The sequence below is a fragment of the Aeromonas piscicola genome (assembly GCF_000820005.1).
Taxonomy (GTDB): Bacteria; Pseudomonadota; Gammaproteobacteria; order Enterobacterales; family Aeromonadaceae; genus Aeromonas; species Aeromonas piscicola.
Genome location: NZ_CDBL01000014.1, coordinates 1 through 53,206, shown reverse-complemented (window position 1 = coordinate 53,206; position 53,206 = coordinate 1). Strand labels below are relative to the sequence as shown.

58 protein-coding genes are annotated in these 53,206 nt (G+C 54.6%); 36 read left to right on the top strand and 22 right to left on the bottom strand.

Features of this window, described 5'->3' with window-relative positions; translation table 11 throughout:
- From BN1128_RS26000 to BN1128_RS02970, 3 genes are all read left to right on the top strand, one after another.
- Positions 1–197 (top strand): hypothetical protein (locus BN1128_RS26000; protein WP_209428538.1); only part of this gene is annotated, 197 nt, incomplete at its 5' end.
- Between the two features lie 114 nt (positions 198–311).
- Positions 312–944 (top strand): LysE family translocator, encoded by a 633-nt coding sequence (locus BN1128_RS02975; RefSeq protein ID WP_042866187.1) that lies wholly within the window; start codon positions 312–314, stop codon positions 942–944.
- 250 nt (positions 945–1,194) lie between these two features.
- Complete coding sequence (locus BN1128_RS02970; protein ID WP_042866186.1) at positions 1,195–2,412, top strand: tyrosine-type recombinase/integrase; 1,218 nt, start codon at positions 1,195–1,197, stop codon at positions 2,410–2,412.
- 86 nt (positions 2,413–2,498) lie between these two features.
- Here the strand turns inward: BN1128_RS02970 and BN1128_RS02965 are convergent, their stop codons facing one another.
- The 10 genes from BN1128_RS02965 to BN1128_RS02920 form a co-directional block, all read right to left on the bottom strand.
- Entirely contained in the window at positions 2,499–3,866 is a 1,368-nt protein-coding gene (locus BN1128_RS02965; protein ID WP_042866185.1) for a tetratricopeptide repeat protein, read from the bottom strand.
- A gap of 326 nt (positions 3,867–4,192) precedes the next feature.
- Positions 4,193–4,909, bottom strand: coding sequence for a DUF2931 family protein (locus BN1128_RS02960; protein WP_052445485.1), 717 nt, complete (start codon positions 4,907–4,909; stop codon positions 4,193–4,195).
- Positions 4,909–6,843: a T6SS phospholipase effector Tle1-like catalytic domain-containing protein gene (locus tag BN1128_RS02955; protein ID WP_042866184.1), complete on the bottom strand. Its 1,935-nt coding sequence runs from the start codon at positions 6,841–6,843 to the stop codon at positions 4,909–4,911. The genes BN1128_RS02960 and BN1128_RS02955 overlap by 1 nt, the downstream gene beginning before the upstream one ends.
- Complete coding sequence (locus BN1128_RS02950; RefSeq protein WP_042866181.1) at positions 6,843–7,634, bottom strand: DUF4123 domain-containing protein; 792 nt, start codon at positions 7,632–7,634, stop codon at positions 6,843–6,845. Before BN1128_RS02950 ends, BN1128_RS02955 begins: the two co-directional genes overlap by 1 nt.
- The gene (locus BN1128_RS02945) at positions 7,634–9,676 is read right to left on the bottom strand and encodes a type VI secretion system Vgr family protein (protein ID WP_042866179.1); all 2,043 of its coding nucleotides are present in this window, start codon (positions 9,674–9,676) and stop codon (positions 7,634–7,636) included. The genes BN1128_RS02950 and BN1128_RS02945 overlap by 1 nt, the downstream gene beginning before the upstream one ends.
- Before the next feature lie 11 nt (positions 9,677–9,687).
- Complete coding sequence (locus BN1128_RS02940) at positions 9,688–9,975, bottom strand: type VI secretion system PAAR protein (protein ID WP_042866176.1); 288 nt, start codon at positions 9,973–9,975, stop codon at positions 9,688–9,690.
- A 208-nt stretch (positions 9,976–10,183) separates the two neighbouring features.
- Positions 10,184–10,702, bottom strand: coding sequence for a type VI secretion system effector Hcp1 (gene hcp1, locus BN1128_RS02935; protein WP_042866175.1), 519 nt, complete (start codon positions 10,700–10,702; stop codon positions 10,184–10,186).
- A gap of 227 nt (positions 10,703–10,929) precedes the next feature.
- Positions 10,930–11,730 (bottom strand): LuxR family transcriptional regulator, encoded by an 801-nt coding sequence (locus tag BN1128_RS02930; RefSeq protein ID WP_042866174.1) that lies wholly within the window; start codon positions 11,728–11,730, stop codon positions 10,930–10,932.
- 119 nt (positions 11,731–11,849) lie between these two features.
- Complete coding sequence (locus BN1128_RS02925) at positions 11,850–12,254, bottom strand: H-NS family histone-like protein (RefSeq protein ID WP_042866173.1); 405 nt, start codon at positions 12,252–12,254, stop codon at positions 11,850–11,852.
- A gap of 82 nt (positions 12,255–12,336) precedes the next feature.
- On the bottom strand, positions 12,337–13,386 hold the full coding sequence (locus tag BN1128_RS02920) for a hypothetical protein (protein WP_042866172.1): 1,050 nt from the start codon (positions 13,384–13,386) through the stop codon (positions 12,337–12,339).
- A 386-nt stretch (positions 13,387–13,772) separates the two neighbouring features.
- Between BN1128_RS02920 and BN1128_RS02915 the strand changes: the two genes are divergently transcribed.
- Together BN1128_RS02915 and BN1128_RS02910 are read left to right on the top strand one after the other, a co-directional pair.
- Complete coding sequence (locus tag BN1128_RS02915; protein ID WP_021137981.1) at positions 13,773–13,985, top strand: helix-turn-helix transcriptional regulator; 213 nt, start codon at positions 13,773–13,775, stop codon at positions 13,983–13,985.
- Positions 13,986–14,402: 417 nt separating this feature from the next.
- Positions 14,403–15,377, top strand: a complete 975-nt coding sequence (locus BN1128_RS02910) for a YagK/YfjJ domain-containing protein (RefSeq protein ID WP_042866171.1) — start codon at positions 14,403–14,405, stop codon at positions 15,375–15,377.
- A 146-nt stretch (positions 15,378–15,523) separates the two neighbouring features.
- Here BN1128_RS02910 and BN1128_RS02905 read toward each other — a convergent pair whose 3' ends face one another.
- Positions 15,524–15,868, bottom strand: a complete 345-nt coding sequence (locus BN1128_RS02905) for a helix-turn-helix domain-containing protein (protein ID WP_024945142.1) — start codon at positions 15,866–15,868, stop codon at positions 15,524–15,526.
- A gap of 281 nt (positions 15,869–16,149) precedes the next feature.
- On the opposite strand from BN1128_RS02905, the gene BN1128_RS02900 reads away from it, so the two are divergent.
- The 22 genes from BN1128_RS02900 to BN1128_RS24385 all read left to right on the top strand — a co-directional run bounded on the left by BN1128_RS02900 (position 16,150) and on the right by BN1128_RS24385 (position 31,522).
- The gene (locus BN1128_RS02900; RefSeq protein WP_052445484.1) at positions 16,150–16,503 is read left to right on the top strand and encodes a hypothetical protein; all 354 of its coding nucleotides are present in this window, start codon (positions 16,150–16,152) and stop codon (positions 16,501–16,503) included.
- An 11-nt stretch (positions 16,504–16,514) separates the two neighbouring features.
- On the top strand, positions 16,515–16,667 hold the full coding sequence (locus BN1128_RS25165; RefSeq protein ID WP_042034774.1) for a hypothetical protein: 153 nt from the start codon (positions 16,515–16,517) through the stop codon (positions 16,665–16,667).
- An 11-nt stretch (positions 16,668–16,678) separates the two neighbouring features.
- Complete coding sequence (locus BN1128_RS02890) at positions 16,679–17,353, top strand: hypothetical protein (RefSeq protein WP_042866170.1); 675 nt, start codon at positions 16,679–16,681, stop codon at positions 17,351–17,353.
- Between the two features lie 86 nt (positions 17,354–17,439).
- The gene (locus BN1128_RS02885; RefSeq protein ID WP_042866169.1) at positions 17,440–18,003 is read left to right on the top strand and encodes a lecithin retinol acyltransferase family protein; all 564 of its coding nucleotides are present in this window, start codon (positions 17,440–17,442) and stop codon (positions 18,001–18,003) included.
- Between the two features lie 36 nt (positions 18,004–18,039).
- Positions 18,040–18,465, top strand: a complete 426-nt coding sequence (locus tag BN1128_RS02880; RefSeq protein ID WP_042866193.1) for a DUF2787 family protein — start codon at positions 18,040–18,042, stop codon at positions 18,463–18,465.
- 10 nt (positions 18,466–18,475) lie between these two features.
- Positions 18,476–18,763, top strand: a complete 288-nt coding sequence (locus tag BN1128_RS02875; RefSeq protein WP_244464549.1) for a hypothetical protein — start codon at positions 18,476–18,478, stop codon at positions 18,761–18,763.
- A gap of 104 nt (positions 18,764–18,867) precedes the next feature.
- Positions 18,868–19,170: a hypothetical protein gene (locus BN1128_RS02870; RefSeq protein WP_042866168.1), complete on the top strand. Its 303-nt coding sequence runs from the start codon at positions 18,868–18,870 to the stop codon at positions 19,168–19,170.
- Between the two features lie 88 nt (positions 19,171–19,258).
- Positions 19,259–19,756, top strand: coding sequence for a RadC family protein (gene radC / locus BN1128_RS02865; protein ID WP_042866167.1), 498 nt, complete (start codon positions 19,259–19,261; stop codon positions 19,754–19,756).
- Positions 19,753–19,944: a hypothetical protein gene (locus BN1128_RS24400; RefSeq protein ID WP_082030343.1), complete on the top strand. Its 192-nt coding sequence runs from the start codon at positions 19,753–19,755 to the stop codon at positions 19,942–19,944. The genes radC and BN1128_RS24400 overlap by 4 nt, the downstream gene beginning before the upstream one ends.
- A 24-nt stretch (positions 19,945–19,968) precedes the next feature.
- The gene (locus BN1128_RS24395) at positions 19,969–20,307 is read left to right on the top strand and encodes a hypothetical protein (RefSeq protein ID WP_244464548.1); all 339 of its coding nucleotides are present in this window, start codon (positions 19,969–19,971) and stop codon (positions 20,305–20,307) included.
- 153 nt (positions 20,308–20,460) lie between these two features.
- Complete coding sequence (locus BN1128_RS02855) at positions 20,461–20,967, top strand: hypothetical protein (RefSeq protein WP_042866165.1); 507 nt, start codon at positions 20,461–20,463, stop codon at positions 20,965–20,967.
- On the top strand, positions 20,967–21,182 hold the full coding sequence (locus BN1128_RS02850) for a hypothetical protein (RefSeq protein ID WP_042866164.1): 216 nt from the start codon (positions 20,967–20,969) through the stop codon (positions 21,180–21,182). The genes BN1128_RS02855 and BN1128_RS02850 overlap by 1 nt, the downstream gene beginning before the upstream one ends.
- Positions 21,179–21,541, top strand: a complete 363-nt coding sequence (locus BN1128_RS02845) for a hypothetical protein (RefSeq protein WP_042866163.1) — start codon at positions 21,179–21,181, stop codon at positions 21,539–21,541. Before BN1128_RS02850 ends, BN1128_RS02845 begins: the two co-directional genes overlap by 4 nt.
- A gap of 78 nt (positions 21,542–21,619) precedes the next feature.
- Entirely contained in the window at positions 21,620–22,162 is a 543-nt protein-coding gene (locus BN1128_RS02840) for a hypothetical protein (RefSeq protein WP_042866162.1), read from the top strand.
- Between the two features lies 1 nt (position 22,163).
- Positions 22,164–22,520: a hypothetical protein gene (locus BN1128_RS02835; RefSeq protein WP_042866161.1), complete on the top strand. Its 357-nt coding sequence runs from the start codon at positions 22,164–22,166 to the stop codon at positions 22,518–22,520.
- Between the two features lie 260 nt (positions 22,521–22,780).
- Positions 22,781–24,187, top strand: coding sequence for a DNA cytosine methyltransferase (locus BN1128_RS02830; RefSeq protein ID WP_082030342.1), 1,407 nt, complete (start codon positions 22,781–22,783; stop codon positions 24,185–24,187).
- 131 nt (positions 24,188–24,318) lie between these two features.
- Positions 24,319–24,576: a hypothetical protein gene (locus tag BN1128_RS25160; protein ID WP_156140086.1), complete on the top strand. Its 258-nt coding sequence runs from the start codon at positions 24,319–24,321 to the stop codon at positions 24,574–24,576.
- Between the two features lie 495 nt (positions 24,577–25,071).
- The gene (locus BN1128_RS02820; RefSeq protein WP_052445483.1) at positions 25,072–26,538 is read left to right on the top strand and encodes an MvaI/BcnI family restriction endonuclease; all 1,467 of its coding nucleotides are present in this window, start codon (positions 25,072–25,074) and stop codon (positions 26,536–26,538) included.
- A 213-nt stretch (positions 26,539–26,751) separates the two neighbouring features.
- The gene (locus tag BN1128_RS02815; RefSeq protein WP_042866159.1) at positions 26,752–28,629 is read left to right on the top strand and encodes a DEAD/DEAH box helicase; all 1,878 of its coding nucleotides are present in this window, start codon (positions 26,752–26,754) and stop codon (positions 28,627–28,629) included.
- Positions 28,630–28,642: 13 nt separating this feature from the next.
- Positions 28,643–29,053: an EcoRII N-terminal effector-binding domain-containing protein gene (locus tag BN1128_RS24390; RefSeq protein WP_082030341.1), complete on the top strand. Its 411-nt coding sequence runs from the start codon at positions 28,643–28,645 to the stop codon at positions 29,051–29,053.
- Positions 29,054–29,069: 16 nt separating this feature from the next.
- Complete coding sequence (locus BN1128_RS02810; RefSeq protein WP_042866158.1) at positions 29,070–30,686, top strand: ATP-binding protein; 1,617 nt, start codon at positions 29,070–29,072, stop codon at positions 30,684–30,686.
- Positions 30,683–31,522 (top strand): HNH endonuclease, encoded by an 840-nt coding sequence (locus BN1128_RS24385; protein WP_082030340.1) that lies wholly within the window; start codon positions 30,683–30,685, stop codon positions 31,520–31,522. Before BN1128_RS02810 ends, BN1128_RS24385 begins: the two co-directional genes overlap by 4 nt.
- Before the next feature lie 399 nt (positions 31,523–31,921).
- Here the strand turns inward: BN1128_RS24385 and fis are convergent, their stop codons facing one another.
- Positions 31,922–32,218, bottom strand: coding sequence for a DNA-binding transcriptional regulator Fis (gene fis / locus BN1128_RS02805; RefSeq protein ID WP_005309538.1), 297 nt, complete (start codon positions 32,216–32,218; stop codon positions 31,922–31,924).
- A gap of 25 nt (positions 32,219–32,243) precedes the next feature.
- Positions 32,244–33,209, bottom strand: coding sequence for a tRNA dihydrouridine synthase DusB (dusB, locus tag BN1128_RS02800; protein ID WP_005318109.1), 966 nt, complete (start codon positions 33,207–33,209; stop codon positions 32,244–32,246).
- Positions 33,210–33,499: 290 nt separating this feature from the next.
- Here dusB and BN1128_RS02795 point away from each other — a divergent pair, with 290 nt between their 5' ends.
- The 4 genes from BN1128_RS02795 (at position 33,500) to BN1128_RS02780 (ending at position 38,396) form a co-directional block, all read left to right on the top strand.
- Positions 33,500–34,906 (top strand): TolC family protein, encoded by a 1,407-nt coding sequence (locus tag BN1128_RS02795; RefSeq protein ID WP_042866157.1) that lies wholly within the window; start codon positions 33,500–33,502, stop codon positions 34,904–34,906.
- A 73-nt stretch (positions 34,907–34,979) separates the two neighbouring features.
- Positions 34,980–35,984, top strand: a complete 1,005-nt coding sequence (locus tag BN1128_RS02790; protein WP_082030339.1) for an HlyD family secretion protein — start codon at positions 34,980–34,982, stop codon at positions 35,982–35,984.
- Positions 35,984–37,129, top strand: a complete 1,146-nt coding sequence (locus BN1128_RS02785) for an ABC transporter permease (RefSeq protein ID WP_042866156.1) — start codon at positions 35,984–35,986, stop codon at positions 37,127–37,129. Before BN1128_RS02790 ends, BN1128_RS02785 begins: the two co-directional genes overlap by 1 nt.
- 64 nt (positions 37,130–37,193) lie before the next feature.
- Positions 37,194–38,396, top strand: a complete 1,203-nt coding sequence (locus tag BN1128_RS02780) for an ABC transporter permease (protein WP_042866155.1) — start codon at positions 37,194–37,196, stop codon at positions 38,394–38,396.
- A gap of 59 nt (positions 38,397–38,455) precedes the next feature.
- Here the strand turns inward: BN1128_RS02780 and BN1128_RS02775 are convergent, their stop codons facing one another.
- From BN1128_RS02775 to BN1128_RS02765, 3 genes are all read right to left on the bottom strand, one after another.
- Complete coding sequence (locus tag BN1128_RS02775; protein ID WP_042866154.1) at positions 38,456–39,091, bottom strand: SDR family oxidoreductase; 636 nt, start codon at positions 39,089–39,091, stop codon at positions 38,456–38,458.
- Positions 39,092–39,225: 134 nt separating this feature from the next.
- A complete protein-coding gene (locus tag BN1128_RS02770) occupies positions 39,226–40,080 on the bottom strand; it encodes a DnaA ATPase domain-containing protein (protein ID WP_042866153.1) in 855 nt (284 codons plus the stop codon).
- 71 nt (positions 40,081–40,151) lie between these two features.
- A complete protein-coding gene (locus tag BN1128_RS02765; protein WP_042866152.1) occupies positions 40,152–40,850 on the bottom strand; it encodes a DnaT-like ssDNA-binding domain-containing protein in 699 nt (232 codons plus the stop codon).
- 398 nt (positions 40,851–41,248) lie between these two features.
- Here BN1128_RS02765 and BN1128_RS02760 point away from each other — a divergent pair, with 398 nt between their 5' ends.
- A complete protein-coding gene (locus tag BN1128_RS02760) occupies positions 41,249–42,220 on the top strand; it encodes a response regulator (protein ID WP_042866151.1) in 972 nt (323 codons plus the stop codon).
- Positions 42,221–42,294: 74 nt separating this feature from the next.
- Here BN1128_RS02760 and BN1128_RS02755 read toward each other — a convergent pair whose 3' ends face one another.
- From BN1128_RS02755 to BN1128_RS02745, 3 genes are all read right to left on the bottom strand, one after another.
- Complete coding sequence (locus BN1128_RS02755; protein ID WP_042866150.1) at positions 42,295–43,692, bottom strand: peptide MFS transporter; 1,398 nt, start codon at positions 43,690–43,692, stop codon at positions 42,295–42,297.
- 213 nt (positions 43,693–43,905) lie between these two features.
- The gene (gene galU / locus BN1128_RS02750) at positions 43,906–44,817 is read right to left on the bottom strand and encodes a UTP--glucose-1-phosphate uridylyltransferase GalU (RefSeq protein WP_042866188.1); all 912 of its coding nucleotides are present in this window, start codon (positions 44,815–44,817) and stop codon (positions 43,906–43,908) included.
- A gap of 93 nt (positions 44,818–44,910) precedes the next feature.
- A complete protein-coding gene (locus BN1128_RS02745) occupies positions 44,911–45,231 on the bottom strand; it encodes a ComEA family DNA-binding protein (RefSeq protein WP_042866149.1) in 321 nt (106 codons plus the stop codon).
- A 166-nt stretch (positions 45,232–45,397) separates the two neighbouring features.
- Here BN1128_RS02745 and cysQ point away from each other — a divergent pair, with 166 nt between their 5' ends.
- Complete coding sequence (gene cysQ, locus BN1128_RS02740; RefSeq protein ID WP_042866148.1) at positions 45,398–46,168, top strand: 3'(2'),5'-bisphosphate nucleotidase CysQ; 771 nt, start codon at positions 45,398–45,400, stop codon at positions 46,166–46,168.
- Between the two features lie 89 nt (positions 46,169–46,257).
- Here cysQ and BN1128_RS02735 read toward each other — a convergent pair whose 3' ends face one another.
- From BN1128_RS02735 to BN1128_RS02725, 3 genes are all read right to left on the bottom strand, one after another.
- Positions 46,258–46,554 (bottom strand): YciI family protein, encoded by a 297-nt coding sequence (locus tag BN1128_RS02735; RefSeq protein WP_042866147.1) that lies wholly within the window; start codon positions 46,552–46,554, stop codon positions 46,258–46,260.
- 24 nt (positions 46,555–46,578) lie between these two features.
- Entirely contained in the window at positions 46,579–47,130 is a 552-nt protein-coding gene (locus BN1128_RS02730; protein WP_042866146.1) for a septation protein A, read from the bottom strand.
- Positions 47,131–47,246: 116 nt separating this feature from the next.
- Positions 47,247–48,752 carry a pyridoxal-dependent decarboxylase gene (locus tag BN1128_RS02725; RefSeq protein WP_042866145.1) on the bottom strand — a complete coding sequence of 502 codons (1,506 nt, stop codon included), beginning with the start codon at positions 48,750–48,752 and terminating at the stop codon, positions 47,247–47,249.
- Positions 48,753–48,965: 213 nt separating this feature from the next.
- Between BN1128_RS02725 and trhA the strand changes: the two genes are divergently transcribed.
- The 3 genes from trhA to BN1128_RS02710 all read left to right on the top strand — a co-directional run.
- Complete coding sequence (trhA, locus tag BN1128_RS02720; protein WP_042866144.1) at positions 48,966–49,601, top strand: PAQR family membrane homeostasis protein TrhA; 636 nt, start codon at positions 48,966–48,968, stop codon at positions 49,599–49,601.
- A gap of 118 nt (positions 49,602–49,719) precedes the next feature.
- The gene (locus tag BN1128_RS02715; protein WP_042866143.1) at positions 49,720–51,381 is read left to right on the top strand and encodes a putative transporter; all 1,662 of its coding nucleotides are present in this window, start codon (positions 49,720–49,722) and stop codon (positions 51,379–51,381) included.
- A 227-nt stretch (positions 51,382–51,608) separates the two neighbouring features.
- On the top strand, positions 51,609–53,206 hold a 1,598-nt coding region (locus tag BN1128_RS02710), incomplete at its 3' end, for a retention module-containing protein (RefSeq protein WP_042866142.1).

Sequence of the window (53,206 nt, the reverse complement as noted above, 5' to 3'; positions counted from 1 at the left end):
ATTCAAGTGCTTGGCTGCAATGGCCAGGTGATGCTTTCCTTCTGCCCCCTTATCCGTTCATTTTTCCGCGCTCTATTCCGGATGGCTGCGCCATCCAGCGTTATATATCTCGGTCCAAGTCGCTTGCTGGGGCTAACGAAAGCCAGGATGTGGACTCTGCTCAATACCATCTCAGCCCGGGTTCCAATTCACACTAATGTGCACCTGGCTTCTCTGCTATTCCCTCCATTGATAATCACTATTGCTGCTACGGGGGATGACAAGAGGCATGGGATCCATAGACTGTCTCTTTCACGAGCAAGGAGCTGTGTATGTTGGGGATCCACGATCTGGCGTTGTTTATCGTATCTGGTTTGCTGTTGAACATGATGCCCGGGCCTGATTCTCTGCTCATCATGCTGCGCAGCGGCTCTCAGGGCTGGCGGGCTGGTTCCGTGGCTGCGCTGGGGATTGGGACGGGCACCATGGTGCATGTGCTGGCGGCTGCTCTGGGGTTGTCGGCTGTGCTGAGCGCCTCTGCCGAGCTGTTCGCCGTCATCAAATTGATGGGGGCGCTTTATCTGGTCTATCTGGGGCTTTCCATGCTTTGGCAAGGTACCAAGGCTCCTTCTGCCACCAATGCTGCTGTGGCGTTGCCTGTGCTCTCTTATGGCCGGATCTATCGGCAGGGGTTGCTGACCAATGTGCTCAATCCCAAGGTCGCGCTCTTCTTCCTCGCCTTTGTGCCCCAGTTCATCGCCCCTGATGCGCCGCAGAAGGCGCTGGCCTTCATCCTGCTGGGCTGTATCTTCAATTTCAATGGCATGATCTGGTGTCACCTGCTGGCCTTCTCAACCGCTTATGCAAGTCGCAAGGTACGTTTGCCGGCTCGGCTGGGCCTTTGGCTCAACCGCCTGATGGGGGCACTGTTCGTGGGGCTGGGTATCAAGCTGGCTACGGAGTGAGGCTCTGCCATTAGAGACAACTAGGAATAGAAAAAGGCGTATCCCATTGCTGGAATACGCCTTCGTCTGCACTGCAGCAGGTCTGATCGAGATCAGTTCATGCCGTATTATCAAATGTCATGTCTAAGGCTATTTGATGCCGTCTATGGTCTAAGTCTATCTTATTGATTTATATCTTTTAACTATCCTTCCTTGTCTAAAGCTATCTTAGGGGATATAAGACGGGTGTGGGTTCATTTGTGGGTTCAAAATGGCGATTTCAGATTCAAAACTCAAAGCAATGCTGCGTGGTCACGATGATGATACGCCCAGAAAGGTTGCGGACAGGGATGGGCTATCGGTTCTGTGGAGGAATAGTGGAAAAGTTAGCTTCGTGTACCGCTATCGAATATTAGGTAAGGCAAAAAACCTGACTCTGGGCTCCTATACCGGCCAGGAGGGGAGCCTGTCGCTTTCCGAAGCAAGGAAAAAGGCGGCGCAATGTCGAGCTTGGTTGGAAGAGGGCAATGATCCAGCCTTGATGACGCGGATCGGGAAAGATGAAAGGCTTAAGCCTGTCACGGTTAAAGATACACTCGAGTATTGGCTCTGCCATCACGCCGATAAGAAAAGGTCAAACAGTGAGAAGCATCGCCAGCAATTTGCGAAGTGGGTTTATCCCCGTATCGGGGATCTTCCGCTGTCAGATTGTGATACTCGTCACTGGTTGAGTGTCTTTGACGAGTACTCGAAGTTGGCACCTGTGGCTAGTGGTTATTGCTTCCAAAACTGTAAGCATGCTCTGAAGTTTTGCCGGGTCAGACAGTTTGCAGTGAGTAATGCGTTGGATGACTTGACCGTCGCTGATGTTGGGCAAAAAGCGAGTAAGCGAGATAGGGTTCTGACGCTAGAAGAACTGCGAACACTATGGGATTGGGCTGAAAAGCTAGGTCCATATTGCTACTACGGAAATTTGGCCAAGATTCTGTTGTCGTTCGGTGCAAGAACTCAAGAAGCTCGGCTATCAGCACCCGAAGAATGGAATCTAGTCGAAGGTACATGGACAGTACCTGCGTCCAACTCAAAAACAGGTAATAAAATCGTGAGACCAATACCTGATTTTATTCGGCCGACGATAGACGCTTTGCTGAAAGCAGCAGCCGAACAGTCATCCTCATACTTGCTAGGAGAGCTCAAGCGACCAGAAGCGGTAAGTCAGTGGGGAAGGGGGATTTGGAAACGGATCGGGCATAGCGCCCCTTGGACATGGCACGATCTGCGAAGGAGCTTGGCGACCCGCCTAAACGAGGCAGGGATTGCCCCTCATGTCGTGGAGCAAATATTAGGTCATGCTCTGCCAGGTGTGATGGCTCACTATGTTCATACGGTTCGGTTACCGGAACAAAAAATGGCTTTGGCGCTGTGGGGAGGGATTTTAAAGCCATCACTACAACAGGAAGATAATATCGTGCATCTACAAGTGAGGTAGGGGAGCAACTGCACTTTTCATCAGTTAGATTCGTTTTGCAAGCTATGCGTCAGGAGGTTACACCAAGTGTAACCTCCATTTATTTTTTACCCATTCCGTACCGCTGAGGCCATTTTACTAAACCAGTGCTCCGACAGCTTTTGAGCCTGTTTGACTTCCGGTTTGGTCATCGCAGCCTCCAGCTCGTCACGAGCTTGCACAGCTTCGGTCATCCCTTCGGTGGCGGCCAGTGACAACCAGGCGTAGGCATGTACCCGGTTGCGTGGTGCGCCCAAGCCTTCCTCACGCAGTGTTCCCATTCGGTATTGGGCCATGCGGTCACCTTGCTGGGCCGCCAAGCGATATTGCTTGAGAGCTTGTGCGTAATCCTCTTTGCCACCTTTGCCCAAACGCAGCATTTCGCCGTAGGCGTACTGCGCTGCCGTGTGTCCTTGTTCAGCGGCTTTGGCATAACTGGCTCTGGCTTGATCCTGCGCCCCTTGGTTTTGCTGCAATTGCGCCAACTCAAACCACGCCTTGGTTACACCGCCATCAGCGGCCAGCGTTAGCCAGTGGAGCTGCTGCTCCTGGTCTACCTGCTGCAAGCTCAGCTGGTACTCAGCCTCGTGGGAGCCGTGACCAGCAGCCAAATCCAACCAGTAACGACCCAAGGCAAGGTCTGTGGGGACCTTTTCTCCCGCCAGATAAGCCATGCCGAGCCAGAGTTCAGCCTCGGCAGAACCAGCATTAGCTGCTCGTTCATAGGCAGCAAAAGCATCAGCAGGTGCTGCTTGTTTAGCTTGCCGTAGCAAGGCATCTGGTTGCTCCTGAGCCGCAGCCTTGTCATTCCAGCGTTGAGCCAGGTCTTGCCGTTTGGCTACCCCTCGCCCTTGCTCATAACGTTCGCCCAGCAGGTACTGGGCATCGCGGTTACCAAGCTCCGCAGCCTTCTCGAGCCACTTGATGGCATCCGCATCTGCGCCCGGTTGTTTGCCGTACCACTTGGCCAGGATCAACTGAGCTTCGGCATGATCCCGCTTGGCAGCCTGCTCGAACCAGTCGAGACATTCGCTCGCCAGTTTGCCCTGATGCTGCTCCTGGCACATCAGCCCCAACCGATAACTGGCATTCGTGTTGCCAAGGCGAGCCGAGCGTTGCCACCACTGTGTAGCAAGCTCCGGATTTTTGGGCTCCCCGAGCCCTGCTTGGTACCAGTCACCTACTTGCCACGCGGCGCTGGCGCGGATCTGCTGATCGGCGGCCAAAGGGCCCGACTGCTCAGCAGCCTGTTGCATCCAGTGCATGGCGTTGGGGTAATCGGGCTGACTAGCCAGACGTTTAGCCAGCTCATACTGGGCTCGTCCATCCCCTTGCTTTGTTGCCTGAGATAACTCGGCGTCAGTGAGTGACGCAGTAGGAGAACAGGCGGCAAGCATGCTGGCTGTCAGTGCCAGCCATAAGGCTCGGTGTGTCATGGAGAAAATTCTTCTTAGAGTGAAAAAGTGACGGGTGAGGTACTGCTGTCTTTCTGGCTGATCCGTTATGCTACGCAGCCACCTGATGGGCACAAAGCTGATGCGGCGCCTTCCCTGGCCTTTAGCCTTGCCTGTCAGGTGGTTTTCTGTCGGTGATCCTGATAAATCTTCTGCCACTTGGAATGCTCGGCTTTATCACCTCTGGCCTGCCAAAAATCACAGATGCTCTCTGCCAATTCGGTGGCCATGGCATGGTCGTTATCACGACGACATATCAGATACTGGGCCAACCAGTTTTGGTACTGCTTCATTGGTACCTCTTCAGATCAATTGACCGGATTGGTATCCGTCTTGGGCTGAGCAGCACGGTAAGCGTCCATGATAGGGGCCCAGTCCATACCCATCGGGATTGGGTACTTCTGGTAAGCTACGCTGAAATCTTTGTCAAACGCGGCCCAGCGTTCTTGGTACTGCCTAGCAAGCGGAACTTTTAGGTCATAGTAATCATCGGTGACTTCATGGGCTAACCCCCTAACAAGCAAAATGTCTGGCTTGACGTTGTATTGTGTCAGGAACACCTCGACATAACCGCCTGGTGCAGTCCCTAGGGCAATGACATTACGCTGAGTTTCTTCGCGTTTTTTGCCATTTGAGATGAGGTAGCGCTGGGCCATCTGAGTACCAATGTTTGCTGGTAGATTCAGGGTAATGCCATACCGCTTTTTATCATGGTACGAGACCCACTCTATTTGTACTTCATTGGGTATCGGTTGATTTTCAGCACTCCTTCCCTTGCCGATGGTCCAACTGTAATCTTTGTCCCTCAATGACTCCTTGCTAACCGATGATACCGCCCCATTTGATGAGCCATGAATAGGTTTGCCATCTCGATAAAAATTGGCTTTGCTGCTCCAAATTTCATCCGCATTGGTACCCACCATATAGCGCCAATCCATAGTATTTTGGTTGTTGGCCATTCCCTTGCTGCTGTACCCAAGGAGAGTAAAAATCAGCAGTGACAAACTTATCCAACGGAATCTCATTATCCCCCCTCCTGGTTAGTGTAAATATGACGAGCTTCTTTGCCTCGGTGGTGATGTGGCCTATTCACCAACCCAGTATCCGCACTGTGATGAAGGTATTCAAAACGCAGTTGGCGGTAGAACTCGTCTTTTAGTGTTTGAGCTAAATTTTTGACCACCCCCCGTTCCTTTGCGGCATCGAGCCAGAGTGAATCTATCTTGGTCAAATTGACTAGAGGAGGCTTGCTAGCACCACTATCGAGCATTAACGCTCTATCAGCTTGGTCCCATTCGCGGAATGGCACACCAACATCCTGAGCTGCCACGACCATCATGTGAAGTGGAATGCGTGAGTATTCACCTTCGATTACGCGATTGAGCAGCACTTCAACCTCGACATTCATTTTATCTGTCTTGGGATGTCGGCTGCTCCTCACTCGCAAGCTGATTTTATTCCTCACCGGAGCACTCGCCACATTAGGTAAGTCAACGACCTCGTTACCCCACCCCTTTACCACCTGTTCTTCGGCATACTGCTTAGCTCGTCGATAGGCACTGCTATCTTTAGGGTCATATATCGTAGCAGATGCTTCACTTCTACAGACCTTGATGGAAACTTGCTCTGTAATCGCGGGATCGCTATTGGGGTTACTCAAACTCCATCGGCTGTAATAACCGCCGCCCACATCAGAGTGAGAGCCTGGAATGATGACCTCAGTAAAGTTGGGTGCAATTTGGGTACCCGCAACATCATCAGTAATCCGGGTCAAGGCAAAAAAATAGCGCCACTCATCGGCTGCAACAAGATGGACGACCCGTTCGGCACAGTCGGGAGCCAAGGTTACGTTTCGCTTATTGAACATTGCAGTGCAGACGGTATCGAACAAGCCGACAAATTTAATGCGGCAATCCTCACGACTAGCCCAGTCAAAGCCTGCTTTTAGCTTGATGGCATTCTCACTTCCGATTGCGTCAGCCAAGAGATGGTTTGCTTGTTGATCGAGCATGTTGACAAATTGCCTCGCAGCCGAGGCTCCTCGGCTAAAACCAAATACATCAAAGTTGATCTTGTGAATACAGTCGAGGGTGTTGAGCGTTGAGCCTAATTGTAGTTTGAGTTCCTCGACAATCTTGGTTTTACAGGCCTTCTCAACTTTGGCCAGACTTGAGGTGCTCCCAGTATCGGCACCTTGTCCAGCTCCGGTGTCACCATCCCCATCCTCAGTGCCGATGCCATCAATATAAACCGCAACACTAAGAGCACCTTTATTGCGGCGAATGTATAAATCATGGGCCTTACCAATATTGGTAATGTCATTTGCTTGGCTTGCAACCTTTAGAGGAACATCCCCCGCCTCGCACTGTTTGCGCAGTGCTTCACGTTCTTCAGGAGCGGCGCATTGCTCCAAAAATGTCTCGATCCCATCCTTGCCAATCAAATGGTTAAAGGTGTTGTTCGAGGTACCATCGAAGAAGACGCCAATCCGCAAGATATTAAGCTGATAGCCTTTGATCTCGATCACGTAGGACTCGTCAGTGAGCAGACGAGCTGGTTGCGCGTGACCACGCTTGTGACCTTCCGGCAACGGCTGTTCTGGATCGATTTGGCACAGATCCCCAGTAGTCAGCTTGACGTGTTTACGTTTCACATCCTTATGGCCAATAAATTTATCGGTGTAGGCTGGAACCTTGCTTGCTTCTCCCTCCTTTAGCTTTTCCCGGTTCTGGGCCGTTTTAAGCCAAGGCTGGTTCTCAATGGTCAGAGTAACCTCACCAACGGCAAAGCCTTGTACCAAAGTAGGGCCATCCTTGAGAGTGACGGTTTTCACCTTGCCGGTTTCATCTTTCAGCGTGGCTTTAAGGCCCTTAAACGATTGGTTCTGTTCATCACGAACATCAATCTCAATCCACCGATCATATTTTTCGCAGAGTAAACAATGTGCACTTACAGACATCAGTGAGTTCCTATCAAATCGGTGTGTTTGCCGAGCCAATGGGCGACTTGCATGAATTCATCGTCGGTGAGCATCAAGGGGACACGTATGCTGTCCAGCGTAAAATCGGCTTGCAGCGCCAGGGCTCCAGCGATGACGCCCTCGCGCACATCCTCAACCAACCCATCTCGATTAGCTTGCTGCAACGTGTACAGGATCACCGGTTTAGGATTGGGGTGGGCTCTCATCACCTTCTCTATTCGTTGCCAGAAATGGCGGCGCAGTATGTCGGCATGACGGGACTCGTCATACAGGCCCGCCAGCTGGTGCTCCCGAATATGGAACCACGGCGTTTCACTCGCAGGTATCCAGGTGAAATCTTGGCTTTGCGTGACACACTGCCCTTCGATCATTAACTGCTCGCAGGGGCCAAGCAGTGCATCGCGTTCTCCTGGCGTCATTGCGGTGAGCATTGGTAGCAAGATGCGATGATCGGCGTAACGAAGCCACACAGCCTCGCCGTCATGAATGGCGCTGTCCAGGCTCTGCCAGTGACGCTGCATTACTTCTTTCGAGGCGCGACTACGACAGTAAAAGCCGCTGAGTGTGGGGTGTGCCTCAACAAAAGCCTGCGAGGGAGTAGGTAGCAGCCAAGGACCGTGTTCGGCTTGCGCTGAAAAGTCTGTCCCGGCAAACAGTGGGTAGGCATCATTTCCGCCCAGCTCATAGAAATGCGCAACCAAGGAGGGGTCTGCTGCCGCATCAATGACGGCATACAGCAACCCTTCTTCGCGCCATTGTTGCAATACCATCAGTTACCCCCTTGGTCTGCTAGCGGACAAAGTTTGGCCATCGGCATCATGGACTCCATGGTTTTCTGAATACCAAGCGCAGTTATCATGGCCGGTGGTGCCACAGGCACTTCAACTCCGCCCGGCAAGCCCGGCATCTGTCCGGCCCACCCAGAGCCTGAACCTGCGCTCCCTCCGGAGTTCATCTTGATGGTGGGACCGACTAGGGTGACACCACTGGGGTCAACTTTCACAAAGCTACCGCCGACTTTGAGGGTTAACTCTGAGCCTGCTTCCAGCACAACCTTGTTACCGGCCTTGATGTGGACCTCTTGGCCTGCTTCCACCAGTAGCGCCTGTGCGATTTTCTGGTGCAGGGAGGCATCCACCGTGAGGGAGTAATCGCCCTTGATGTGGTCGCGCTTCTCGCCCTCGACCGTCAGATGGTCGTTGGCCTTGATGCGGGTGACCCGCTCATTGTCGATGTCGGTGTGTTGGTCGTGCTTGATGTGCCACGCCGCATCATTCTCAATCGCTACGTTCAGGTCTTTTTGACCATGGATGTAAATCTCTTCCTGTCCGGCCTGGTCTTCAAAACGCAGTTCGTTGAAACCCTCACCCTGGTGGGTCTCGGTGCGCAACACGGTGCGGGTCTTGTTGGCTGGCAGGTCGTAGGGTGGCCGGTTGGTGGCATGGAAGGTGCGACCTGTCACGATGGGCTGGTCGGGGTCCCCTTCCAGAAATGAGACGATGACTTCGTGGCCGATACGCGGAATGGCCATCATGCCGTATTGGCCGCCAGCCCATCCTTGGGATACCCGCACCCAGCAGGAGCTCTGGTCGTTGGAACTGCCGTAGCGGTCCCATGGGAACTGCAGCTTCACCCGGCCATGTTCGTCGCAATAAATCTCTTCGCCCTCGGGGCCCACCACGATGGCGATTTGCGGGCCATCTACCATCGGCTTGTGGGGCGCCTCGGGGCTACCGATACGCGCTCGCCAGGTAGTGCTGGCTTTGACCACGCCAAATTCGTTGTGGTAGACGGTCGGGCCGCTGCCTCCTTCCTCTTCCAGCGCCTGCGGTTGTTCGCCGGTATGACGGATATGAACGATTTGCCAGTCGGTGTTGAGGCTGCCGTTCGGATGCTCGGTCAGGGAGAAGCTTTGTCCCGGCAGCAGTGCTGCGCTGTTGGACTTGCCACTGCCTGCCACTGCGTCATTGCGCAGCGCATCCAGCCGGTGCTGGGTGAATGCCTTACCGCTCGGGTCCTGCTTGTAGCGGCCTGGATAGTCAAAATGCTGATAGGTGTCGCGTTGATGCGAAAGCTCAGCCCCCATCTTCTTCTGGGAGAGGCCGTAAGCCGGGGTCTTGAAGCTGTAGTCCTTGAGCTCTACCTCTGCGGGGCGCACTGATTCGCGGTAGTGGAACTGGCGGACATAGGGGCCTTGTTCCAGCGAGCGGTTGCCGAGGTTGAAGAACAGCTCTGGACCAGCGGTCAGCGCAGCTGCATCGTCGGCAAACACGATACGATGCTTGCCTTGCTCGAATTCGTGGAAGTAGAACAGCCCCTCTTCGGCAGCGAGCCGGTTAACAAACTCGAGGTCAGTCTCCCGGTATTGGACGCAATACTCTCGCTGGGCGTGCTCGTTTTTCAGGGCAAAGGCGTAATCGGTGATGCCATGTTCTTGCAGCAAAATGGAGAGGATTTCGTCTGGTTTCTGTGCCTGGAAGATGCGGGAGTTTTGGCGAAGGCTCAATCGCCACAGGGCCGGTTTGACCTCCAAGTTGTAGCGGGTGCGGCGAAAGCCACTGTCCCCTTGAGCAAACTCGCTCACCACTCCGCATACCCGACGTTGCAGCTCGCCGTTGTACCACACCAGCAGCTCACATGGCTGGTCCAGCACAGCACCGAAGTCAATGTCCGGTTGATGGCTGGCCACCTCCAGCTTGAGACTAAACGGACTGTTTAAGCCCTCATCGAGCTTGAAGCTCGCTACCGCAAAGGTGTTGTCAGCCAGTGCGCCAACTTTGACGGTGAATTGTAATCCTGTGCTCTGTGCCATGACTCTGTTCCTTATCCTGCCTGCCCACTGCCCGAACCAATGACCACGCCACCACAATCCACTGCGGTGCCTGTGACGGCGATGGGCTTGCCGTTCACCAATACCGACCCCACACCACCGGCAATACTGCGCAGATGGGGAGGATTGTTGGGCTTGTCGTGCGGTGCGAGCGGGTCACCCTGACGAGCCACCGGCTTGCCATCGAGAAAGACATCAGGGCTGGCGGCTATCACCGGCGTCGGCGGGAAGCCATCGTGGTCGGTGCCAATGTCACCGAGCAATGCAATGGAGGGACACATAACGTAAAACCTCTTGTGTGCTTTGCCATCCCCCCGCACTCGCTACCACGGTAATCCCCATTACATCAGCAGCCAGACAGGGGGATGGCAAAACATAAAAGCTCCGGCAGCCAAAGACTGACCGGAGAAACACGGGATAAAGGCCGGAGCACACCGGCCACAAGATACGAAACGTAATACAAGGAATAGCGAAATCAGAAAGTGAGGCTTACGCCTCGATAGGAGCGCGCCAGTCGTCAGAACCAGAGGTACCGGCAACGGTGTGCTCCCAGTCAATCTTGCGGTAAGCAAGGGAGACCTGGATTAGCTGGGTGAAGTCAGACTTGGTAGGGTCTTGGCAGTGCGGCATCTGGCAGTCGATATCAACGATGGTGGCATCGGTCAGCACGGTAGAGAAGAAGTGCTCTTGCTTGCCTTCCACAGAAGTGCGGTACCACTTCAGGGTCACTTTCGGCAGCATTTCACCGGACGCCAGGGAGTTGTACATCAGCGGCACGGCTTTGTTCAGGGCCACAGTGAACTTGAACGGCTTGTGGACACGCTGACCAGCAGGCTGGCCGGATTGCGGGTCAGTCGGTACGGTGACCTGGTGATTGAACTCTTGTACCAGCATCTCGTCTTCGTGGCCTTGCACGAAGATGTTGCCGACGGAGTCGGAAGTGAAGGCACTCGCGGTGATGTTGCCCTGGGTTTTACCTTCGATGCTGATATAACATGGAGTTGGCATGGGTATGCTCCTAGATAGATTGGTTAAATGAGATAGCACTCGACCAACCTCAAGCAGTGACCATGCCACCTTATTGAGCTGTTAATTATCAACAATTTACAAACACCTACCACGACACAGCCCCAACCAGCAGCAAGATGTTGCACCAGGCAGAGTATCAAGCCTGCAATAATCGCATTGTCAGCGTTAAATTCCACACATTGCGCAATGCATTGCGCAATGCAGAACTACTGACCACCCTCGTCAACATTTCCCACTAACGCAGCATCAATATTCAGCCGCACCAGCCCTTGCTTAAGCGCCCAGGATATCGCCTGACTTTTACTGCTCGCCCCCAGCTTCTCGACAACCCGATTGAGGTGAAAGGTCACGGTTCTTGGAGTGATACCTAATATCTGGGCGATGTCACTGACTTGCTTGCCCTCCGCCGACCACTGGCACACCTCCAGCTCCCGTAGACTCAGCGCATCCCGAGGAGGCATATCAGACAAGCAGACCCGAACGACCGCCTCAAAGATATGCATCGATAACCAGCTCAAAAAGGGCGTGGCCGTCAGCCACTGGTGTTCCGGGCGGGGTGTTCGGGTAATGAATGACAGCAACCCCACATGACCGTTGGCCCCATGCCAGGGGAAAGTGATGCCATCGCACAAGCCCGCATCATGGGCCTGCAGCATGACCTCTACACCGGCGGTATCCTGTTGCTCGCAACACTCGTTGATGAGACTGGCCCATAGAAACGGCATGCTCTGAGTCATTCCTTTGCGCACCACCGGGTCTACCGCAAAGAAGTGCTGCGCATCATAGGCCTGCACCCACTGGGCAGGACAACCATTGAAGATACGCACCTCGGGGCGCTGGATAGAGCTTGGAAAAATGAATCCCAGCCGAAAGTGGTCAAAGCCCATCTGCTGGCTGAGGGTGCGCAACAGCGTGACGATGGTGTGCTCGTCCGTTGCCGTATCGAACTGGGTGATGAGCGTCAGTGCGTCGGCAGTATTGAGGAAATGAAGCGGGGTGGTGGTCAAGCATTCAACTTAAAAGAAATAAAACAGTGCTCACATTATCAACAACTTGTCGAATAGCACAATCTATCAACAACCGATTAAGAAAAAGGCCGCATCAATATTCGATGCGGCCCATACGTTCAGATGAGGAACTCGTCTAATTGACGGCCCTGCTCAAGCTGCTCAGCCAGGAATTTGGGCGTGCGGCCCTGACCAGTCCAGGTTTTCTCTACGCCATTATCGACATAGCGATATCTCGGAGGACGAGGAGCCCGTTTCACTTTAACCGTACCGGTTGACGTCGCAGGAGCACTACCGACCAACTCAGCCGGATCAATCCCGGCATCAGCCAACATCGCTTGGAACTCGGCCAGCTTATTCAAATGTTCAGCATTGGCAGCTTGCTCTTTTTCTGCCTGCTCCAATCGCTCCAGATAAATCAGTTCGATCTTCTCATGAGCTTCTTTCACTTGTTCCAGAGACAGCTCGCGCATTGCTGCCCGCAGACTGCGGATGTTCAACAGTACTTTCAGAAATTCATTCATTGAAGGCCTCATTTTTTTATCTATCATTAAATTGGTTTAAACAAAGCGAGGAAGTATGGCACGGCTAAATGTGCCAATAAAGTTAACGGAGATCATTTTCATCAGCATTTTCTATTAGACTTGCGATCAATGCAGACTTTGTCATTTTAAGATTCTTCACCATGACGTTCAACTTTTTCTTAACATCGTCATCAAGATAGAATGTTGATGGCTTTATCGTCTCCCTTTTCATTCTAGTTTTTTGCTGTGATGCCGCCTTTTTAAATCTCATCATAAACAATGCTTGTCGGTCTGGGTTGGAAAACATTAGATCCCATGCGATTACAAGCTGACGACCAATGAATTCGTTGGAACCATCCTTAGTTGCCCATAGTGGCACTTGGTTATTGAATGCATTTTCTAATGTGTACTCCCACGCCCACTTGTACATATTCTGGTTCAGCTTAACCCACTTGACCATATCAATGTGATTTTTTTGGATTTCCCAAATTTTTTCCATGGAGGCTAGATGTTTTGATTTCTCTGAAATACTGCAATTCCAACGGTCAAAAAATCTAACGATATCGTTAAACCTATCTTTATCATTGATGGCTTGAGTTGAAATAAGTAACTTGTGAGATAATAAAGATCGCTCGTAATAACTATTTATTCGTGGAGTATACATGTCATGAGACATAACTGGATTGAGCTTAGCAAGAGGTGAAACTTTTAATTCTGACGAACGGCGTTCACGATAAGCAGTCAGATCAATTGAATACATATGAAATAGACTCCAAAAAAAGTCTATCGCTCGACCATCCCTCTCTATAAATGCAAGTTTTTCTCGGTCAAGCATAAAGGATGCTGAAACATCGAGCAAGGTCTTGTAAAGGATGTCAGGATTGTTTTTAGACTGTAAAACATCACCGCCATTACACTTAATATAACTGGTTAGCTTTTTCAAGCTGCTTTCATTCTTTACCGCCCGTGCGATATCCTGCCGAAGAAAGTCCTCTTTAGAGCCCGCATTTTCAAATGCGTAAAAATCGGCATCCTTGTTAACCTTGTGACAATAATAAAAGTACGCTATGTCAATTGACCTTTCAGTATGAGCAGCATCCCACTTAACCCCATTAACAAAAAAACTAGTCATAATCTACCTCGTAGAAATCAGGCGCTTTTATTGCGTCAATCTAGCAAAAAACAGGCTAACTACAAGCATTTTTCATGCGCTTTGTTAGTGATGTCCGTTCCTAGTTTACAAGGCTTGCATGTCGAGATTGACCTGGTGAGGCTAGATGTTACCGCCCCCTTTAGATTGCTTAGCTTAAAGATACAGAGGGTGGCATATCAAAGAGGCTCAAGGCGTCTTCACACTGGTGGATGTGATAAATAAATTTTGGTTAGGGGTACATCTATCTGTGTGCCTAGATGTGCATGTAGTGAATAGCCTATGAGGCACTGAAACCAAATCAAAACATTTAAAAATTACTACGTGGATTATCTACTGAACAAAACCCAATCCTCAGGAGTACATCCATGAACAACACCATCAACATTCTACGTATTAAAGACCTCATGAACAAAATTGGCATGGCCCGCTCGACCATATACGACCGCATCAACCCAAAGTCGCCACGCTATGACAGCTCCTTCCCCAAACCCATCAAACTGGGGTTATCTGCTGTCGGTTGGCTAGAGCATGAAATTGATGCTTGGGTCGAAAACTTGATAAACCAAAGAGAAGGCTAATTTACCCCTTCATTACCTCCATAACTTACAACCTTCAAAAAGAGCACATTAATACCTATAAGGGAAGTGAGAAAGCATTTTCTGCTTATATATGGAAATCCATGTTTCAAGCCCTACTTCGGGATACAGAGCATTAAGGTATATTTATTATTGGTCATTACACTCTGTTGAATACTACACCAGTATCATTACACCCTAGTCATTACTACATATCCATCCCATTAGTTAATGCAACCATCTAATACATCGTTATGATTTCACTACCTCAGTGAAACTAGTCATGTAAGCAATCCAATAGCCATCTCATCATCCACCATTAGGTGGTAATGTTAATGCTCACTATTTACTCCCTTCCCCTGATATACGCGTGTATCTATCACATCGCGCAGGGGTAATCTTAACTAAAAGAGAAGTTCTATGTTTAATAAAACCAGACTAACGTCCATCATCGCTGTTGTGAACAGCTTGAGTAGTAAAATGGTGCCAATGGTATCCTTGATAAACACAGTTCCAAACAAACTGTGTTTTACCAGCGAAACAAAGGGGTTGCTCGACGCGCTGGAGGATGCTGGTGGTTATTTCTATTGCCATACTGAGATCTCATCTTCACATCCTACGGTGGAATTGTTTTTAAGCCACATGCAGCATGTGCATGGGTTAGCACAAATCAAGCTACAGGAATTAGATGAAGATACTGCAAATGTAATAGCACGTGACATTAATCAGGCGTTGAGCGCATTTCACCAAGCACTGTATAGCAAAGAGCACCAGAAGCGGCTGGACAACAGATTAAGGGCAGCTCCCCGTAACAGTCAAAGTCTTGAGAAATATATCCCGACGCTATTCCTCAAACATGCCAAGCTACTGTTCATTCGCTTGGACCTCGCCTACAAGGAGAAGGTTTACTGTCGGCTAACGCCCGAGACGGCGATGGAAGATCGCAGGCGCTATCTGGCCATCATCAAGCGACAATTCCCTGGATTGGTTGGGTATATCTGGAAGATGGAATATGGCCAAGACCGGCGCTTTCACATGCACACAGTGTTCATTTTTAACGGCGCACGCCATCAACGAGATCGCTCGCTAGGCCGATTACTGGGGGAACATTGGGAAGAGTACACTAATGATCTCGGTACCTATTTCAACTGTGCTCACCTTCGCAAGCAGTACCAAGAATGGGGCAATGATGGGATAGGTATGGTGCACTGCGATGATGAGCAGAAGCAGGAGAAGCTGTTCAAGGCGCTCGAGTATCTGACCAAGCATGATGAGTTGATGTTGGCCACGCTCCCCTCCGGGCGTCGTACCTTCGGTCGTATGGAGATCCCCGAAGCGAGTCGCCGTCGAGGCCGCCCACGCATCCGCCGTTCAGGGTTGCCGGTGCTGATCTAGTTCGATCGAAAAGGAACTCAGATAGATATTATCAGGGGAGAGTAAACAGATATCGCTGTGAAGCTGCTTGGGAGCGCCATTGCGGCCTCCCAAGTCATCGGCCCTAGCATCGGTGTCAGTAAGTCACTAATGCTCGCAGAGAGGGATTAAGGCGCTAATCGCGCCACCAGCTTATCAACCACCTCCAGCACCAGCTCCCTGTCGGCAGCCTTGAGTTTGGCTAACTGCTGGCTGAGCACAATGCCTTGTTCGGTAGGGCGGTTGCTGGTTTCACGCAAGAAGTCTGCCAGCTCACACTCAAACAGCTGGGCGAGCTCTGCCAACCGCACCACGGTCGGCACTACTTTTCCCCGCTCCATCCGGGAAACCGCTTCCATCCCGATATCCAGGTGCTCTGCGACTTGATCCTGGGTCAGCCCCGCTTGTTGGCGTTGCCGTCCAATCGCTTTACCGACGCTCTTGGCCAGTTCTTCAAAGTTGACGTCTGTCATAAGTCCTCCAGTCAGCACGTATGCTTGACCATGGACTCGTTGACATTAAGGGCGATTTGAGTTGAGACTGGGCGCCAGAGGTTGAGTTTGTTTGAATATATAGATTGAAATTGGAAAGGAGAGTCTTCTACACGGCATAAATTCCAACCCACTTTCTTCAGTGGCGCTTGGCTAACTGCCAGCGCACTCGCTGACATTACCTGTATGACCCCGCTGATCCGAGAGGCCTGCCTCATCGGTCAGGCACCCTTTTGTCCTTTTCATGTTACAGGAGATCACGCATGAAACGCTACCTTATCGCTACCGCAGTCCTTGCTGCCTCAGCGGTTATCTACACCAGCGCCTCTGACGGCACCAAGACGTCAGCGCCAGAATTCAAGCTCGACCTGTTCTACAACTCACTGGGCCGTCCCCAGTTACAGGTCACCTCCCTCAATGATGCAGTCACCATCAAGAAGATCCTTATCAACCGTGGGAAGTGTGCGGCAGTCGGCCCCTACGGGGTAGACCGCACGTTCCCGGTATCACTCAAATACAGCCAGCGTTCCCAATTCTCCCTGATTCCGGGCACCTGCAACTTGCTCGAAGCCACCGTGTTCACCGACCAGGGTGAAGCGGCTTACACATTCCAATAGGAGAAGCATCCATGCCATTAATTCTGCTGTGGGTAGGGCTGGCGTTACTGCTGGGGTTTGTTGCTGCTGGTAACGGCCGCTCTTTTTGGGGCTGGTTCATTCTCGGGTTAATTATCGACCCCATTCTGGCCGGACTGCTGTACTGGCTTATTAGTAAAGACTGATGGAGAGACACATGACGACACTATTCACCCAGGCATTACGAGCAGCCACGCTGGGGCTGCTGCTCAGCTGTTCGATGGCAACCTTCGCTGCCGATGGCGCGCTGGAGATTGAGACAAAGGTGCCTACCAGCCTGAGCGGGAAGCTTAGCTACGCCAGCATGAAGTACTGGGTCGAGGTGCCTGGACAAGGGGATGTTGAGATATGGACCGATGATGAGGCTTACGCCGCCTTGATTGACCTGGTAGGAACACAAGTGTCGCTTGAGGGATCCATGGTGACCTTCACCGATGGCAGTGTCTATTTTCAGCCCAAGCTGGCGAAGCCCTCGACCGGATTCACTGTGCGAAAAAATGACGAGGTGAACTTCGATGTGCTGCTCAATGGTGAGCCACTGACTCATCACGACAGTTATGCCGGTGTTGATGTGGCCCACCAGTTCGCAATCCCCGATGGTCAGGTTGCGCTGATTGAGCTGTTCAGCGGGGGAGTGGGTTGCCCGGTGCTCTACCAGTTGGTCGTAGCCAGACAAGATTCACCCACCATGATATCGACCGAATTTGGGACCTGTAGCGACCTGGGCAAGCTGAGCCCCGAACCCAACGGCTTTACCCTCAATCTACCCGGCAACCCCAGCGAGCGCTGGTTATGGGATACCAGTAGCTTGACGCTGCGCAAGCAATCCTGACCACCAGCCACCACACACTCACCATCACAATCAGGGCACCTCGGGTGCCCTGTGTTTTATGCCGCATCTCGTTTAAGGAACTGTCCATGCCATTACCACAACCGGGGGACCACCTCGTTTCCCCCCGCACCGGCTACCAGCACCACGGCCTCTACCTGGGAGACCATCAGGTCATCCACTATCTAGGCTTCAGTGCCGGTGAACAGTCTGGCCAGATAACCATCACCTCTTTGCCTGAGTTTTGCCAAGAGCGCGATTACTACATCCAGCATCATGGGACACGCGCCTACAACCGGGAGGAGAGTATCGACCGTGCCTATTCTCGCCTCGGGGAGGCGCACTACAGCACCCTTTTTAACAACTGCGAACACTTCGTGCTTTGGTGTATCGAGGGCTTTCACTACAGCAAGCAGATTAACCAGCTGATTGCGACCGGGTGGATAGCTCATCAGGCGCTGCGCACCGTGGCGAGTCAGCCCACCACCTCAGCACTCGCAGGGCTATCCACCAGCAGTGCTCTGAGCGTATCGACCAGCAGCGTTGCGACCGCAGTCGCCGGTTCACTGCTCAGTACGACAGCAGCCCCCATCACGCTCTCCCTCGTCGCCACTTATGGCCTTTATCGCGCCTGGCGTTGGTTCAGGGATTAACGGTTCTCACATTCGATACCAAAAGGACACTCCATGATGACCATGCCATTTCACCTAGCAGGGATGGCCCTGCCGATTTCACCAGCGTTGCCTGACTTGCTGCGCAAAGTCGTGCGAGAACAACAGCTCGACCTTACCCACCTCTCGACCCTGACCTTCAACTTTCGCAGCCCCGCCTACAGTGCTGAAACGGGTGGAGTTCATCCAGTAGAGCTGCGGCTTATTCGGGGATTACACGGCTGGGTCTTCGATTACATCACCGACTTCAGTTACCAGGGGCTAGGCCAGGATGCTGAGCTCTGTAAGGAGCTCGACTTCAACCTCTCCTGCGACGAGCACTATCTGCAGAGCTGGGGACCTCTGCCCGGCGTGGAAGCACGCGAACTGTTCGCCCTGTGGCAGAGCAATTTCATTAGCTACGCCCAGTTGGGGTATTTCACCGTCACGGTCAGCGGGGATTAGGAGGTGTGTGATGACTAACGAACTACCGCTCTCCCACTATTCACGCCAGTGGCTGGGATTAGTCGCCGCCAAGGCCAAGATACAACCGCGCCACCGTGGCGAGCGCTGGTTGCTGCACCTGACCCCCAGTAGCCCAAACGCCCGCACCGTCACGCTGCACTTACGTTGGTCTGGCGTGCAGTGGCAACTGCTCTCCCTCACCAATGCCGAGGACTGGCACACCATGAGCCAGCCCGTGGATGAAATCTGTGTGGACCCCACGCTGGCGCAGTCAGGCAGGACCGGTGCCGCTCTCTGAGCAGCCCCGTGAGCTGGGGCGCTTTCTGAGTGACCTCCAGCGTACCTGCATTCATCACGGCTATCGTGTGGAGAGTGACCCCTTACCCCAAGAGGAGGCGCACGATGCCCAAACAACCGATAGCCGTTGAGCTCGAAGCGATTAACCGAGAGGGGGAAACGCAAGTGGTGCGTGATAGTGGCCTGACCGTGCAAGGCTACAGCGTTTATCTGCGGGCCGTGGAAGCCAGCGGACTGGCGCTGGCCACTTGGGTAGCTGACTACGACACTATCGGCCAAGCCTATGAGCTGGCGGAACGGCTGAGTGTGGCTCTGACTATCCCACTCACTGTGCTGGTCCCCGGATTGCTGATGCCGGTGAAGCGTGACCCCGCTGCCACGGCAAGCCCCATCACGATGGCCAACTGAACTTCCCTCAACGTGAGCCAACAACACCTCTGCATTTAGCCCCGGTATGCCTCGCGCTGCGGGGGTCTTTCTTTTTCAGGAGACCACCATGCGTTACCACAAACTGAAAGCCGGGGAATGCCCCGGTACTTATGTCGTTACCGAGCCGGTGACAGAGCAAGACCTGCTGCGTATTGCCAACCAGATTGCTCGCAAGCGCTTGGCCAAAGGCACTGCCATCACCAGTACCACAGAGGCCGCTGAGCGGCTGCAAACCCTGCTGCAGGACCGGGAACACGAGGTGTTTGGTGCTCTGTTTCTCGACGCCCAACATCGCGTGCTGGCCTTTGAGGAGCTGTTTCGCGGTACCCTCGACAGTGCCAGCATCTACCTACGGGAAGTGGTCAAACGGGCCCTGCTACTCAACTGTGGGGCCATCATCGCGGTGCATAATCACCCCAGCGGTGACCCGGAACCCAGCCACTCTGACCGGGTCTTTACCCAAGCCCTCAAAGAGGCCTTGGCCTTGGTCGATGTGCGACTGCTCGACCATCTGGTGGTCGGCGCCGAAGGCGTGGTATCGCTGGCTGAGCGAGGTCGGCTATGAACCTTCCTTCAGGCAAAGCACACCTCACCGCCCTCGATATCCTCATCGAACTGCGCGGCTGGCTTGCTGACAACGTCGAGATGCAGGCTGAGCCCGCCATCGTGGCCCACCTCCCTAACGGTTATCTGCTCACCCAGGCTGACTGTATCGAGGCCATTGATGCACTGCTCCATCAACTACGCCATTAGCCAACCCAAGAAGGGGTGAGCACCATGCGATTACCCAATCCCTATTCCCTTGAGGAAACCCTCGAGAAGCTGTGCCATAGCCTGGCAGCCGCCAGCAACGAAGGGGCCTTGGTGTTGTTGGAGCAAGCCGTCACCAAGGCTCGTGACGACGAGGGTTATGCCAAGCAGCTTGAAGAGACCTTGCTGCAAGGATCCACCATCAAGATCCGTGAATGCCTCAGTTGCTTTGGCGACTACTTCGAGCGCTCCCGAGACAAACCGCCCTATTACCCGCACCACGACGCCGTTAACGGCATTGATTGTGCGCTCTACGCCATCCTGTTCGATGCTGCGCATCCCGACACACTCCAGGATCACCAATAACGAACCGTCGATCGCCCAATAACATTCATGCCGATCACGTTTCCACCCGATCACCCGGATCATCCGCGCCAACACCATGATCCGGATATTCCGATCCCCCCAGCAAGGCCACCTCACTACAGGTGGCCTTTTGCATTTCAAGGAGCTATTCCCATGTCTGCCTTCATGATCGATCGCAAGGATTACCTTGTCTTTGCCGTGCAGTTACACCGCTTTTGCAATGCCCCGATGCCACCGCACTACACCCTTGAGTTGCTGCGCAACCTCTGGTGGCTGCCGCCAGCAGACACGACCAGTACCTGGACGTGGCGGGTTGACCGGTTAGTGCGACTGATGATGCTCGCCAACCGCCGTGCAGTCTGGCATCGCTATCAGCTGGGGCGTCAGCAGGACCACAAGGAACCACGCCAGCACCGATCTACCAAGCGGAGTCCGCTTAAACCTGTCCATCGTTACCATCAAGCACCACTCACCGATGCCGAACTGGTAGCCCTCTACAAATTCACCTGCTGCGCCCTATACCAATCGAGCGAATGGACCGGGAGCCCTGAGCAAGCTCCCCGGTTGGTGAAGGTGATACAGCAGTTGCAACAGGCTCTCGCACAAGACGTGCTAACCCGGCTGTCACTGTGGGAACAAGCCCCTTGGGGAGAGATGTGATGGCTCTCTCCATCACTCTGACAGTGACAAACTCGCCACCGAGCTCAACCGCCCAGATAGCCCAACGCATTGCCGATGACATGGCACACCTGCATCACCGTCTGGGTGATGGGGTCAGTGATGAACTGGGCATCAGCATCAGTTACCTGGTCGAGCAATTTGCGCTGCTGGCTGCGGCTTACCGCGCACCTGCAGAAATGGAGAAACATCAATGATTGAGTTCAATGACAGCTTTAGCCAAGCCGCCGTGGCAGAGGCCATGTGCGCCCATCCAGCACTCGCCAAGCTTATCAGTCAGCAGTTGATGCTGCCGAGCTTTGCCTATGCTCACGATGTGGAGGGGCGGCGTATTGGTGGTCCACTGGTGGCCCCCAACCCAGTGCTACACAAGACCGCACTTTTTGTCAGTCCACGGGATATGCGTGAACACCTGCCGCGAGAGATTAACTTCGCCCGCTTTCGCTGCGCCTGTAATGCAGCGGGTCAGCCGGTTGGTGAGTGGCAACGGGTGATTGTCGGGGCCTACGTCAACCACGGTAGTAATGACAAGCCGGATTGGAGTAGTCACACCTGAGCCACGGCCACCAGCACAAACAAGACCTCTAACAGCCCCTCACACCGAGGGGCTGTTTGCATTTGAAGGAACCCACCCATGCATGACTTACGTGATTACAACACCCTAACACCGAAGCAGATGACCACTGCCATCGGTCAGCTGAACCACAACACCGCGCCGAAGATAATGAGCCACCTGGCATTGCGGGCCAGGCAGCCCCATCCGCTCGGTAATGGCCGTAGCAGAGCCAAGGTCCTCAAGCTGCTGCGTCGGGTAAAGCAAGCTCTCACGGCGGGACGTATCCCGCTTGAGCTCACGGTGACAGGCTGCCGTATCGACCGGGGCAGCCATCAGGCTGACCGCTACTACTACGACCGGACACTGCTGGCTCAAGGTTGGCAGCAATACGATACCGAGGAAGATGCGTGGTATTTCGGCATCTGGATTAACACAGAGAAGCTGGAGACCTTTACCTATGCCGAGGGGGATACCAGTCATGTAATTGCGCCAAACGTCGACGCGTTTCGCGCTGAATTGGCGCGGCTCTACCACTACCACCCACAAGCCCCGGCATTTATCAGCATCGACCCAGAAGCAGGCGTTGTGACCCGACATTTTGAAGCCAAGCCGGAGGTGTGAAATGGCCAAACACATCACCATCAAGGTGCCTGGCAAACATCCGCAAACCGGCGAGCTCACCACCTTTGAGCTCAAGGGTCAGCGCATGGATATCGACATCGGCGGCCAGACCGTGCCTTTCCTTATTCACGGGAGGGGCATCGGCACCTCACTCACCCACATCCCGAGTGGCTACCGGATAGCACTGCTCGGTGGCTGGCTCACAGCTCGTTACGCCATACCTGAGAATAAGCCCAGTAGAACGGCCTGCGCCCAGATGGCCATAGACCGGCTGGTGGCTCAATACGGCTCGCAGCACCTGCTGGACCGACTCAATTGCAAGCCGGTTATCAACGAGATTGCTGACTGCGCTCGTTGACGCCCCACCGTCTCGCTCGTCCACCGACAGCATAAAGGGCCAGCCCTCTCAGGCTGGCCCTTTGCATCACTGGACTCACCGAACATGACCCGTCTTATCACCGCGCTCGAGGTGCATCGCTATGCCCCGAGCTGAACAAACTGCATCTGCTGGAGTGATTAACACCACGACAAAAACACTGTTTTTCTTTACAGTGAAACTATGCCTCTGGGTCAAATGAGTGATAGACTCCCCACAATTACTGAAGACTGGATTCGACTATGAACATTGCATTGCAGCCCAACTCCCTGGATGAAATCCAGAACTATCAAAATCCTAGCCTTAAAGAAGACCGCCATCTCATGGAAATGGTCCTTGAAATCTATGATCAGAAACAAATCGCTGAGAAGCTGCGTGAAATGGGCGACAGCGAATGGACCCGCGAGGCACTCAATCGCTGGCTCAACGGAAAAGTTGAACAAAAACCACTGACGCATAACGAAACCGAGATGCTGAAAGGACTACTGCCTTCACCACCTAAGCATCATGGAAATTATGATTTCAAGTTTATCGATCTATTTGCCGGCATTGGTGGTATCCGCAAAGGATTCGAGGATATTGGCGGCCAGTGTGTATTTACCAGTGAGTGGAACGAGCAGGCAGTCAGGACCTACAAGGCTAACTGGTATTGTGACAAAGATCATCACAAGTTCAACTCCGATATACGTGAAATCACTATGCCGGATAATGAAAACCGTGACTTTGTTTATGCTCATATTGACAAGGAGATCCCGGATCATGATGTGCTGCTGGCTGGTTTTCCATGCCAGCCATTCTCCTTGGCCGGTGTATCCAAAAAGAACTCGCTTGGCCGTGCCCATGGTTTCGAGTGCGAGGCTCAAGGGACCCTGTTCTTTGATGTCGCACGGATCATCGATGCCAAGCGGCCAACTGCGTTCGTCTTAGAAAACGTCAAGAACCTTAAAAGTCATGATAAGGGCAATACTTTTAGAGTAATCAAGGAGGCTCTGACTGAACTGGGTTATTGGATTGCTGATCTTGATGTAAATGGCCCAAATGATCCCAAGATCATCGATGGAAAACATTTTATTCCACAACATCGAGAGCGAATTGTTCTCGTGGGGTTCAGAAAGGATTTGAATCTGCACGAAGGCTTCTCACTGAAGGAGATATCCAAGCTATTTCCTGCAAAGAGAATTACTTTTTCCGACGTGCTCGAACCAGTTGAGCGGCTTGACCCTAAATACATCCTGACACCTAAGCTGTGGTCGTATCTTTATCAATACGCTAAGAAGCACCAAGCAAAAGGTAATGGCTTTGGCTATGGACTCGTCAATCCATGGAATCCTGCCACCGTTGCTAGAACTCTATCTGCCCGCTATCACAAGGATGGTTCAGAAATCCTGATTGATCGTGGCTGGGACATGCAGCTGGCAGAGGTAGACTTTAATAATGAGCAAAACCAAAAAAATCGTCCACGTCGTCTGACACCTAGGGAATGTGCCAGATTAATGGGATTTGAACAGCCGGGAGAATACAACTTTAGGATACCAGTCTCCGATACACAAGCATATCGGCAATTCGGCAATTCGGTAGTTGTCCCTGTGTTTGCTGCTGTGGCCAAGATGATGAAACCACTTTTATTAAAGTCTAAAGACAAGGCCTAATGCAAGTCGTTATTTTACTATCGAGGTGCCCGTCAACGTGAAGATGGGCATTTCCTTTACTTTTATTAAACGTTTAGAGATGATACCTGTTTGGTATTTGTTTGCTATTAGCTATAGTAATGGAGGGGATTATGGAAGAGTCAAAAACACTCAATATTTTAAATGCTCGTTTTCGTATGATCGGATTGTCAGCAGATTGGATTTATCAAGCGTGGCTAATAAAAGGTTCTCTAACTAAAGGGACTGTTATTTTTGAAAACGAAGATAATGCTACATACGAGCTTGTTGATTTTTATTATGAAGACGAACAGCGTGTAGAGAGCGTTTTATGCTCTGGCTCGCTAAGAGACGTTATAGAGTTTTCTTCTTGTTTAAAAGAAACAAGATGATAGGCGAGCTCAACTCTGAAATACTACGCCGTTCAAAAATCAGGCAGCCTAGAGTGGCTCATCAAATACCACATAGGGCTGCCGAAATCCCAAGCATACGCGTAGCCTGAAACTTAACTACCGTTCGAAGCCAAATAGGACGTTGAGCAGCACTAAGCTTTGCTCTCCGACATACTGTCGCGTCAAGCCATCAACGCAATCGTTCCCATGGGCAATATGGATGCACACTGCCTTGCCATGGGTTGGCATGCTGAAAATGACAGTCAGCAAGCTGACCAGTATGGTCACATCCCCCGAAAAACCCAAATTGATTGGATGAACCCTTTTGGGGCCTTGGTGGGTCAGTAAAACTAGGATTAAACCTAGGCAAAACCAAGCCAAAAAAAACAAAATCAATAAAATCAATGATTTGATTTTTTGCGTGAATCTTTTTGTTGATGTGTTTCGATTTCTCGATCTACGATACTCCTACTTTTCCAACGTAGGAGCTCGGTCATGTCTGCCAAAACTCACTTTCCATCAGCATTCGAACACTTCTTCACATCAGTGAACGATTTGACTCTTATGTTGAAAAGCCTCGGCATCCAAAAAGCTATCCTTAAACCACTGCCGAAAAACGCAAATGACAAGAATCAGATTTATTTCGCTAGTGACTTCAGCGTGCTGTACAACCTTTTTGACATTACGCTGGCCGAACGCGGACCCAGTTTCAGCAGCACCAAGGATTCGTCTACTCCGGGTAGTCTGATCCCGGAAGGGGTATTCAACGACTTCGCATGGTGCAAGCGTGATGGAACTTTGGTTAAGGCCAAGAACGTCAAGGTTATTATCTACACGCAATATCCCGAGGCGCGCCTGTCAGGGTTCATCAGTGTAGAAAACGACATGCCCCAATCGCTGTCAGTTAGTTTCATGAAGGGCAATCCGGAATGTAAACGCATTCTTGTTCTTGGCAGCCTGCCAGGGGGTGCATGTATTGCACTTGTGATCATAAACTACACTGATAGTTTTGCTGCTGATGTGGCAGCCCTGCCGGGGATGGAAGGGTCACGTATATGCAAACAGATAACAATCGAGCAGGACCACAGAAGTAACCTACTCAAGCAATTATCCGGTGTAGTAAAAACGCCACGGAAGGGATGTCGACTAGATGCATACGGGAACACTCTCCCGTTCACTGGTACCCAAGTGTGTGGATATACTCTGGAACATGCCTTGGGCATCGTCCCCAACTCGGACAAAGATGGTGATATTAACGGGATAGAACTGAAAACCCATACTCAAGAAAAAGTAACGCTCTTCACACCAGAACCGGATTTCGGTCCGTACACAGATGATTTTGCAAAGTTCATGGTGATGTATGGCTATCAGTCGGCGGGGAAGAACGAATACCGTCTGACAGGTGTTCATCGTGCAAATGAGCGCAATAAAAAGACCGGTCTGACACTAAAAATTCGTGAATATCGCCCAGCCAACCCAGACGATAAAAAGTCTGACTGGGTGCGTGATGCCAATGGAGATAAAGTAGCATTTCCATATGACAGCTCTACTTCATTGACATCCAAACTGAACGCCGTTGAAGTAGTTCTTGAAGATGATGCCGGAAAGGTTGCAGCAGGCTGGAGTCTGACTCGTCTGATGAATACTTGGGGGGTAAAACACAATGATGTGGTGTATCTCTCGGCAAGCAAGATGGTGAATGAAGATCAAGCTGAGCGAGAACAGGGATATGCATTCAAGGTTAGCTTTGAGCCCAAGGTAATCTTGTGTCAGCAGACATCGGCAGAGCATCTTCTGAAAGCTATCAATGATGGTGTTATCTTCCTAGATCCTGCACCCAAATATGTACCTGATGATGTGTCAAAAAACAAAAGGCGTTCGCAGTGGCGGGTTAATGACATCAGCAAGGCTGTTTATTCTCTGTATGATGATGTCCAAGTGTTTGATCTTGGTAATATATAGGGTAGTGGATGCTAAATAAAGAGATTATTCCTTGCATATATAGTCTAAGCCTAGATATAGAAATCTATGAAAAGCATTGTTTGTGATGGGTGTTACTTTTTTAAATATACAATTGTGTATGATGGCATTAGGTGCGAATTGTGTGATGCCTATGTAAATACATACAGTGTCTCATATATCATGATACAACGTATTTAATAACGGGAGCAGGTAGTGGAAGCACGATGGGAAGTTCAGGGGCGGTCGTTAGTTTATATTGATGACCTTGGTGTTGTTTATATACCATCAACAAGTGAAATCTTCTCTGCTCTTGTGGAACACAACCCCTTATTTAACGGTATGCCGTCATGCTTTGACGGGGTTAAAGTGACAAAATATCCCCTTATCCCCACTCTCGTTGTGAAGCCAGATTGTGCTGGCTTGCCGCATTACTCAATTAAAGCTGGTTTCCGTGATATCCAAGTACTACTGGATCAGATTGACCTAGAACGCGGGCATATTGTAGTTGATTCAATCTGGTATCCCCTAGAACCAAAAGTCACCTCTGACTTACTAGAGCTTCTGAATGAAAATGGAATCACTCCCGGCCCCGCATCTTCTTTGAAAACATTCTTGGCAGTCTGCAAGGCTGATTTAAGTGATGGACCAGTCACAGATTTAACAGCTGGAGGCCGGTTTCTTCCAAATGCCTTTACTCCTGATGGCTCTGAGGTGCCTCATGGGGTCAATGGGACCTTATATCCATACCAGCTTTCTGGGTGGCGTTGGCTTAAATTTCTGATTGCAGAAGGATGTGGGGGGCTATTAGCTGATGAGATGGGGCTAGGCAAGACTCTGCAAATCATTGCTGCTCTTACTGATTCTGGTCGTGGCCCCCTTAGTCCTGCATTAATTGTTGCTCCTGGCTCTTTGTTGGAGAACTGGAGCCGTGAAATTACCAAGTTTGCACCAAGTCTTTCTGTACTCAAACATCATGGTCCACTGAGGACTGGCCGTCCCACAGTTTTGGCTAACCATGATGTTGTTGTGACGTCTTACGACATGGTTATCGGTGATAACAGCCTATTGAACATGGTCAGGTGGAAAGTTGTCGTTCTAGACGAAGCTCAATTTATTCGCAATCCTGATGCAAAACGAACAAAGGCTGTAAAACGGCTTAATCGTGATGCAGGTTTGGCTGTGACTGGTACTCCTATTGAAAACAGGTTGCAAGATGTATGGTCAATTATTGATTTTGTAAATCCTAACTATCTTGGTGATCAGCAAGCCTTTGCTAGCCAGTTCCAAAATGATCCTGAGGGGGCGCAGAAGCTGGAACCACTAATATCTCCACTTATGTTACGAAGACGTGTGGTGGACGTGGCGACTGACCTACCACCGCGCATTTATATCCCACAAATGCTTGTACTGGAAGATACAGAAGCTGCTGCATATGACGCAGAGCGCGAGCGCATTTATGCTGAGTATGGGGCTGCTGCAACGCTGGTCGCATTGACTTCCTTGAGGCGGTTTTGTGCTCATCCCTCACTAATGAGCGGAACACATGGCGTATCAGATCCATTGTCCTTTACCAAAATGCGCCGGCTTGATGAAATTGTGGAAGAGATTTTTTCCCGACAAGAAAAAGTGCTTATATTTACTTCCTTCACCTCCATGGCGGATATGATTGCCTGCCATATCGAAAAGCGATTTGGTAGCTTTGCTGGAGTCATTGATGGCCGCTTGCCTATTGATGAACGTCAGCCATTGATTGATCGGTTTAGTGGTATCCAAGGTGGTGCAGCTTTGATCCTTAATCCCCGAGCCGGTGGGGCCGGCTTGAATATCGTTGCTGCCAACCATGTAATCCACTACAACCCAGAATGGAACCCAGCGCTTGAAGATCAAGCATCTGCTCGAGCTCATCGCCGCGGACAGCAATTACCGGTCACAGTTCATCGCCTGCTTATTGCGGGCACGGTAGAAGATGTGGTCAACGATAGGCTTTCTCGCAAAAGGGATTTGTCTGATGCTGCAATCATCGGCATTGAGGGAAAGGATGAAGACTACAACGACATTGTGGCTGCTCTGACTCGTTCACCTACTCGATAATTTGGGATTATTCATGACACAACAAATAGCAAAAGTATTGAGCGCAAATGATACTGGAGAAACCGGTGGGCACCAAGCTGGCATTCTTGTTCCACGAGAACCGTCAATCCTTGTTTTTTTTCCTGAACTAGATATTAAACAGTTGAATCCGCGTGTTCATCTTAAATTTATCGATTCATCTGGGAAATTTTGGGAGTTTGCATTTATTTATTACAATAACAAGTTTTTTGGCGGAACTCGAAATGAATACAGATTGACGCGTATGACAAAGTATATCCGTCAAGCAAATCTTATCACAGGTGACGAGATTCGCCTTTCTAGAGAAGGAGATCGCTTTCATATCTCACATATTAAATCTCAAGTACCTGAATTCAAGGGGAACGTAATTAAATTGAGCACTGCATGGCGTACAGTATCCATCTAAAAAAGAGGGCTAAAGAATGGCTGCTTATGAAAATTTTGAAGAAATAGAATTAAACCCTGACCCTGAGCGCGTAATCGTTGGTTTACGGGACACTGGGTATGAATTTAATACTGCGGTTGCTGATATTGTTGATAACTCTATTGCAGCTAATGCTAGAAATATTGTGCTCGATCTAGCTGCTGACTTCCGCGGTAATATCCGTCTGATAATCGCAGATGACGGAGATGGCATGGATGTTGAGGGTTTGAAAAAAGCAATGCAATATGGTTCTCCTTCTCGCCCTAACCCGGCTAGTCTAGGAAAATATGGTCTTGGCCTAAAAACTGCCTCTACCGCATTTTGTAAAAGACTCTCCGTTATTTCCCGCCCTGATGGAAACACACCACCGTGTATGGCAACGTGGGATCTTGACCACGTTGCTGACGTTAAAAAGTGGGCACTACTGATGACGCGAGAATGCGATGACGATGCAATTGATGTGTTAGAACGTGTTGCATCAAAAAATTCTGGTACTGTTGTTTTGTGGGAAAAAGTAGATCGCTTAATCAAGGATTATGCTAGCCCAACAGGAAAATATGCAAATAAAGCACTGGATACGAAAGAGGCTGAGCTTAGGCAGCACCTTGCGATGATTTATCAACGCTTCCTTGATCCGGAAGACAATAGAGCATCCAATGTTTCTATTACCTTGAATGGCCATCCTGTTAAAGCATGGGATCCTTTCCAGACAACCTATTCGGAGCTACTGGCGAATGAGACCATTGAAGTGGAGATGGGAGAGGATCGAAAAGCCTCATTTACGATTAAAGCCTACGTCTTGCCGCGAAAGGAAGAGTTTCCTAATGAGGACGCAGCAAAAAATGCGATGCTTGCTAACTCGCGGCAAGGAATGTACATCTACCGGGAAAACCGGCTGATCCATGACGCAGACTGGTTAGGCATCTACCAGAAAGAACCCCATCTTACCTTGCTTCGGGTTGAATTTTCATTTGATCATCAGTTAGATGACGCTTTCCATTTGGATATCAAAAAATCCCAAATAATTCTGAATGAAAGCTTGGCTGATTGGCTAGAAAAATCTTTTTTACCATCGCCAAGGCGTGAGGCAAATCGTCGTTCCCGTGAGGGGCAACAAAAGTTGATCTCCCAAAAGGGAGGGGGAGCACACGATATATCGAACAACAATATTCGCAATCGTGAGGCTATCGCTGGAGGGCCGAAGATTGGATCAATCAATCGGGAAACTGGTTTTACCGAGGTTAATAACAAGCACGGAAGGACACTGCTAAAGTTGACGATTGCATCGGCCAAGCGGCCGGGAGAGGTCTTCATTCAACCTGTTGATGGGATCAATAATGGTTTACTTTTTCAACCAGCCATTATAGAACAGCACCGAGCAGTCCAGATCAATACTAGCCATCCGTATTATCATAAAGTTTACGTACCCAACTTGAATCGTAGTGTAACTATGCAAGGCTTGGATTCCCTGATGTGGGCGCTGGCAGTAGCTGAGTTGTCTACTGTACAGGATGACACTGCATCCCTGTTCCAAGATATGCGCTTCGAGATTTCTCGCATTCTGGAAAAATTGGTTGAAACGTTGCCGGACACGCTCGATAGCGAGGGCGAATGAACGTGCTTGATCATCAAGTTTTGGCCCAAATCCTGTCACACAAGTCAGGTCTTGAGTTCGTTTGCAAGGCCGGTCAGACAGGTGATGGCATCAGTTGGTATGAATTATCACCAGCAGGTCATGTGCCAAGTCAAACTTTTACCGTTCGCTTAGAGGTCGGCTGGCGTAGACTAACCTCCCGATTTCGTCCAGGTGCATTTGGCGCTGAACTGATTTCCCTGATGCATGCGGCTGAACCTGTGGGGCGCAATACATTTCTAACTATTCTGGATGAGTGTGTGCAGCTTGGTGCTGAAGTTGATGTGAAAGTGAATGGTGTTTCCATTAGGTTTTCGGAGAAATGTATTTGGGATGAGTCTTGGAGACATTTCGAATTCACTATCAGTAAAGGTATGCTTGCCATTAATGATGGAAATATTTTAACCGATGCTCAGCTAATTGAAGAATGGGCTACTAGAACTGTTGCAGCTACTCTTGTTCTACTCCCAGTTGAAGATAATGAGAGTCACAGTGATGTGCTAGGTTTACCAGAAGGTGCATTACTACGCGTGGAGGTAAACCGTTATGAGCGGGATAGACGAAATCGCGCTGCTGCACTGGTCATTCACGGGTACTCTTGTGCTGCATGTGGTTTAAAAATGGCAGATAAATACGGCCCGAACGCAACTGAGATAATAGAGGTTCATCATACGACTCCTATCTCATTGTTGGGCCCTAGCTATCTCATAGACCCGAGAGCTGACCTGATCCCATTGTGTCCGAACTGCCATGCAGTAGCCCACAGCCGGGAACCACCTTTTTCGGTAAAAGAAATCCAAGATATGCTTTGTCGCTGACATATGCGCCACATTGTGTGGAAACGTTTGTTTCATTTGATGTAAAGGTGATGTATAGCAGCAATATTAAAAATGCGAGTTCATGGCTTCTGGATAAATCATGTTGTATGAAAGTATTGGCTATCTTGAGCTCGCATCTACTGTCGTTTGTAACGTAGTCAATTACTTGTCAACTAGAGTCACTGCTTGAATCGCAGATGAACATGTTTAGACGGACAGGGCTATAGATGAATAGGGGAGGGTTGCGAGGTGAAATAGGTGAGTCAAGTTAGCTGTTTTGTGATCATCAACAAAGGTATCTGTCCCTGTAACTGTGGGTTCAAATGTGGGTTCAAAACTAAAAAAGCACTTTCATAAAGATGAAAGTGCTTTTATTTTCAATAGCTTAGTCGTTGAGGCTTAGTTCATGCCGTAGCGCTTGAGTTTCTTGCGCAGGGTGCCACGGTTGATGCCCATCATCACAGCGGCGCGGGTTTGGTTACCGCGGGTGTATTGCATGATCACGTCCAGCATGGGAGCTTCGACTTCGGAGAGGACCATATCGTACAGATCAATCACTTCCTGACCGTTCAACTGGGCCAGGTAGTTACGCAGGGCCTGTTGCACAGAGTCACGCAGGGGGCGCTGGGTCGGCTCGGCAGCGTGATTGTGAGTAGTTGTTACCAATGCATCAGAAGTCAGGGTTTGTTCGAACATATTCGGTCGGCTCTTTAGTTATGCGTTAACCTAATCCATCGAAATACGCTTCGAGTGCCTCTAGTTGTGCGTCTGCACAATCCAGGGCATTGAAGTGCTTACGGAATTCTCGGCCCGTCTCTTCTTCATCCAGATACCAGCCCACGTGTTTACGAGCAATGCGCGCTCCCAGATATGCACCATAAAACTGGTGCAGGTTGGTTACATGCTCGTTCATCAGGGTGCGAACCTCTTCCCTTTCGGGAGGCGGCAGCTTGGTGCCCGTCTCAAGAAAATGACGGATTTCCCGGAAAATCCAGGGTCGTCCTTGCGCTGCACGGCCGATCATCACGGCATCAACGCCGGTATAGTCGAGGACATACCGGGCCTTCTCCGGGCTGTCTATGTCGCCATTGGCGACAACAGGAATCGATACGGCCTGCTTAATCGCCTTAATCGTGTCGTACTCAGCGTGACCCCGGTAGAGGCAGGCACGGGTACGACCATGCACGGCGAGGGCCGCGATACCGCAATCTTCGGCGATTCGGGCGATCTCCTCGCCATTGCGGTTATCCGGATCCCATCCTGTGCGGATCTTCAAGGTAACAGGCACATCCACTGCATCCACTACGGCCCGGCAGATGGTTCTGACCAGATCGGGATGGCGCAGCAGGGCGGAACCTGCCAACTTCTTGTTCACTTTTTTTGCTGGACAACCCATGTTGATGTCGACGATCTGAGCGCCCTGCTCCACGTTGTAGCGGGCGGCAAACGCCATCATCTCGGGGTCGGCTCCGGCAATCTGGACCGATCGCAAGCCACCTTCTGCAGAGTGATCCATTCTCATCCTGGTTTTCTGGGTATCCCAGACATCCGGGTTGGCCAGCAGCATCTCGGAAACGGCCATGCCAGCGCCCAATCGCAAACAAAGTTCACGAAATGGTCGGTCTGTTACACCGGCCATGGGAGCCACAATCAAGGGAGTTTCAAGCGTGTGGGGACCTATCTGCATTCCACGGTTACCATCGGCTTAGGGCGGCGTATATTACGCATTTTTTAGTCAGGAGAAAAGGTTAGTATTTGAGCGTCAGCCATTTTTTTCTGAAAAAAACGTCGCGCCAAGGCTTGCAAATTCAGGAGTGCTTGAAAATCAGGCATATTGTCGGGGTGAGTTTACGGGGTCAAATGAGCGAGGGACTCGACTATTTGCCTGTCCCCATCCGGTTGGGGTTTGCGCTATGATAGCGGGCTTGAATCGAGCAAAGGCTCCAAACAATTTCATTACAAACAGATTGGGGATGTATGACGTCAAGGTTCATCAAATCTCTCTGCCCGTGTCTGCTGGGGGCCGTGCTGGGTTCTGCCCAGGCGCAGACGGTCAGTTTCGGCGAAGCCTGGAGCCGGGTCATCCAGCAGGATGACGGGCTGGCGGCGGAACAGGCCGGTGTGGATAGAGCCAAGCAACTGCGCGAGGCGGCCAAGGCCATGTATCTGCCCAAGGTGGACGTGGGGGCCAGCTATACCCATCTCGATCAGCCGATGGAACTGGACATGATGGATCTCAACCCCATCGCCAACCATCCGGAATTTGGCAAGGTGCTTGCGCCCGTCATGCAGGCGCTCAATCTCTCCGCCAGTGATTTCGTGACTCCCCTGACCAAGCAGAACGTGGTAACCAGCTCGGTCAAGATGCTGTGGCCGCTGTTTACCGGTGGTCGCATCGATGCCGCGCAGGACATTCGCCAGGCGCAGGTGAGCGAGGCGCAGCAGCTGCTGGTGCTCAAACAGCAATCCACCTTCGAGAGCCTCTCCCAGACCTATTTCGGGGTGGTGCTGGCGGCACAGGTGGTGCAGACCAAGCAGGAGATAGAGCAGGGGCTGGCTCATCATCTGGATCATGCCAGGAAGCTGGAGGCCCAGGGGCAGATCGCCAAGGTTGAGCGGCTGTCGGCCCAGTCGGCCTATGACAGGGCGCGCATCGATACCCAGAAGTCCCGCCGAAGCCTGGAGATTGCCCAGTTGGCACTCGGCCACATGCTCAAGCTCAAGCAGGCTGAACCCAATACCCAGCTCTTCATCAACGACAGCATGCCGCAACTCGATGCCTTCGTGCAGGAAACCCTGGCGGTGCATCCCGGCCTCAAGCTGCTGGCTGCCAAGAAGGAGCAGGCTCAGGGCATGATCAAGCTGGAGAAAGGCAAATATGCCCCCGAGCTGTTCCTGTTTGGTAACTACAACCTCTATGAGGATGATTCGCTGGCCTCCAAGACCACGCCGGACTGGTTGGTCGGGGTCGGCGTCAGCATGCCGCTGGTGAGCCGCGACGGTCGCTCCGAGACGGTACAAGCGGCCAAGAGCGCGGAGCTGCAAGTCAATCTGCTGCAAGCCAAAACCCGCCAGGATCTGGAGCTGCTGGTCGAGAAGACCTGGCGCGAGGCGGCGCAGGGGCTGGAAGAGTACCAGTCTCTCTCCTCCACTCAGGCGCTGGCCGAGGAGAACGTGCTGCTGCGGGACAAGGCATTCGGGCAGGGGCTCTCCACCTCGCTGGATGTGGTGGATGCCCAGAACCAGCTGGCCGGGGTCAAGACCCAGCGTGCCGCTGCGGCCTATCAATATGTGATCTCGCTGGCACGCCTGTTGGCGCTCTCCGGTCAGATGAACAGTTTCAATCAATATCAGCATGGTCAGGCGATCGAGGTGAATTCATGATCGAGGCCCTGTCTGTCCCGTTTTCCATGTCTGTTTCGACCGCCAAGGGTCGCCCGTTTGTCGAGGTGAATGCATGAGTCATCCCCCCATCAAGAAGAAGATGAGCCAGGCCAAGCCGCTGCTGCTGCCACTGGCGCTGGTCCTGCTGGTGATCTGGCTGGGCTGGCGTTTCTGGCTCGCCTATCAGCCCGAGCCGGTGCGCCTGCAGGGCCAGGTTGAGGCGCAGCAGTATTCGGTCTCCTCCAAGGTGGCGGGCCGCATCGACGAGGTGCTGGTGAAGAAGGGTGACCAGCTGGCCCGGGATCAGCTGGTGTTTACTCTAGCCAGCCCCGAGATCGAGGCCAAGCTGAGCCAGGCCAAGGCGGGTCAGGCCGCAGCCGGGGCCATGGCCGAGGAAGCGGAGAAGGGCGCGCGTGCCCAGCAGATCGCAGGCGCCAAGGATCAGTGGCAAAAGGCCAAGGCGGCAGCCCTGCTGCGGGCCAAGACCTATGAGCGCATTGCCAGCCTGCACCGGGATGGCGTGATGCCGTTGCAGAAACGGGATGAAGCCTGGACCGCCTGGCAGGCAGCCAAGTACAGTGAAGGCATGGCCTGGCAGCAATACCAGATGACCCTGGAAGGGGCACGGGAAGAGACCAAGGTGGCGGCGCGCGAGCAGGCCAACATGGCGGCGGGCTCGGTGGCGGAAGTGGAGGCCTATCTGGCCGATACCCGCATCGCCAGCCCGCACGCGGGGGAGGTGTCCCAGGTGCTGCTGCGCAGCGGCGAACTGGCGCCGCAGGGCTTCCCGGTGGTGACTCTGCTCGACATGAGCGATGCCTGGGCCCAGTTCCATGTGCGTGAAGATCTGCTGCCCCGCTTCTCGCTGGGCACTGAGTTCGATGCCACCATTCCGGGCCTGGGTGAGCAGACGGTGCGCTTCAAGGTGACCCACGTGGCCGTGATGGGGGATTTTGCCACCTGGCGTGCCACGGATACCCGTCAGGGCTTCGACATGAAGAGCTTCCAGGTGGAGGCGCGCCCCTTGCAACCGGTTGACGGTCTGCGAGTCGGCATGAGTGTGCTGGTCGAACTCTGATGAGACGTGAATGGCGGCTGTTGTGGCAGGATCCGTTCGGTCGTGCCCTGATGAGCTGGGTTCCCTTGCTGTTGATGGGAACCCTCTGCTGGATCTTCTCGGCCGGGCTGGCCCGGGATCTCAACGTCGGTCTGGTGGATCTGGATCAGAGCGTCCTCTCCCGTCAGCTGGCGTTCTCGCTGGACGGTTCCGCCGGCCTGCGCCTTGCCGGCCAGTTCGACTCCATCGACGAGGGGGCACGCGCCCTGCGCGGGGGAGACATCTATGCCCTGGTGGTGATCCCTCACCATCTGGAGCGGGATGCCCGTCAGGGTACCCAGCCCAAGGTGACAGTGTTCAACAACAGCCAGTTCATCCTGATCGCCAAGCTGGTCAACTCGGCCTTGTCCCAGGTGGTGGGGACCCTCAACGGCCAGGTGGGCGTACTGGCCGCCATGGCCGATGGCAAGGTCATGTCCGGCGCCCTGGGGCAATCCGTGCCCATCAGCAATCAGGTGACTGCGCTCTACAACATCAACTCCAGCTATGCCCAGTTCCTGCTGAGTGCCCTGTTGCCGGCGGTGTGGCAGATCCTGGTGGTGCTCTATGGGATCAACGCCCTGGCCCGTACCGATCGGCTGGGGCTGGACTGGACCAGCCAAGGGGTCTGGTTCGGCCTCTGGCGCACTTTGCTGCCCCATGTGCTGATTGGGTGGGCCTGGGGTCTGGCGTGGAGCCTGATGCTGTTCAAGGCGTTTGGCTATCCGATGCAAGGTAGCTGGCTGGTGCTGACACTGGGACTGGGGCTGGCTTCGGCCGCCTGCGTCAGCATGGGGGCCTTCTTCTACGGCGTCATCCGGGATCCGGCCCGCGCCCTGTCGCTGGCGGGCGCCTATACGGCACCGGGCTTTGCCTTCATGGGCGTGACCTTTCCGGTCAGTGCCATGGGGGACTTCGCCCAGTTCTGGCGCAGCCTGCTGCCCATCTCCCATTATGTGGAGCTGCAGATAGGGCAGACCAACTACGGCCAGCCGTTCGCTGCGGCCTTGCCCCAGTTCGGCGCCTTGCTGCTGTTCCTGCTGCCCCTGTTGCTGGTTGTTCGTCGTTACCAGCAGCAGGCCGAGCTGGCGCGCCAAGCTGCCGATAAGGAGCCTGCCTCATGCTAGATTTTTGGGGTTTGATACGGCTCGAACCGTGCTCTGCTGCCGGGCAGTGGAAGGAGTGGATGTCATGCTAGGTTTTTGGGATCTGCTGCGGCTGGAGCTGCGCACCCTGCTGGCCGATCGGGCCATCATGCTGACCCTGTTTGGTGGTGTCTTCTTCTACTCCTTCCTCTACCCGCAGCCCTACCTGCAGCAACTGCCAAGGGAAGAGCCTGTGGTGGTGGTCAATGAGGATGGCAGTCAGCTCTCCCGTCAGCTGGAGTTCATGGCCGATGCCACCCCGCAGGTGAAACTGGTGGCACGGGCCAACAGCCTGGAAGAGGCGCGCCAGCTGCTGATGGCGGGGAAGGGGAGCGGCATACTGCACATTCCCCGTCACTTCTACCGGGATCTGATGCAGGGCAGGAGCGTCACCCTGAGCTATGCCGGTGATGCCTCCTACTTCCTGGTCTACGGCACCATAGCCGAGGGGCTGGCGCTGGCGGGTGGCAGCCTGGCGGCCCAGATCAAGGTCACGCGTTTGCTCAGTCAGGGCGAGGCGCTGCCGCAGGCGGCCATGGGCTGGAATGCGGTCGGGCTCAATGTGCTGCCGGTGTTCAACCCCACCATGGGTTATGTGAACTACGTGGTGCCAGCCGTGTTCGTGCTGATCCTGCATCAGGTGCTGCTGATGGGCACCGGGATCCTGGGAGCGACCCAGAATCAGCGCAGTGCTCGCGGAGAGCATGGCTATTGGCAAAGCGCCCCCGTGCTTGCCCTGCTGCTGGCCAGAACCCTGGTGGTGGGCGGGCTGTTCGTGCTGCCGGTGACCTACTTCTTCGGCTTCTGCTTCGATCACTACAACATAGTGCGCACCGCCGAGCCGGCAGAGTTGTGGCTGTTCACCCTGCCGTTCCTGCTGGCGACCACCTGGCTTGGCATAGTGCTGGGGGCCCTGTTTACCCGGCGGGATCTGCCGACCCAGGTGGTATTGCTCTCCTCCATGCCGCTGGTCTTCCTGGCGGGCTTCATCTGGCCGCTGGAGCTGATCCCGCCCCCCCTCAACTGGCTGGCCCAGTGGGTGCCGAGCACTCCGGCCATCGAGGGCTTCTTGCGCCTCAACCAGATGGGGGCCGAGTTCGCCCAGGTTTCCCGCTACTGGTGGCAGTTGTGGGGGCTGGCACTGCTTTACGGTGGTCTGGCTTGTCTGCTGCTGCGCTGGCGCCAGCGGTCGCTTGTGGGCGAGGTGGCTGCGGAGACGGCAACTGAGCCTGGCCCCTCTGCCAGCTAGACGACATCAGACAGTAAAACGGTCAGCCTTGGGGCTGACCGTTTTGTTATCCGGATTGCTCACCCCCGGCTGAGGGTGGGATCGCCGATGGCGTAGATCTGTCCCACTGCCTGCTCATCGCTCAGCAGCTGCAACCCATGGTCCGCCACATCGGCGCGGCGCACCAGACCGTGCACCTCGCTCCCCTGGCTCAACACGGCCTGCCCGGTGGCCTCGCCATCCTGCAAGCCGGCCGGGCGAACTATGGTCCAGCTCAGTGCGCTGGTCTGCAGCCAGCTCTCCGCCAGGCTTTTCAAGCGCACCTCATGACCGAAGGCGGCCCGTGCCCGCTCGGGCAGGTATTGCCAGCTGTTGCCGCAACCCAGCGAGGTGACCAGCAGCAGGCGTTTGAGCCCGGCCAGCTCCATCTGATCGATCACCAGGCGGTTGCCTTGATAATCGACGGGGGCCGGCTGGCGGAAGCTGCCGAGGGTCGAGATCACCCCGGCCTCGTCACCTGCGAGTGAGCAAGCCTGCGCGACGGCCTGAGGGGCGAGGGCATCTCCCTCAGCCACCTCGACTCCCAATGCGCGCAGCTCGGCGGCCATCTCCGGGTTACGGACCAGGGCCACGACCCTGTGGCCCTGGCGCAGGGCGTGCTCGGTGAAGGCGCGGCCCAGCCCGCGGCTGGCTCCGAAGATGAGTGTGGTTGGCATTGTGCTGCTCCCTGTGGTGAAAGGATTAGCCTAGAGGGTTGGCGCAGCGCTGTAAATGAGAGTTGTTTTTATTTGAGGGGATGAGCAGGGGAAATGCGGCGAGCCGCGGGCAGGTGGCCCGGGCTCGCACAGGATCAGCCGTTGTAGTGGCCTATGTTGGGGCGCCGGCTGGGACCGCTCAGGTGGATATCCACCGGATTGAATGCCTTGATCGCCTCGAAGCTGAAGTCGCCGATGGCCTGATGCAGGCTCTGGGGGCTGTGGTTGGTGATGATGATGACGCTTTTTGACAGGTTGCGTCGGCGGCGCAGCAGGTGGCCGAGGAAGCTGGACTGGCTCTCCGCCATCTTGGCGCGGTTGGCCGACACCTCGTCGATGATCAGCAGGTCGACCTCTTCCAGTGCACGGCGGTACTGGTTGCGTTCCTCCTGATCCTGGATCACGTTGAAGAAGAGGCGGTCCACAATGGACGCCCACTGCTGGAAGATCACCGATTTTTGATGGCGCTCGATAAGCTCATGGGCCACGGCGCCCGCCAGGGTCGACTTGCCGGTGCCGTAGTCGCCATAGATCAGCATGCAGCCGCCGCCGCTCTTCTCCCAGTGCTCGAAGCCGCTGATGAAGTAGCGAGCCGTCTCCATGGGGTATTGCAGCGCCGGATCGGTGGCATCCATCTTCTCGAATACCCAGTCCGGGTTGAGGTCGGCCTGGGCGATCAGCTTCTGGATCCGCTCCTGGCGAGCCGCCTTCTGCAGCTCGCGCACCTCGGCGTTGGCCTTGGCGTCGTACTCCTTGCGCAGGGTCTCGTAGTCATACTGGCTGCCACCAGTCTGGGCCTGCAGACGACGAATGCGTTCAAGCAGGCCGCCCACGTGCTGGCTCAGCTCGGTATCGTGCACCCTGTGGTCCTGTTTGGCCTTGGCGATTCTTTTGCGCTTGGCTTCGATCTCTTCCAGCTCCTGGCGCAGGGGATCTTGCGGGTCAGTCATGGAATGCTCCTTCTGCTGTGTCAGGGATGGGGGGACAAGGCACTGATTTTGCCTGCAGGCGGGGGCCGCTATCAATCATTATCCGGTTCCTGCTGCGGCGCCTGTTCCTGGGGCTGCACTTGGGCCAGCCGTTTGGCCTCTTCTATCATCTGCTGCGCCCGCTTGCTCGGGCCTGAATCTGCTGGGGCTGACGTGACCTGCTGGTAACCTTTCGCCTCCATCGGCTGGCGACGGACGTAGCGGCGGGTCTTGAGCGCACGAATGAACTTGAGCATCCATTGATGCTGGGAGTCGAACACCTCGGGGCGGCCCAGCCAGTAGGCGATGAACTCCCCCAGATCCTCTTCGTTGTAGCTGGCATCTATCACCCCGCACAGGCGGGCGAGGGCGGGCAGCTCCTCATCCGGGCGCCACTGCAGGTGCATCTGGAAGGGGCGCTCCGGCAGCGGGCTGCGCACCTTCTGGGTCAGCAGCGGCAGCAGGAACGGACACTGATGGTAGTGCTCACTGTCGGCCTGCGCCTCGACCTGCAACAACCCGGCCTCCATCAGCTCGTCGAACAGCTCGGTCAGCTGGCGGGCATTGACCTGAAAACAAAAGCCGCTGGGATCGCCGGGATCGACCACCGCCAAGGCTCGCCCAAGTTCGGGATAGTTGAGCCGGGCCAGCTGATTTTCCTGTACCAGTCTGCGCAGCTGCAGGGTATAGAGGCTGCGAGCCGGATGGGACAATCTGGGATGGGCGAGGGCGCTGTATTCGGCTGGTGTCATGGTGCTCTTCACGATCTGGAGTGGAGGGCATTATCCCCCATGGCGGGGTCTCATACAATTCGTGCCGCTCGGGCAGGGGGCCGGCAGGCCAGTTTGTGGCCCGGGAATGAAGTTGGGTTCCACCCTGGTGGCAATAGCGGGCGTGAAATGAGCTCGGCATGCGTACTTGTATGGCGCTTTTTGCGGGTGGCTGGCTGGCCGAAAGGCCAGCATTCTCACCGGACTCATTGCACCGCGCTGGCGTCATTACCTGCTCTTTTTCAAACAGTTGGCTGCCAGGATAGCCATATTGCATACCCGCAATTGCGATTATGCAATCATCTGATTGGTCAAGCCCGTCCCTTATGGTCTAGGCTTAATGCTTAAATAACTAATTGACTAATAAGAGCTTTATCAAGATGTCAAAAGCCGGACTACGGATCCTGGTGGTGGAAGATGAAGCAGTTTTTCGCCACTCGCTGGTAACTTATCTCGAGCATGACGGGGCGTGCGTGTTCCAGGCCGAGGACGGGATTGAAGGCCTCTCTGCCGCCGCGCTCTACCACCCCGATATAGTGCTGTGCGACCTGAACATGCCCAACATGGATGGGCATGAGGTCATCGCCTGCCTGTCTGCCCGCTATCCCCATATCCCCGTCATCGTCATCTCCGGGCAGAGCAAGATGGAGGCGGTCGAGCGTGCGTTGCGCGCCGGTGCCCGCGATTTTCTGATCAAGCCGGTCTCGGACTTCGGTCAGGTGCGCCGCAGCATAGATCAGTGTCTGGCGGCCAACTATGGTCACGGGCAGCAACTGGAGTTGATGGATCACATCGACTTCTTTCGCGATCACGACAAGGCGGCCACCCGTCTGCTGGCCTGGTTGAGGCCACCCGGCTTGCAGGAGTGGGGCCCCTGGCAGGTGACGTTCGAGGGGATGGGCAACCTGTTCATTCCGGACACCTTCAAGCTGGACGACAAGCTGCTGGTGCTGGTGATGGAGCTGCCGGTCCTCGGTGTGGATGCCGCCTTCTGCGGCGCCCTGGTGCGTTCCCTGATGAATGCTCCCTATCGCCAGTTTCAGCACAAGGAGAGCCTGCTGCTGACCCAGCCGCACCGGCTGCTCGACTACCTCAACCTGCAGCTCGTCGAATCCGGCCTGCGCCACTCCTTCGCCATGGCCGCCCTGCTGTTCGATCAGGAAGATGGTCTGGTGTTTGCCAATGCCGGGCTCACCTCACCGCACTGGTTGATGCGCTCTGGCGGCCTGCCACTCGGTTTGCTGCGCAGCAGCCACTACGCGCTGCACAAGCGCAGCTGGCACGAGCCGTTTGACCTGCAGTTTCGCAGTGACAGCGGCAGCGCCCTCCATGTGCAGGTACGTCACCACTGAGGCAGATCTGTCGCGGACAGGAACAAACAGGGCGCCCATCGGGCGCCCTGTTTGTTCATCACAATCCGAACCGGTTAGACGGTGGCAGACTGCAGTTTCTTGTCGTGCTCTTCTGGCTCTTTGGCCGGACCTTCGGCACCGTGCATCCAGTAGACCAGGCGGTTGGCCATGGTCAGCAGGATCAGGGCACTGATCACGGCGGCGATGGCGATGCCGCCGAAGATGGCAATGGCACCGGACTCGCCGACGAAGGAGCCGACGAAGCCGGCGATGTAGTTGGCCAAGGCAACGAAGCCGAACCAGGCACCCATCATCAGGGAGGCCAGACGCAGCGGAGCCAGCTTGGTCACCATGGAGAGACCGATCGGAGAGAGGCAGAGCTCACCCAGGGTGTGGAACAGATAGGCACCGACCAGCCAGAACATGGAGGTCTTGACGGCCTGATCGCCACCCTGCTCCAGCACTGCACCGATCATGAACAGGAAGCCCACGGCCAGGAACAGCAGACCCATGGCGAACTTCACAGGGGAGTTCGGCTCTTTGCTGCCGAGCTTGATCCAGATGGCCGCGACTATAGGGGCGAGCGTGATGATGAAGAAGGGGTTCAGGGACTGGAACCAGGCGGTCGGCACTTCGAAGCTGCCGATCATGCGATCGGTATATTCCTGTGCGTACAGGTTCATCAGACCACCGGCCTGCTCGAAGCCAGCCCAGAAGATGATGGTGAACAGACCCAGTACCAGGATGACCTTGATGCGATCCACTTCCTGCTTGGTCAGCGGCGCCTTCTGCTCCTTGGAGCGCTGTTCGGCGGCGCGCTGGGCGGCCGGCACACGACCTATGTCACCCAGGAAACGCTGGGCCATGGTGGCCTGCACCACCAGGGAGAGCAGCATGCCGATACCGGCGCTGACGAAGGCAGCTTGCCAGCCGTAGGCAGTCGCGGCGGCGCCACAGATCACGCCGGCCAGCAGGGAACCCAGGTTGATGCCCATGTAGAAGATGGTGAAGGCACCGTCACGACGGTGGTCACCTTCTTTGTACAGGTCACCCACCATGGTGGAGATGTTCGGTTTGAACAGGCCGTTACCCAGGATCAACAGGGCCAGGCCCGCGTAGAAGACGTTGTTGACCATCTCCGGGAACATGGCGTGCGGCAGGGCCAGGGTGAATTGACCCGCGGCCATGAAGATGGCACCGATCAGGATCGCACGGCGTTGGCCGAGGAAGGTATCCGCCAGCCAGCCACCTATGATGGGGGTGATGTAGACCAGACCGGTATAGATGCCGTACAGCTTGAGGGCGTCGGCCTGAGTCCAGCCCATGCCGCCGTTGGCAGTCATGTCAGTCAGATAGAGGACGAGCACGGCACGCATGCCGTAATAGGAGAATCTCTCCCACAGTTCGGTACTAAAGAGCAAAAAAAGCCCTTTAGGGTGACCTAAAAAGGTCCCTTTGGACGGATTATTCATTGGAACTTCCACCTGTGTCTTATATTTTTTTAGGAATTTTATGCAAGGGCTAGGAACAAGCCTTAATCCTTATAGAACAAGCGTGATTAAATTACAATATTATGATTTAGCGATATTTTATCTATCAATGGTTGAATATTTGTTTATAAAATGAAAAAGGGCATCGAATGATGCCCAGTATATAATTCTATTAACAGGTTAAATATTCAGCTATTACAACTGTTTGACGAACTGTTTCAGCCACGCAATGAATTCACCGTTCAGTTCCGGGTGGCGCACGGCATATTCCACGTTGGCTTTCATATAACCCATCTTGCTGCCGCAGTCGTGACTGCGACCCTTCATGAAGTAGGCGTTGACCTGCTCCTGCTCCATCAGCATGGCGATGGCGTCGGTCAGCTGGATCTCGTCGCCGGCACCGGCAGGCGTCTTCTCCAGCAGCGGCCAGATGTTGGAGGAGAGCACGTAGCGGCCGACCACGGCCAGGTTGGAAGGCGCTTCGTCACGGGGCGGCTTCTCGACGATGGCCTGCATCGGCAGGGACATGCCTTCGCTCAGGGCCTCGCCCTTGATGTCGGCGATGCCATACTTGTCCACCTCACTTTCGGGGACGGCTTCTACCATGATCTGGCTGATCTGATCCCCCTCGAACATGTGCACCATTTCGGCCAGGTTGTCCTGCTTGAGGTTGCTGGCCACTTCATCGATCAGCACGTCAGGCAGCAGGACCGCAAACGGGTTGTCGCCGATCAGCGGGCGTGCACACAGCACGGCATGACCCAGGCCTTTGGCTTCGCCCTGACGGACGTGCATTATGGTGACGTCTTTGGGGCAGATGTGTTGTACCTCTTCCAGCAGCTGCCGCTTGACCCGTTTTTCCAGTGTCGCTTCCAGTTCGAAGCTCTTGTCGAAGTGGTTCTCGATGGAGTTCTTGCTCGAGTGCGTCACCAGGATGATCTCCTTGATGCCGGCGGCGATGGCTTCGCGCACCACATACTGGATCAGCGGCTTGTCGACTACCGGCAGCATCTCTTTCGGGATGGCCTTGGTGGCAGGCAGCATACGGGTGCCCAAACCGGCGACAGGAAGAACGGCCTTGCGTACAACGAGCGGTGTCTTTTTCATGGAGAGAGTCCAGAGATACAAAGTGGGCTCATGATACCCGAAGAAAAATAGGGCAGCCACAGGCTGCCCTCATGATGGGGAGGTCCAAAGCGGTTACTTGACGATGATCATGTCCCGATTTGCTTCCAGGGTTGCCGGCCCTATGCCGCTGACATCGGCCAGTTGTTCGACCGTGGTGAACTTGCCCTGCTTCTCGCGAAAGTCGACGATGGCCTGGGCCTTCTTCTCGCCGATCCCCTTGAGAGCAGTTAACTCATTGATATTCGCCGTATTCAGGTTCACCTTGCCGCTCTCTTTCGCGGTGGTGACTGTGGTGGCTGGCTTGGCAGCCGGCTTGTCGGCGGCCAGCAGAGGCTGGCTCAACAGGGGCAGGCAGCTCAGCAGCAGGGTGGCGGTCAGGGTCTTGTAGTTCATGGCTTCACGTCCTTGTGTTGTGCGGGATAGCTATTGAGAATTAGCCGAGTTACGCCATTTTTTGTCTGTCATTTATGACACTTTATAAGTCAGAGCAAACGGCTATAAGCCTCCCTCATTCAAAATGGGTACACTGTGCTAACCAATTGACCAGGATGTCTTTTCTATGTTTTTTCCTGCAATTTCCGAGCTGGAGCCCATAGCCCGCGCCGCCGGTGACACCATCATGGCCCTCTACAGCCAGCCCTTTACGGTGGAGTACAAGGGTGACGAGAGCCCGCTGACCGCCGCCGACAAGGGGGCGCATGAGGTGATAGTGCAGGCGCTGACAGGGCTCACCCCCGATATTCCTGTATTGTCGGAGGAGTCCGGTCCCGAGGTGATGGAGTTACGCCATGGCTGGTCACGCTACTGGCTGGTGGACCCGCTCGATGGCACCAAGGAGTTTGTCTCCCGCAACGGCGAGTTCACTGTCAATATCGCGCTGATCGAGGATGGCAAGCCGCTGTGGGGGCTGGTCTATGCCCCTGTGCTGGACCGGCTCTGGTATGGCGGCAAGGGGATGGGGGCCTGGCGTGTGGCCGATGACAAGCGCGAAGCCATTCAGACCTTGCCTCATCAGGAGGGGGCGCCTTGGCGGGTGGTGGGCAGCCGCAATCATCTGTCCCAGGCCACCCTGGATTACCTGGCGCGCTTTGGTGACATAGCGCGGGGCGAGATTGAGCTGGTTTCCATGGGCAGCTCTCTCAAGTTCTGCGTCATTGCCGAAGGGGGAGCCGAGCTCTATCCGCGCCTCGCACCTACCTGCGAGTGGGATACAGCTGCGGCGCAGGCGGTGCTGGAAGGGGCCGGAGGCAGCGTGACCCAGCTCGATGGGTCGCCCCTGGTCTACAACAAGCCTGACATCCTCAATCCCTGGTTTGTCGCTAGGGCGTGAGCCCGTTTGTGATGCCGCTGAATAAAAAGAGGCCGGACTTGGTTGAACACCAGCATCCGGCCTCTTTGTATTTTGGGAATGGCGTTCTGTCAGAACACTTTCTTGAACGGCTTGATGGCCACCCTGGCGTAGACACCGGCCGCCACATAGGGGTCGGCATCGGCCCAGGCTTTGGCATCGGCCTGGCTGGCAAACTCGGCGATGACGGTGCTGCCGGTGAAGCCGGCATCGGCGGGATCGTCGGCATCGATGGCCGGGTTGGGGCCGGCGGTCAGCAACCGGCCTTCATCCTGCAAGGCCTGCAACCTGGCCAGATGAGCGGGGCGCACCTGCTTGCGCAGCGGCAGGCTGTTGGGAACATCTTCGGAGTAGATGAGATACCACATGAGAGGATCCTTTTCTGATGGCGGTTATTTTTTCAGCTCGCCTTTCTGCTCGGCGGGTAGGTGGCGGTAGAGATAGACACCGCTCAGCAGGGTAAACACCAGCGTCATGCCAAGCAGGCCGAACACCTTGAAGTTGACCCACATCTCCTGCGGCAGGTTAAAGGCTACGTAGAGGTTGAGCAGGCCACAGGCGGTAAAGAAGCCGACCCAGGCCAGATTGACTCTATCCCAGATGGCATCCGGCGCTTGCAGCTCTTTGCCCAGCATCTGCTTGATCAGGTTCTTGCCAAAACCGTAGCGGCTGATGAGCAGGCCCAGTGCAAACAGCACATTGATCACGGTCACTTTCCACTTGATGAAGGTATCGTCGTGGAAGAAGACGGTGAGGCCGCCGAAGAAACCGACCAGCAGGAAGGTAAACAGCTGCATCTTCTCGACCTTGCGATAACGCACCCAGCTGTAGATGAGCTGCAGACCGGTCACGACCACCAGGGCGCCGGTGGCCGTGTAGATGTCGTAGAACTTGTAGACCGCAAAGAAAACGATAAGTGGAATAAATTCAATAAATTGCTTCATGTCTGGCTCATAGCCCTCAAAAATTAGACCGCAAAATTTTGTCCAGTCTACCTGCAAGGTAGACAACGGCAAATGAATAAGACCGCCCATTTGGCGTCCAGTTCCCTGCCGCCTGCCTAGCCGAATAGCTGGCGGGAAATCTGGTCACCCAACCGCTTTTGGTCCGCCAGCAGCTCACGAATATGCTGCTCTTCGATGAGCGGGTTGAGCAGCACGGCGCGCAGCAGGGTGAGCGGCTGGGCACCGTAGCGCCCCACCGCCCGCTGGGTACGGGAGACAAAGCTGTGCCCCTCGGCCCGCTGGGCTTTCTGCAATGCGACGTTGAATGCGTTGATCTGGTCGTTGGCCAGCTCGTCCGGCGCCTTGCCCTGCAGATGAGGGGGGATGCAGCGGTAGGAGAGCAGGTTCATCACAGGGGCCGACATCAGTTCGAAGGCGGGGTCGGCATTGATGAGCGCGGCCATCAGGCGGGCTCTGTCGTAGTTGGCCTCGATAAGCCGGGCGTAACCCTGCTGGCCAAACAGCTGGAAGGCGGCATCCAGATAGAGTGCATTGGCGGGGCGGGTGCCCTCCAGGGTGAAGCGGCCCTGATCAAAGGAGCTGGCACGGATGGCGTAGGGTGCCTCCCGCTTGACCGTCATCATGAGGTCCGGTTGGCGGCAGAGCAGCATGCCGGTACCGAGCGGTACCAGCAGTTGCTTGTGACCATCCAGGGTCACGGTATCGGCCAGTTCAATTCCTGCAAGCAGTCCCTGATAGCGGGGCGAAAACAGGGTCGGGCCGCCCCAGGCGGCGTCCACGTGGAAGTGGATCTGCTCGTGGGCCGCGATGGCCGCCAGCTCGGGCAGGGGATCGATGGAGCCAAAATCGGTACTGCCGGCCACCCCGATCAGCGCCAGCACCTTGAGTTTCTGCTCCTTGCACTGGATGAGTGCCTGCTCCAGTGCCGCCATGTCAAGCCGGTTCTGGTCGTCGGTCGCGAGGCGCCAGACGCTATGCGCGCCCAGTCCCAGCAGATCCATCCCCTTGTCGAAGGAGTAGTGCATCAGGCGCGAGCCCAAGATCACGGCGCCGCGATAGCCCTGCTCATAGAGGGCGAACAGGTTGTCGCCACAGGCACGGTTGCGCGCCAGCCAGAGGGCGGTGACGTTGGCTATGGTGCCGCCGCTGGTCATGACGCCGAGGGCGGCATCCTTGGCATGCATCTGCTCGTCATAGAAGGCGTCGTCGGCGCGATAGATGAGGCGGTGCAGCTTGGCCAGCACCTCCCGCTCCAGAAAGCTGAGCAGGCGGGAGGACTCCATCTTCATCGGATTCTGGTTGAGCATCACCAGCAGGCGCGACAGCTCGGCGGTAAAGGCCGGCAGTGGCGCCGTCATGTGGCCCATGTAGCGTGGTGAGGTGAGATGGGAAGCACCGGGCACCAGACTGGCCAGCCGGGCCAGGTAGTCATCCATGGAGATGCCGACGGCCGGCATGCAGGATTGATCGAGCTGGTGGGTGAAGTGGTCGCGCTGGTAGGGGGCCTGACTGTCATCCGAGTGGTGGAAGGTCTCCAGCAGGGCCGTCACGGCCTGGCCGAAGGCCGGATCCGGTAGTGCAAACAGTTCAGTCAACTTCATCAGGTTCTCCAGACCGGGTTGCCAGGGAGTCACTGGGTGGTGAGCAGCCGTGGCGGCAACAGCTACGTGGGCATCGGCCGCAGAGCATACACCAAAGGCAAACGGGTGACAGCCATGAGCGCTGGCCAAATCAGATGCCATCCTCTTTAAGCTAACACTTGTACTCTGAAATGGCGGCGGCTAGAGTGAGCCCAGTTTGGGCAGGAGTATGCAATGAGCAGTGTGACGGATTATTCTCCCCGCGAGGAGTTGGCCAATCGCCTCAGCCACGGCTTGGGGTTGGTGTTCGGGATCCTGGGATTGATCCTGTTGTTGAACAAGGGCTGGGAACAGGGCACCCAGGCGCTCATCAGCTACAGCCTCTATGGCGGCAGCCTGGTGCTGCTCTATCTCGCCTCGACCCTCTATCACAGCATGGCGGAAGGGGCCGCCAGGTGCTGGTGCAAGGTATTTGATCACTGCGCCATCTATCTGCTGATCGCCGGCACCTATACCCCCTTCCTGCTGGTGGCGCTCGATACCCCGCTGGCCCAGGGATTGATGGTGGTGATCTGGGGACTGGCACTGGCGGGGGTGGTGTTCAAGCTGCTCTTCATCAACCGCTTCAAGAAGTTGTCGCTGTTTACCTACCTGATGCTGGGCTGGTTGTCGCTGGTGGTCATCTATCAGCTTTACATCCATCTGGAGGGGGAAGGCTTGCTGCTGCTCGGGCTCGGTGGTCTCATCTACAGCCTGGGGGTCATCTTCTATGTGGCCAAGCGAATCCCCTACAACCACGCCATCTGGCATCTGTTTGTACTGGGCGGCAGTGTTTGTCACTTTATGGCCATTTATGGTTATGTCGCCTGACTAGCCCTTAATTGGTATTTATTGCCGCTCAAAAGGATAAATTCGTGCGGTATCACACAGTTGGCGTCGGCGTTTGCTGACAAGCTAGGGACAGTTCAATTCGCAAAGGATGCACGAAATGAGTGATATCGCGCTTTCCATCAGCATGTTGTCGCTGGTGGCAGTGCTGGGGCTCTGGCTGGGAAACTGGCGAGTCTATGGCGTTGGTTTGGGGATCGGAGGTGTGCTGTTCGGTGGCATCATAGTGGGCCACTTCGCCGGCCTCTCGGGTCTCGCATTGGATGAGCAGACCCTGCACTTCATTCAGGAGTTCGGTCTGATCCTGTTTGTCTACACCATCGGCATCCAGGTCGGTCCCGGCTTTTTCTCCTCCCTGCGCAGTTCCGGCCTCAAACTGAATGGTTTCGCCGCCCTGCTGGTGTTGCTTGGCTGCGCGGTCGCGGCGGCGCTGCATCAACTGTTTGACGTGCCGCTGCCGGTGATCCTGGGGGTCTTCTCCGGCGCCGTGACCAACACGCCTTCCCTCGGTGCGGGTCAGCAGATCCTGGCTGAGCTGGGGGCTGTGCCCGGTTCGACCGGTTTGATGGGCATGGGGTATGCCGTCGCCTATCCGTTCGGCATCTGTGGCATCCTGCTCACCATGTGGCTCATTCGCATGTTTTTTCGCATCAAGATCGACGAAGAAGCAGCCCAGTTCGAGCAACAGGCCGGCAAGACCAAGGAGAGCCTGCAGACCATCAACATAGCGGTGCGCAACCCCAACATGCACGGCCTGATGCTGGGGGAGATCCCGAGCCTGGACGAAGCCGATGTCATCTGCTCCCGCCTCAAGCGTGGCGAGGAGCTGATGGTGCCACGGCCGGACTCGCGCATTGAACTCGGCGACCTGTTGCACCTAGTGGGTGAGCGGCATGCGCTGCGCAAGGTGTTGCTGGTGCTGGGGGAGGAGGTGGAAACTTCGCTCTCGACCCGAGGCACAGATCTGCGGGTGGAGCGGGTGGTGGTGACCAACGAGCAGGTGCTCGGCAAGAAGATCCGCGATCTCGACATCAAGCAGAAGTACGATGTGGTCATCTCGCGCCTCAACCGGGCCGGTATCGAGCTGGTGCCGACCAGCCAGACCAGCCTGCAGTTTGGTGACATCCTCAACCTGGTGGGTCGACTCGACGCCATAGAGGCGGTGACCAATGTGGTGGGCAACGTACAGCAGAAGCTGCAGCAGGTGCAGATGCTGCCGGTGTTCATCGGCATCGGCCTTGGCGTGCTGCTCGGCTCCATCCCCTTCTATCTGCCCGGGTTCCCGGCGGCACTCAAATTGGGTCTGGCGGGCGGCCCCCTAGTGGTGGCGTTGATCCTGTCGCGGATCGGCAGCATCGGCAAGCTCTACTGGTTCATGCCGCCGAGCGCCAACCTGGCGCTGCGGGAGATCGGCATAGTGCTGTTTCTGGCCGTGGTAGGCTTCAAGTCAGGTGCCGGTTTCATCGACACCCTGATCAACGGCGACGGCCCGGCCTGGATGATGTACGGCATGGCGATCACCCTGATCCCGCTGCTGGTGGTCGGTGTGCTGGCACGCCTGTATGGCAAGATGAACTATCTCACCCTGTGCGGATTGCTGGCCGGTTCCATGACGGATCCTCCCGCCTTGGCATTTGCCAACGGCATGCATCCCACCAGTGGCGCCAGTGCCTTGTCATACGCCACCGTCTACCCTCTGGTGATGTTCCTGCGGATCATCTCCCCCCAGTTGCTCGCCATTCTATTGTGGGCGGGCGCCTGATCATGACCCGGATGGGAGCACAGCCATGTGCTCCCATCATAAAAATGCAACGCATTGATCATCTTGATTTTATTAATTCCTACCTCCGTCATTGACCCTTCTGTTTAACCGGCCGATCCAGCTTCAAATCAGTCTATCCATTCGAATTTTCTAACTGGTTTCTGGCGCCGTTCACGGGCACATTAGACGGTGGAATATTGCATGCCAATAGAGATTCAGGAGAGAACATGAACAGCCACAATATCGCATTGGATCAGGACGTCGTCGTTACCCAGTTGAAAGGCAAGATTTACCTGGTCGCCGCAGATGGCAGCCAGAAGCAGCTCGCCGAAGGCGATATCCTGCCCAAGGATGCGGTGCTGATCACTCCTGAAGGCGCCAGCTTCAAGGGTGGCAACCAGACTTTCACCCTGAGCCCGACCAACGAGCAGCAGGTTGAGGATGAAACGTCTCAAGAGCCGCAGCTTGCCCAGAATGTGCCTGCCGGCAATCCCGATGACATAGCAGCCCTGCAACAAGCCATCCTGGGTGGCGCCGATCCGACCAAGGCGTTTGAAGCGGCGGCTGCCGGCGGTGCTCCTGCCGCAGGTGGCGGCAATATCGGCGGTGTGGCGGGCGCCAGCGGCAACGGTGGTTTCGTCACCATAGATCGTACCGGCGATGCCACCATAGCGGCGGCTGGGTTTGATACCGCCAACCAGGCCGACACGGGAGTGATTGGCGATGCGTTCGCGGGTGAGGAAGATCAGCTGATCGATCTGGTGCCACCGGTGATCACAGTCTCCGCCCCGGACAATACCAATGACACGACCCCGACTCTGACCGGTGCCACTGATGCCCCCGCAGGCAGCACAGTGACCCTGCTGATCACGGATGCCAATGGCAATCAACAGACCCTGACCACGACCGTCAATCCGGATGGCTCCTTCAGCGTGGATGTCACCACACCGCTGGCGGACGGCTCCTATACGGTCACTGCCAATGTCACCGATCCTGCCGGCAACACAGGCACAGCCACCGATGATGGCAGCGTGGACGGCACGGCCCCTTCTGCTCCGCTGGTGGAGATCCAGGATGGTGCGGACAACGTCATCTCAGCCAATGAGCGCGAGAACGGTGTGGATGTCATCATACGTTTGCCAGCCGATGCCAAAGTCGGTGATCGCCTCGATGTGGACTGGAATGGGGACGGGGTGCCTGACTCCAGCTCCATTCTGACCGCTGATGACATCGGCAAGACCCAGGTTACCCTGACCATTCCAACCACAGATCTGCCGGTCAATGGCCCCATCACAGTGGATGCCACCCTGACCGATCCTGCTGGCAACACCTCGCCCAAGGGCACTGACAACAGCGTGGTGAATGCCGCGCCTGTGCCAGGGGACGACCAGTTTACCGTGGAAGAGGACGGGACAGTCACCATCAACGTGCTTGGCAACGACTCCGACCTGGATGGCGATCGCCTCAGCATCACCGCCGTCAATGGCCAGGCCATTGCCGAAGGTGGCTCGGTGGCGATTGGCAATGGTTCCGTCACCCTGACCAACGGCCAGCTGGTATTTACGCCATCCCCTGATTTCAATGGCAATATTTCGTTCGAATACACAATCACAGATGGTTTGCACAGTGCCACTGGTGGCGTGACCGGGACTGTCACGCCGGTCAATGATGCCGCCATCATTGCCGGTGCTGACACTGGCGCGGTGACCGAAGATGCCAGCCCGGATGTGCTGACTGACAGCGGCGTGCTGACTGTGACCGACGTGGACGGGGCCGACGAGGCCAAGTTCGTGGCCGGCAACGGTACCCCGAGCGCCGATGCACT

Bases quoted from the DNA above. Each gene is read 5' to 3' on its own strand.
- BN1128_RS02975 (WP_042866187.1), top strand. From the start codon at position 312: ATGTTGGGGATCCACGATCTGGCGTTGTTTATCGTATCTGGTTTGCTG.
- BN1128_RS02970 (WP_042866186.1), top strand. From the start codon at position 1,195: ATGGCGATTTCAGATTCAAAACTCAAAGCAATGCTGCGTGGTCACGAT.
- BN1128_RS02965 (WP_042866185.1), bottom strand. From the start codon at position 3,866: ATGACACACCGAGCCTTATGGCTGGCACTGACAGCCAGCATGCTTGCC.
- BN1128_RS02960 (WP_052445485.1), bottom strand. From the start codon at position 4,909: ATGAGATTCCGTTGGATAAGTTTGTCACTGCTGATTTTTACTCTCCTT.
- BN1128_RS02955 (WP_042866184.1), bottom strand. From the start codon at position 6,843: ATGTCTGTAAGTGCACATTGTTTACTCTGCGAAAAATATGATCGGTGG.
- BN1128_RS02950 (WP_042866181.1), bottom strand. From the start codon at position 7,634: ATGGTATTGCAACAATGGCGCGAAGAAGGGTTGCTGTATGCCGTCATT.
- BN1128_RS02945 (WP_042866179.1), bottom strand. From the start codon at position 9,676: ATGGCACAGAGCACAGGATTACAATTCACCGTCAAAGTTGGCGCACTG.
- BN1128_RS02940 (WP_042866176.1), bottom strand. From the start codon at position 9,975: ATGTGTCCCTCCATTGCATTGCTCGGTGACATTGGCACCGACCACGAT.
- hcp1 (WP_042866175.1), bottom strand. From the start codon at position 10,702: ATGCCAACTCCATGTTATATCAGCATCGAAGGTAAAACCCAGGGCAAC.
- BN1128_RS02925 (WP_042866173.1), bottom strand. From the start codon at position 12,254: ATGAATGAATTTCTGAAAGTACTGTTGAACATCCGCAGTCTGCGGGCA.
- BN1128_RS02920 (WP_042866172.1), bottom strand. From the start codon at position 13,386: ATGACTAGTTTTTTTGTTAATGGGGTTAAGTGGGATGCTGCTCATACT.
- BN1128_RS02915 (WP_021137981.1), top strand. From the start codon at position 13,773: ATGAACAACACCATCAACATTCTACGTATTAAAGACCTCATGAACAAA.
- BN1128_RS02910 (WP_042866171.1), top strand. From the start codon at position 14,403: ATGTTTAATAAAACCAGACTAACGTCCATCATCGCTGTTGTGAACAGC.
- BN1128_RS02905 (WP_024945142.1), bottom strand. From the start codon at position 15,868: ATGACAGACGTCAACTTTGAAGAACTGGCCAAGAGCGTCGGTAAAGCG.
- BN1128_RS02900 (WP_052445484.1), top strand. From the start codon at position 16,150: ATGAAACGCTACCTTATCGCTACCGCAGTCCTTGCTGCCTCAGCGGTT.
- BN1128_RS25165 (WP_042034774.1), top strand. From the start codon at position 16,515: ATGCCATTAATTCTGCTGTGGGTAGGGCTGGCGTTACTGCTGGGGTTT.
- BN1128_RS02890 (WP_042866170.1), top strand. From the start codon at position 16,679: ATGACGACACTATTCACCCAGGCATTACGAGCAGCCACGCTGGGGCTG.
- BN1128_RS02885 (WP_042866169.1), top strand. From the start codon at position 17,440: ATGCCATTACCACAACCGGGGGACCACCTCGTTTCCCCCCGCACCGGC.
- BN1128_RS02880 (WP_042866193.1), top strand. From the start codon at position 18,040: ATGACCATGCCATTTCACCTAGCAGGGATGGCCCTGCCGATTTCACCA.
- BN1128_RS02875 (WP_244464549.1), top strand. From the start codon at position 18,476: ATGACTAACGAACTACCGCTCTCCCACTATTCACGCCAGTGGCTGGGA.
- BN1128_RS02870 (WP_042866168.1), top strand. From the start codon at position 18,868: ATGCCCAAACAACCGATAGCCGTTGAGCTCGAAGCGATTAACCGAGAG.
- radC (WP_042866167.1), top strand. From the start codon at position 19,259: ATGCGTTACCACAAACTGAAAGCCGGGGAATGCCCCGGTACTTATGTC.
- BN1128_RS24400 (WP_082030343.1), top strand. From the start codon at position 19,753: ATGAACCTTCCTTCAGGCAAAGCACACCTCACCGCCCTCGATATCCTC.
- BN1128_RS24395 (WP_244464548.1), top strand. From the start codon at position 19,969: ATGCGATTACCCAATCCCTATTCCCTTGAGGAAACCCTCGAGAAGCTG.
- BN1128_RS02855 (WP_042866165.1), top strand. From the start codon at position 20,461: ATGTCTGCCTTCATGATCGATCGCAAGGATTACCTTGTCTTTGCCGTG.
- BN1128_RS02850 (WP_042866164.1), top strand. From the start codon at position 20,967: ATGGCTCTCTCCATCACTCTGACAGTGACAAACTCGCCACCGAGCTCA.
- BN1128_RS02845 (WP_042866163.1), top strand. From the start codon at position 21,179: ATGATTGAGTTCAATGACAGCTTTAGCCAAGCCGCCGTGGCAGAGGCC.
- BN1128_RS02840 (WP_042866162.1), top strand. From the start codon at position 21,620: ATGCATGACTTACGTGATTACAACACCCTAACACCGAAGCAGATGACC.
- BN1128_RS02835 (WP_042866161.1), top strand. From the start codon at position 22,164: ATGGCCAAACACATCACCATCAAGGTGCCTGGCAAACATCCGCAAACC.
- BN1128_RS02830 (WP_082030342.1), top strand. From the start codon at position 22,781: ATGAACATTGCATTGCAGCCCAACTCCCTGGATGAAATCCAGAACTAT.
- BN1128_RS25160 (WP_156140086.1), top strand. From the start codon at position 24,319: ATGGAAGAGTCAAAAACACTCAATATTTTAAATGCTCGTTTTCGTATG.
- BN1128_RS02820 (WP_052445483.1), top strand. From the start codon at position 25,072: ATGTCTGCCAAAACTCACTTTCCATCAGCATTCGAACACTTCTTCACA.
- BN1128_RS24390 (WP_082030341.1), top strand. From the start codon at position 28,643: ATGACACAACAAATAGCAAAAGTATTGAGCGCAAATGATACTGGAGAA.
- BN1128_RS02810 (WP_042866158.1), top strand. From the start codon at position 29,070: ATGGCTGCTTATGAAAATTTTGAAGAAATAGAATTAAACCCTGACCCT.
- BN1128_RS24385 (WP_082030340.1), top strand. From the start codon at position 30,683: ATGAACGTGCTTGATCATCAAGTTTTGGCCCAAATCCTGTCACACAAG.
- fis (WP_005309538.1), bottom strand. From the start codon at position 32,218: ATGTTCGAACAAACCCTGACTTCTGATGCATTGGTAACAACTACTCAC.
- dusB (WP_005318109.1), bottom strand. From the start codon at position 33,209: ATGCAGATAGGTCCCCACACGCTTGAAACTCCCTTGATTGTGGCTCCC.
- BN1128_RS02795 (WP_042866157.1), top strand. From the start codon at position 33,500: ATGACGTCAAGGTTCATCAAATCTCTCTGCCCGTGTCTGCTGGGGGCC.
- BN1128_RS02790 (WP_082030339.1), top strand. From the start codon at position 34,980: ATGAGTCATCCCCCCATCAAGAAGAAGATGAGCCAGGCCAAGCCGCTG.
- BN1128_RS02785 (WP_042866156.1), top strand. From the start codon at position 35,984: ATGAGACGTGAATGGCGGCTGTTGTGGCAGGATCCGTTCGGTCGTGCC.
- BN1128_RS02780 (WP_042866155.1), top strand. From the start codon at position 37,194: ATGCTAGGTTTTTGGGATCTGCTGCGGCTGGAGCTGCGCACCCTGCTG.
- BN1128_RS02775 (WP_042866154.1), bottom strand. From the start codon at position 39,091: ATGCCAACCACACTCATCTTCGGAGCCAGCCGCGGGCTGGGCCGCGCC.
- BN1128_RS02770 (WP_042866153.1), bottom strand. From the start codon at position 40,080: ATGACTGACCCGCAAGATCCCCTGCGCCAGGAGCTGGAAGAGATCGAA.
- BN1128_RS02765 (WP_042866152.1), bottom strand. From the start codon at position 40,850: ATGACACCAGCCGAATACAGCGCCCTCGCCCATCCCAGATTGTCCCAT.
- BN1128_RS02760 (WP_042866151.1), top strand. From the start codon at position 41,249: ATGTCAAAAGCCGGACTACGGATCCTGGTGGTGGAAGATGAAGCAGTT.
- BN1128_RS02755 (WP_042866150.1), bottom strand. From the start codon at position 43,692: ATGAATAATCCGTCCAAAGGGACCTTTTTAGGTCACCCTAAAGGGCTT.
- galU (WP_042866188.1), bottom strand. From the start codon at position 44,817: ATGAAAAAGACACCGCTCGTTGTACGCAAGGCCGTTCTTCCTGTCGCC.
- BN1128_RS02745 (WP_042866149.1), bottom strand. From the start codon at position 45,231: ATGAACTACAAGACCCTGACCGCCACCCTGCTGCTGAGCTGCCTGCCC.
- cysQ (WP_042866148.1), top strand. From the start codon at position 45,398: ATGTTTTTTCCTGCAATTTCCGAGCTGGAGCCCATAGCCCGCGCCGCC.
- BN1128_RS02735 (WP_042866147.1), bottom strand. From the start codon at position 46,554: ATGTGGTATCTCATCTACTCCGAAGATGTTCCCAACAGCCTGCCGCTG.
- BN1128_RS02730 (WP_042866146.1), bottom strand. From the start codon at position 47,130: ATGAAGCAATTTATTGAATTTATTCCACTTATCGTTTTCTTTGCGGTC.
- BN1128_RS02725 (WP_042866145.1), bottom strand. From the start codon at position 48,752: ATGAAGTTGACTGAACTGTTTGCACTACCGGATCCGGCCTTCGGCCAG.
- trhA (WP_042866144.1), top strand. From the start codon at position 48,966: ATGAGCAGTGTGACGGATTATTCTCCCCGCGAGGAGTTGGCCAATCGC.
- BN1128_RS02715 (WP_042866143.1), top strand. From the start codon at position 49,720: ATGAGTGATATCGCGCTTTCCATCAGCATGTTGTCGCTGGTGGCAGTG.